The sequence below is a fragment of the Erwinia sp. Leaf53 genome (assembly GCF_001422605.1).
Lineage (GTDB): Bacteria > Pseudomonadota > Gammaproteobacteria > Enterobacterales > Enterobacteriaceae > Erwinia.
The window spans coordinates 168,304-225,788 of sequence record NZ_LMLK01000002.1 but is presented as its reverse complement, the minus strand read 5'-3'; the positions used below and the strand labels follow the sequence as shown (position 1 = coordinate 225,788).

The following is a 57,485-nucleotide window of genomic DNA, read 5'->3' as shown; positions in this document are numbered from 1 at the left end:
AGTAGCGCCACCACCAGGAAGGTGACGGTACGCGGCACCAGCTGCCAGAAGTCGGTGCCGACTTCGCTAAACGCCCAGACCAGGCTGACCACTAACAGCAGCCAGGCAACCACCAGCGCCCAGCTGCGCTTTTTCATCAGGCCGAAGCCGGTGGCGGCCATCGCCAGGCCGGCGGGCAGATAGAACCACGCGCCGCCGAGCGCGATCAGATACGCGCCGCCGCCGGCCAGCGCCAGGCCCATCAGCAGCAGAAGCGCGCCGATGAGAGTAACCACAATATTACTGCTGTTTTTCATGATAACTATTTTCCATGCTAAGCGATTTCCCGTGTCGGGAGGTGATTGAAAACGACCATTGCTACGAAAAATGAAATTTATTTATCTTTGTTATGGTTTTGATGCGAAAAATCTTTCGCTTCATGCACACAATCTTTTTTTTAACAATCTGCCTAATCACCTGTTTTCAAATCAAAAAATTCACGCAATAAAAGTATGGCTTTATGCGAATTTAGGGGTTTTAAAACAGTGGGTTGCAGAACAAATGTGAGCGGGATCGAATATTATCTGACTTTGCTACCGTTGGCAAAGGAGTTTGCCAACGGTAGCAAAATAAAACATCGCAGCAACATCATGTTGCGAGATAGTGTGGTGGCACGAGCGAAAAATGGAGGTGCACCACACATTCGCTACGGCAACCTGTTGAGATGCGGTGGGATCCTTTATTCTGAGCACATGACTTCAGCATCCCGGACCCATTGGTAAGCCATGACAAACAACAGCGTAAAAGAGAAGCAGGCGCAAAAATCCACCGCCAGCGATGTGGCCGAACTGGCCGGGGTTTCGAAATGGACGGTGTTACGTGCGTTCAAATCCGGAGCATCCATTTCACCTGAAGCCCGTGAGCTGGTGATGAACGCCGCCAACAAACTGGGCTTCCGCCCTAACCTGCTGGCGCGCGGCTTAAAGCAGCGCAAAACCAACATTATTGGCGTGGTCACCGATGAGTTCAGCAATCCGCATACCCTGAAGATGCTGCAGGAAACCACCCGCCAGCTAAACGAACGCGGCTATATGGCGCTGCTGCTCAACGTCGACTCCGGGGAAAATTATCAGTCGGTGATGCAGATGGCCGGGCAGATGCAGGTAGACGGGCTGCTGTTCCTCGCCACTATTTTCAGCGATGAGCTGATTACCACGGCGGAGACGCTGCACCATATTCCGTCGATCCACGTCTGCCGCAGTACCAATAATGCCGATGTGGAAGCGATCAGCGTCGATGGTTTTGCGGCAGGAACGGAGATCGCCAGGCTGCTGCTTGGTCAGGGCTATCAGCGTTTTGGCTACCTGAAGGGGCTGAACAATGCGACCACCGAGCTGATGCGTCTGGAGGGGTACGTGGCCTGTCTGGAAGAGGCGGGGCAGTCGCTGCATAAGGTGCTGGAAGCCGGCCATTACGATCGCGATCTGGCTTATAAGGTCACGCTTGAGTACCTGAAGAAAACCCGCGGCGCGGATCGCATCGACGCGCTGTTCTGTGAGAACGACGTGCTGGCCTTTGGAGCCATGCAGGCGATCCGCGACTTTGGCCAGGGAACGCATATCGGCGTGGTCGGTTTTGATGACGTGGCCGAAGCGCACTTCCCGGCGTGGCACCTGACCACCTGGGCGCAGCGCAGCGATCTGCAGATTGCCGAAGCGCTGAACCGCCTGCTGGAAAACCGTGCCGACGACAGCGGCGCGTGGCGGCGCGGGGAGCTGAAGTTGCGCCACTCACATCTGGGTAAAGGCGTGCTGCCGGACATCGCCCAGTGTGGTTGTGCCAGCCGACACTAAGAACAACCTGCCCCTGGCTGACCACGCCGCCTGGGGCAGATCATCTGTCTCCGCCCCTGCCATCGTCACAGCGACGGTCATCGCCCACAATATTATCATCACCAGAGACACCGCTACCCTGGCAGTGACTGCCCTCGCCACCCGCCCCTGGCAGGGAGGATGACCTCTTCCTGATGACCGTGTCGCGTCGCGGGCTGAGTTTGCCAAAGGGGTACCCGTGAGTAGCAGGTCATATTACCTTCCCGCCATATTAATGCTATCTTCTGCTGCACTAAGGCCGAACGGACAGATTCCGTGCCTGGTAAAAACGCTGTGATGTTATTACAATACGCCCCCTGATTTTTCAGTTTTATAGTGGCGGGGGCTGTTTATCATCTGTCATTGTAACAGCGCGACCGGTCTGCAAAGACACAGCATATAATTCCAATTACATAAAGGGACAATGCGTCCAGATGACAACGTTATCGTATAAGGAAATTAAAAAAACTGACCGCTATGAAATTCTGGCGCTGTTGCGTGAAGCCATGAAAAAAAGCGGCAGCGTTGAATTCCTCGTTCAGGGTCGCACCCTGAGCTGCCAGTTCCTGCACATTGATACCCAGGTTTTTAGTATCAGCCGGATGGAGGAGTTGCAGTCGGTGACTATGCCGGTTGAGGTGGTAATTAAAGGCAGCAGTGAGAAAATCGCTTTTACTACCTTCCAGATCGTGGAGAAAGAAGCGCCGGACTCTCTGACGTTTAATTTCCCGGCGGAAATTATTGTGACCCAGCGCCGCAGTGATATCCGCATAACAATACCGGAACGTTATAATTTCATCTGCGAGGGGCGTTTCCGCGACGGTTTCAGTCACCGACTGCGGGTGAAAGATCTGTCACGCAATGGCATCGGTTTACAGTATGAAGAAGCGTTACCTGAGCTGACGCGGGCGGGCATGCTGCTGAAAAATATGCTGGTCGATTTTGGCAACCTTGGCCAGTTCACCATGGATCTCACCGTATTGAGCATTAAAGAGATTACCGAACTTAGCCCCGAAAATCGCGAACACAGCTATCACATTTTCTCCTGCGCGTTCCACAAGCCCGCCAGCGGCTTCCTGCGTAAAATGGAAGAAACGGTGATGGGCATCATGCTGGAAGAGAAGCGGATGCGCCGTCTGCGCTAATCCGTAGTGCAGTGAACTTCAGACTTTCCCTCAACATCCTGCAGCGTTGTTTACTCTTTAACCGCCCGTTTATGCCGCCAGGCGTAAATGGGTGGGCCTGTTCTGCATCATTTTAAAAAAAATAAACTCAAATATTTACTTTTTCTGCACTTTCCTGACAAAGCGCGTTGTTAATAATCAATGACTTACGTTGTTTGATAGATTTTGCCTGTTAATCTTTATGGTTAATGAATTTTAACCAATATATAAGTCAAATCCGACAGGATATATTCCGCTTCGAAATCAGAGTATTCCTACTCTCCCATCTGCAGCCTCTGGTAAACAACAGAATGAACGCGTGGTGGAAAAAAATGGAATTCTCAAAATAAATCAATCATCTAAGCGTTGTTTTTCTGGAGATAAAAATGAAAAAAATCCTGTTATCTGTGGCTGCAGCAGCCATCGCTCTGACCGCAGTAAACGCACAGGCTGCTAACGGCACCGTTGCTTTCACCGGCCAGATTGTTAAAGCGACCTGTACAGTTGATAACGACAGCAAAAACCAGAGCGTGTTCATCGGTAAATACCCGACTACCGCGTTCAGCGCCGCCGGTGACGTGACCGCCTCTAAAGCGTTCAACATCAAGCTGGTTAACTGTGACACCGGTTCTTACAGCCTGCGTTTTGACGGCCCGACTCTGGCTGGCTACCCGAACCTGCTGGCCGTAAGCGCAGCGACCGGCGTGGGTATCGAGATTCTGTCTAACGACGAGAAAATCATCCCAATCAACCAGACTGCATCCACCACTGCACTGGCTGCTATCACCAACACCGCAGCGTCAGGTTCTACTGCTAACGGCACCGCGACTTTCAACCTGAAAGCGCGTTACAAGTCGACTACCGCTAACGTGACTGAAGGCGCGGCAAACGCCAGCTCTACCTTCACCATCGAATACAACTAATTAGTTAAACTGTGCTGCCAGGGATGGCGCACATTAAGAAGAGTTGAACGCATGAAAAAATTACTGGCCGCCGCCCTGTGCTGTGTTTCTCTGAGTGCCGCTGCAGGTATTCAGGTTGATGCAACCCGCGTGATTTACAACGGCGATACCAAGTCGGCTTCACTGGATATCCATAACGACCAGAACGACACCTATATGGTGCAGACCTGGCTGGATCACGGTGACGCGACCAAAATGCCGAAAGATATCCCGATTCAGGTGGTACCACCGGTGTTAAAACTGGCCGGTAAAAAAGAAGCCGTACTGCGCTTTATTTATTCAGGTAACGGGCTGCCGCAGGATCGCGAGTCGGTATTCTGGGTTAACGTGCAGGAAATTCCGCCGGCACCAAAAGAAGAAAACGTACTGCAAATTGCCGTGCGCACGCGAATTAAGTTGTTCTACCGCCCGGCCGGCCTGAATACCACCCTGCAGCAGCAGGCTGAGGCGCTGAAATGGCACCGTCAGGGTAGCCAGCTGGTGGTGGATAATCCGGGGCCGCTTAATGTCACCCTGGGAACCATTACGATTAAAAACAGTGCGGGCAAAGAAGAGAAGGTTAACGCAGAAATGGTTAAAGCATTCAGTAATGCGACGATCAAACTGCCGGCCGGCACTGAAAACAGTAAGCAGTTTACTTTCACCTTTATCAATGATTTTGGTGGCAACACCCAGGTGAAAGATATCCGTCTGTAATTGATGGAGCCATGATTTGCATTTATCGCATCGGATGAGAAGATTATGTTTTATTCAGCGGGCAGGGAAAAAGCAGGTCGCCAGGGAACGCGCAAGTTTCCCCTGAAGCGCGCGCTGGTGTCCACGCTGCTGCTGCTGAAATTCTCTCCGACGCTGGCAGAAGAACAGTTCAATACCTCATTCATTCACGGCGATGCCTCCAGCGTTGCCGCGCTGTCCGCCAGTGATGATATTCTGCCTGGCAGCTATCCGTTTGATATTTATGTCAACGCAGAGCGAGTCGATCATAAAGACGTCGAGTTTCGTAAAACCGATCCGGCTAAACCGATTCAGGTGTGCATCCCGGTAAAAGATTACCTGGCCTACGGCATTGAGCTGCAAAAGCTGAGTGGCGATCCGGCGGACTGTTTTGACCTGCCGGCCCATCTGCAGGGTGCCAGCGTGACCTATGACGCGGCCATCCAGAAAGTGGATATCTCGGTTCCGCAGATTTTCATGATCCCGACGCCAAAAGGGGCGATCTCATCGCGCCTGTATGACGACGGTATCAACGCCGCCTTTATCAATTACAACTTCAGCGGTTCTAAAAATCGCACGAAAAACAGCGGCGACAGCGATTATCTCTACACCTCGACCCAGAATGGCCTGAACCTTGGCCGCTGGCGGCTGCGCAATAATTCAAACTGGCAGAAACAGAGCGAAGGCCCCGGTAAGCTGACCTCGGTCGCCACCTGGGCGGAAACCGATATCGTACCCTGGCGCTCCAGGGTGCAGCTCGGGCAGCGCAGCACCAGCAACGCGGTGTTTGACAGCTTCCAGTTCCGTGGCGTGCAGCTGTTCAGCGTGCCGGAAATTCTGCCGGACAGCCTGCGTGGCTATGCACCGGTGGTTCGCGGCGTGGCTCGCACCAATGCACGGGTGGAGATCCGCCAGAACGGCTATACCGTTTACAGCACTAACGTCGCCCCCGGCCCGTTTGAGCTGAGCGATATCTACCCCAGTACCCTGAGCGGTAACCTGGCGGTGACGGTGTTTGAGGCGGACGGTTCAAAACAGAACTTTATCGTGCCGTTCTCGTCGATCAGCAACATGCTGCGCGCCGGCATCTGGGAATACGCGCTGACCGCCGGTAAATATCAGGACGGCAGCGGAAACAGCTACCAGCCGCGCTTTATTCAGGGCACGGTTTCCCGTGGTATGGGCGGTGACTACACGCCGTACGGCGGGCTGCTGGTGGCGGATCACTACCGTTCGGCGGTACTCGGCGTGGGTAAAAGCCTCGGCATGTTCGGTGCGGCATCGTTCGATACCGCCTGGTCTGATACCGAACTGGCCAGCGGCGACCGCAAGCAGGGGGCCAGCTTCCGCTTCCTTTACTCCAAGTCGCTGAACGCCATGGGTACCGAGCTGCAGATCGCCGGTTACCGCTACTCTACGTCCGGCTACTATGACTTCAGCGATGCGGTCACCGAGCGTGCCAGCTATGAGAACGGCCAGTACCGCAATGAGTATGATGACACCACGGCGAGCAGCGACGGCACGCCATCCTGGGCAAATACCACTAAAAATTATTATTATTCCGATCGTTACAACAACAAGCGTCAGCGCGTTGAGCTGACGGTCAGCCAGCATCTTGGCCCGGTTTCGCTCTATTCAACGCTGACCAACCAGACTTACTGGGGCAGCGGCAATCGCGACCGTACCCTGCAGGTCGGGCTGAACAGCATGTACAAAGACGTCAGCTATGGCCTGTTTGTCCAGGACAGCCGCAGTAACTATGGCCAGAAAGATCGCACCATGAACCTCACGCTGTCGGTGCCGTTTACCGTCTTTGGCCAGAAGCCGGTGACTGCCAGCCTCAACATGGCGCACAGCAAGCAGAGCGGCGACAGCTACAGCACCGGCATGGGCGGTTCGCTGCTGGATGACAACCGCCTGAACTACTACCTGCAGACCGGCCATGCGGAGAACGGCGGGCAGACCACCATGGCCGACGTGGGCTATATGGGCAGCATGGGTAACGCGCAGGTGGGGTACAGCTGGAATGAGAACTACAGCCAGAGCTCGCTGAACCTGAGCGGCGGCGTGCTGGCGCACCGCGGCGGCGTAACTCTGTCGCAGCCGATGCAGAACACCATTGTGCTGGTGGAAGCCAGAGATGCCAAAGGCGTGCGGCTGGAAAACCAGCCTGGCGTCGCCGTTGACCGCTTTGGTTACGCGGTGATGACCTCGGCCACCGCTTACCGTCACAACCGCGTGGCGCTCAACACCGAAGATATCGGTGCCGGGCTGGATATTCCGCTGGCAGCAAGAGACGTGGTGCCGACTTACGGTGCCATCAGCCGGGTGACCTTTGAAACCCGCACCGGGCAGAGCTTGTTGCTGCACCTGAAAATCGCCGAAGGTAACTATCCGGCAATCGGGGCTACGGTGTTTAACGATGCGGGTGCCAATATCGGTACCGTGGGAACCACCGGTACGGCATATGTCTCCGGCGTCAGTGAACATCAGCATCTGCAGGTAAAATGGGGCGAGGGTGCCGGCTCTGCCTGTGAAGTGGTCCTGCCTGGCTTTAAGGATCTGAACGCGGCGGGTTATCAGGAACTCAGTCTGGCTTGTACGCCAAAATAATAAGGATACGCTTGATGTTTTTGCACGCTTTTCGCGGCGTAAAGGTGGCCGGTTACACGCTGCTGGTGCTGGTACTGAGCCTGTTTTCACTCAACAGTTACGCTTTGTCCTGCAAAGATGCCTCTACCGGTTCGATCTCTGAGGTCATTACCCTCAACCAGGCGATTGAGGTTTCCACCGCTAACCTGACGGCGGGCACCGTGCTGTGGCGATCGCCGGTCTATAACTCCACCTTTAAGTGCGAGGATACCAACGGCTATCCGAGTGGTGAGAACGCCTATCTCTACTGGGATCCGTTGACGCAGATGCAGAGCATCGACCCCTCTATTGAGGTGGGTGTCACCTACAACAGTATTGATATTAAACCGACGGCGGGAACCAAAACCGACGTGGGCAGAGGGACTGTATGTAACTATGGCTGGTATAGAAATAATTATGGTTACTGGGTGCAGGGCTGCATGTCACCTGCCACGCCTCAGACAGTTAAGGTCAGTTACTCGATTTATATCAAAGCCACCGGCAAATCCGCACCGTCCAGCGGTAAGATTACCAATACCGGACAGTACCCGGTCTTCCAGGTGGATGGCGTTCTGGGGCTGAACAGCACACCAAACAGTAACTTCCGCGCCTACATCGCCGGGCTGGGCAATATCCGCTTTATCTCCTGCTCGCCGCAGATCAGCGTCTCGGGCAACAGCGGTTCGACGGTGAACTTTGGCACCATCGCCTCCGGCAGAGCCCAGGCGGGCGTCACCGAGAAGCAGGTGCCGTTCTCGGTGGTGGCTAACCTGACCGGTGCCGGCCAGGATTGCCAGGGTAAAACGCTGGTGGCCAGCTTCAGTACCACCTATCCGACCAGCGGTACTGATATGATCATGCCTGCCAGCGACAGCGGATTTGGTATTTCGATCTCCACCGCCGATGCGCCAGCCAGTTTTATTCCGCTGAATACCAGTACTTCACTGGGTTATGTGAACGGGAGTGTGGTACAAAATAACTTTGTGGCCAGCCTGCGTTGGCTCAACAATTCGCCAAAAATAGGGACCTTCAATGCGTCGGCAAATGTGGACGTTACCTTTAAGTAGTGGCGCTAATGGTTCTGGCACAGGTGCGGCCTGCAGATGTGCCCGACCATGACATTTTCGGGCGAAATGCTGGAACCTGTGCCCCAGCCGGCGATTAAATACGTATTTCATCCGATGTTCAGCGCGCACGGTAAGCTGCTGGCCTTTGAGTGTTTGTCGCGCTTCAGCGCCGCACCGGTCAATGACAGTAACTTCGTCGAGCGCTATTTTTTGCATGCCAGCGCGGAAGAGCGCAACGCGATTCTGCTGGCGCAGATTGAACTGATCGAGGCGCACCAGCAGTGGTTTAACGATCGCGGCATTATCGTCACCCTTAACGTCGATGACCATACGCTCAGCCTGCTGGAGCAGAGCGAGGTGATGGACCGCATCAAGCAGATCGGCTGCATCCACTTTGAAGTCCACGAACTCTCTTCGCGCCTGTTCCGCCACCACAAGCTGCACAGCCTGCTCTCCAGCCACTACTCCCTGTGGCTGGATGACTTCGGTAACGGCATTGCCGAGATGAATATGCTGTCGGCCTACGCCTTCCGCTTTATCAAAATCGATAAGCACGTCTTCTGGAAATACTGGCAGGATGAACAGGGGCAGGCACAGCTGGCCTCACTGCTTGATGAGCTGCAGCAGAATCAGTTTAAGGTAGTGATTGAAGGGATTGAAACCATCGCCCAGCGCCAGTGGCTGGAAGATATGCCTTACTATGCGCTGCAGGGGCGGCTGTGGTGTGAAATGAGCATGGAAGAGCTGAAAGAACTGCCCGCCGTTAATGATGCCTGACCCGCCGTTATTTTAATCCTGCACACCTCCCTGTCTGTCCGGCGCGAGTCTCTCCCGCCGGATTTTTTATTTCTGCTCTGCTGAAATATCCACCGTTTGACACGTCGTGACGGCGAGACGCCACCGTATCCGCTGTTCCCCTGCTCGCCACCCTGCCGCGAAAACGCAGACGGAATGGTTACCCTATGCCAGATAAATTCATTTTTATCCTGTAAATGCCACTTCAGCGATCGATATTGTGTAATTGATAGATTTAAACATCAGACTTTTTGCTCTTAGTGTGTTTCGGAGTGTTCTTATTTCTGTGTATGCTGATGTCAACAAGAGGTGATGTGGCAACAGGAGCGTCAGGGGGGCCAAAGTAAACCCGCTGACCCGCGATAAAAAAGCGGTCTGACTACACACCCAATCAGTTACCGGTTTAACGGAATAAGCCCCTGATTTTTAAGTTTTTCTAAAGTCAGGATCGGTAGCAACGTCGCAAAGCGGATGTCGGGAGAGAAACTTATGACTGGTAAAAAAATGATGGTTTGCGGTAAATCTGTTCTGCTGGCAATGCTGCTGGCGGCAGGCGTGCAGGGCAGTGCATCAGCCAGCGAAAGTTTCGGCATCGGCGGCGGCCAGGTTAATTTTAGCGGCCAGATTTATCAGCCGGCCTGCCGGATCCAGGTCAGCCAGGCCAACGTGACCAGCGAATGTGCGGAGCAGGGTAAGTTCCGTCAGCGGGCGCTTAACGTCTCCACTACCAGGGCGCTGGCCTTTAACGATAACCGCACCGAAGCGCAGCTGGCCTGGCTGAGCACTGAAAAACGCGAAGGCATTCTGACCGTCAGCTACCGGTAAAAAGGCAAAAAAAAAACCCTGAAGCGACGATCGCTGCAGGGTTTTGTTATTCAGGATGGACGCTTAGCGCATGGTAACAAACTCTTCCGCACCGGTCGGGTGGATCGCCACGGTGTTGTCGAAGTCTTTCTTGGTAGCACCCATCTTCAGCGCCACCGCAAAGCCCTGCAGCATCTCATCCATGCCGTAACCGATGCCGTGGATGCCAACAATCTTCTCATCCGCACCGACGCACACCAGCTTCATGCGGCACGGCTGGCGGTGCTGGGTCACGGCGGTGTACATGGCGGTGAACGCGGATTTGTACACTTTCACCTGGTCGTCACCAAACTTCTCGCGGGCTTCCGGCTCGGTCAGGCCAACGGTGCCGATCGGCGGGTGGCTGAACACCACGGTCGGTACGTTGCTGTAGTCGAGATGTTCGTCCGGCTTGTTGTTAAACAGGCGCTCGGAGAGGCGACGGCCTGCTGCCACCGCCACCGGCGTCAGCTCCACCGCACCGGTGTTGTCGCCGACGGCGTAAACGCCCTCAACGCTGGTGTTCTGGTATTTATCGACGCTGATATAGCCTTTTTCGTTCAGCTTCACGCCAGCGGCTTCGATGTTCAGGTTATCGGTCATCGGCTCGCGGCCAATCGCCCAGATCAGGCTGTCGACGGTCTGTTCGCGGCCATCTTCCAGCTGCAGGGTCAGGCTGCCGTCGGCGTTTTTCACCACCGCTTTTGGAACGGCTTCGGTGTGCAGCGTCGGGCCTTCGGTATTGATCACCTCCAGCAGCGTGTCGACGATCAGCGGATCGAAGCTGCGCAGCGGCGCGTGCTTGCGCACGAACAGATGTGTCTCAGAACCCAGCGCGTTCAGTACTCCGGCGATCTCAATGGCAATATAGCCCGCGCCGACCACCGCGGTGCGTTCAGGCATCGCCTTAAGATCGAAGAAGCCGTCGGAATCGATACCGTATTCGGCACCCGGGATGTCTGGGTGGCTCGGACGGCCGCCGGTGGCGATCAGGATATGGTCAGCGGTAATTTTCTCGCCGTTCACTTCCACTGTGTGGGCGTCAACAAAGCGCGCGTAGCCTTTGATCACGTCCACTTTATTTTTACCCAGCACGTTGTCGTAAGAGGTGTGGATGCGGTCGATATAGGCGCTGCGGTTCTTCAGCAGCGTGTCCCAGTTGAACTGGTTAACGGTGGTGTCGAAGCCGTAGTCGGGGCCGTAGTGGTTGATCGCTTCGGCGATCTGCGCCGCATGCCACATCACTTTCTTCGGCACGCAGCCGACGTTGACGCAGGTGCCGCCCAGATCTTTTGCTTCAATCAGCGCACACTTTTGTCCATACATCGCCGCACGGTTAATCGAGGCGATACCGCCGCTGCCGCCACCAATGGCGAGGTAGTCATAATGTCGGGTCATGGTCAGGCTTCCGTTAAATGAGTGAAATCAGCTGGCAGAGAGTGTAACGCCTCCCGACCCATTGCCGCAAAGTTTGCACCTATGATTGTGATAGGGCGGGTGGGGGGATTAAGGAGAGTCGCCATGCTGCCGACTGCTGCCCGGCAGGAATGGCAGCGGAAAATGCGTCAGCGGGAGTGGCCCCGGCAGCGTAAATAGCTGGCGCGCGTCGGGTTGAGCGGGAAAATGCTATCATCAGGCCATTATGCCTGTTAACGGCATCGCTAATCAGGAGAGTGAAGGGGATGGAACTGCAATTTTTAGGCACCGGCGCGGGCACCCCGGGCCGTGAACGCAACGTCACCAGCATCGCACTGAATGTACAGGGAGCCCGTAGCGCCACCTGGCTGTTCGACTGCGGTGAGGCGACCCAGCACCAGATCCTGCGCACGGCGATCAGCCCGGCGAAGATTGAGAAGATCTTTATCACCCACCTGCACGGCGATCATGTTTTTGGCCTGCCGGGGCTGCTGACCAGCCGTTCGATGACGGGTAACACCGGACCGCTGACGCTGTATGGCCCGCAGGGGATTAAAACCTTTGTCGAAACCAGCCTGAGCCTGAGCGGATCGTGGCTGACCTTCCCGCTTTCGATCGTCGAAATCACCGCCGGAGAGGTGTGCAACGACGAACATTTCCGCGTCACCGCCTACCCAATGACCCATCCTGTAGAGTGCTATGGCTACCGCATTGACGAGCACGATAAGCCCGGCGCACTGGACGCGGAACGCCTGAAGGCGGACGGCGTGCCCGCCGGCCCGTGGTACTACGATCTGAAGCAGGGGCGCACGGTGATCCTCGACGACGGGCGGGCAATTAACGGCTGGGACTACGTGGGGCAGGCGACCAGAGGCCGCAGCCTGGCGATCTTTGGTGACACCGCACCGACGCCAGCGGCGGCGGAACTGGCCGCCGGGGTGGATGTGATGGTGCACGAAGCCACGCTGGAGCTGGCGATGCAGGAGAAAGCTAACGGGCGCGGGCACTCGTCAACGGTGCAGGCGGCTGAGGTGGCGCGCGCGAGCGGCGCTAAACGGCTGATCGTTACCCACCTCAGCTCGCGCTATCTGCGCCACGACTGTGAGCGGCTGCTCGACGAGTGCCGGGCGGTGTTTCCGGCCACCGAGATGGCGCATGACTTTGCCGTGTTTACCGTGTAACCATCACGGCATCAGCGGCATCAGCGGCATCAGCGGCATCAGCGGCATCACGGCATAAGCAGCATACGGGCATCAGTAGTATCCGGGCATCACCGGCGATAACCGCTACGTGGTCCTTTGCCGCAGGCAGCGCAGGCAGCGCCGCAAGCGCACAGGTCGGCCAGCATCTGCCCGCCAGACGGTTTACTCCGGCACGATCCAGCTGACCTTGCCAAACCCGGTGCCGCCCGGCACCAGGGTTTTCACCAGCCACGGCAGCACGTTGTTCATCTGCTGTTCCAGCTTCCACGGCGGGTTGATGACCACCATGCCGGAGGCGGTCATGCCGCGACGGTCGCTGTCCGGCAGCACGCCCAGTTCAATCTGCAGGATGCGGCGAATGCCGGTAGCTTCCAGGTCTTTAAACATGCGCTTGATCTGCTGGCGCATCACCACCGGATACCACAGCGCAAATACGCCGGTACCAAAACGCTTGTAGCCTTCATGAATGCCCTGCACCACCGCCTGGTAATCGCTCTTCATTTCGTACGGCGGGTCGATCAGGATCAGGCCACGGCGTGACGGTGGCGGCAGCTTGGATTTCAGCTGCTGGTAGCCGTCGGCGCGGTCGGTGCGGGCGCGATCGTCCTTCTGAAACTCGTTACGCAGCAGCGGGAAGTCGCTCGGGTGCAGCTCGGTCAGCTGCAGTTTGTCATCTTCGCGCAGCAGGTGACGGGCGATCAGCGGCGAGCCCGGGTAGTAGCGCAGCTTGCCGCCCGGGTTATAGTTCTTCACCGCGCTGATGTACGGTTTCATCTCTTCCGGCAGGTCGTCCTGCTGCCAGATGCGCGCGATCCCTTCCAGGTACTCGCCGGTGCGTTCCGCATGCTCACCGCTGAGCAGATAGCGCCCGGCACCGGCGTGGGTGTCGAGATAGAGATAGGGCTTATCCTTCTCATTCAGCGCGCTGATAATCAGGCTCTGTACGGTGTGTTTAAGAACGTCGGCATGGTTGCCGGCATGGAAACTGTGGCGATAACTGAGCATGTGCTGGGAAGTCCTGCGGGGTAAACGAGCGTGCCGCCAGCGTGGCGGCACAGGTTGCGCGTAGTATAACCAAAAAAACGCAGAAAAGCGCGTCAGCCCGCCCGTTGCCAGACCGGGTAAGTGAAGAACAGCAGGTGCAGCAGATTAAAGGCAAAGTGCACCAGCGTGCTGACCCACAGCCGCCCGCTCCACAGCCACGCCAGGCCATAGATAATGCCGGTAAGGAAGGCAAAGAACACCAGCAGCAGCCCGCCTGCAAAGTGCGCAAGGCCAAACAGGGCGGCGGCAATCAGCAGCGCCTGTTTATTCCCCAGCAGCTGGCTGAGCCGCTGCTGGATATAGCCGCGAAACAGCGCCTCTTCGGCCAGCGAGACGAAGAACAGATTAGCCAGCATAAAGGCACCCAGCCACTCAGGCCAGTGGGGTTCGACCCGCAGCCCGCCTGCCAGGGTGGCGGCCAGCAGCAGCAGCGGCATCGCTAACAGCAGCACCAGCCACCACAGCGCATTCGCGGGAGGGCACGACGGCCGCTTCAGCAGGGTGGGCAGGCACGCCAGCAGCAGAAACGGGATCAGGGCTTTGTCGAGATTATAGTAAAACGAGAAGGGCGCACTCTGCGGCCCGGCCTGTACCCCGGAGACCACCAGAGCGTTATTAAAGCCGGGGATCATATGCAGCATCAGCGCCACGCTGCCCACCACCAGCAGGATCTCACCGGGCAGCGCAAACTGGGTTCGCTGGCGGTGACAGCCACACCACAGCGCCACGCCGCCCAGTACCAGCAGCGCCACTATCGCCGGGGGGAGCAGCACGTGGCTGAAAACAGCGACCACCAGTGCCACCGCCAGCAGCACCAGCGCGCTGCTGAGGTGGAACGGCAGAAAGAATAAAGAGAGAGCCAGCACATACCACATTACACGTTTCCCTGTTGGTTTTATGGCGTTACAAAACGCAGCAGTATGCAATTTGTACTCTGAACAGGCAAAGCCGAAAGTGCGCACTTTAAGGTCATTAAGTCGTCGGGCTGTCGTTGAATCACCGCGCCACGCGCCACCGGCATTGATTTTCCTCAGCGATGGCCCCATGTTAAAAGGATTGTGCGCGCTAACGCACCCCATACACCGATTAAAGGACTGCGCTATGACCAATCCGTTACTCTCCGCCTTTACGCTGCCGCCTTTCTCCGCCATCCAACCCGAACACGTGGTTCCTGCCGTCAGCCAGGCGCTGGACGAGTGCCGCGCGGCGGTGGAAAAAGTCGTGGCGCAGGGCGCGCCCTACAGCTGGGATAACCTGGTGCAGCCGCTGGCAGAAGTAGACGATCGTTTAAGCCGTCTTTTCTCACCGGTCAGCCATCTGAACTCGGTTAAAAACAGTCCGGAGCTGCGTCAGGCCTATGAGCAGACGCTGCCGCTGTTGTCTGAATACAGCACCTGGGTCGGCCAGCATGAGGGGCTCTACCAGGCGTACCGTTCGCTGAAAGAGGGGGCCGCTTATGCCGGGCTGGACCTCGCACAGCAGAAAGCGGTGGATAACGCCCTGCGTGATTTCGAGTTGTCCGGTATCGGCCTGTCGAAAGAGAAGCAGCAGCGCTACGGCGAAATCGCCGCACGCCTGTCTGAGCTGGGGTCGACCTACAGCAACAACGTGCTGGATGCGACCATGGGCTGGAGCAAGCTGATAACCGACGAGAGCGAGCTGGCCGGCCTGCCGGAAAGCGCGCTGGCTGCGGCCAGAGCCCAGGCGGAAGCCAAAGAGCAGGACGGCTGGCTGTTAACGCTGGATATCCCAAGCTATCTGCCGGTAATGACCTATGCCGACAACGCCGCGCTGCGCGAAGAACTGTACCGTGCTTACTCTACCCGCGCTTCAGACCAGGGCCCGAACGCCGGTAAGTGGGACAACAGCGAAGTGATGGCGGAAGAGCTGGCGCTGCGCCATGAGCTGGCCCAGCTGCTGGGCTTTAAGTCGTTCGCCGATAAATCGCTGGCCACCAAAATGGCTGAAAACCCGGAGCAGGTGATCGACTTCCTTACCGGTCTGGCGACCCGTGCCCGCCCGCAGGGCGAGCAGGAGCTGGCGCAGCTGCGCGCCTTCGCGAAACAACAGCACGGCGTTGACGATCTGAATCCGTGGGATCTGACCTACTACGGTGAAAAACAGAAGCAGCACCTGTACACCATCAGCGACGAACAGCTGCGCCCTTACTTCCCGGAAGCGCGCGCGCTGAGCGGCCTGTTTGAAGTGGTGAAACGCATCTACGGCATCACCGCCAGCGAGCGTAAAGACGTTGATGTGTATCACCCGGACGTGCGCTTCTTCGACCTGTTTGACGAGAGCGGCGAGCTGCGCGGCAGCTTCTACCTCGACCTCTACGCCCGCGAGCACAAACGCGGCGGCGCGTGGATGGACGACTGCGTCAGCCAGATGCGCAAAGCCGACGGCAGCCTGCAGAAGCCGGTCGCCTACCTGACATGTAACTTTAACCGCCCGCTGAACGGTAAGCCGGCGCTGTTCACCCATAACGAAGTCACCACCCTGTTCCACGAGTTCGGCCACGGCCTGCACCATATGCTGACCCGCATTGAAACCCCGGGCGTTTCCGGCATCAGCGGCGTGCCGTGGGATGCGGTCGAACTGCCGAGCCAGTTTATGGAAAACTGGTGCTGGGAGCCGGAAGCGCTGGCGTTTATCTCCGGCCACTATGAGACCGGCGAGCCGTTGCCGCAGGAGCTGCTGGATAAGATGCTGGCGGCGAAGAACTACCAGGCGGCGCTGTTTATCCTGCGTCAGCTGGAGTTCGGCCTGTTTGACTTCCGCATCCACACCGAGTTTGACCCGGCGAAAGGAGCACGCATCCTGGAAACGCTGCGCGAAGTGAAAAAGCAGGTGGCGGTGGTACCGGGGCCGGAGTGGGGCCGTTTCCCGCACGCCTTCAGCCACGTGTTTGCCGGCGGCTATGCGGCGGGTTACTACAGCTACCTGTGGGCGGACGTGCTGGCGGCCGACGCTTACTCACGTTTCGAGGAGGAGGGCATCTTCAACCGCGAAACCGGCCAGTCGTTCCTCGACAACATCCTGACCCGCGGTGGTTCAGAAGAGCCGATGGAGCTGTTCAAACGCTTCCGTGGCCGCGAGCCGCAGCTGGACGCGATGCTGGAACATTACGGCATCAAGGGCTAGTTGAGTGAACATCTATTTATCAGATGAAACGGGCGCCGGAGACGGCGCCTTATCTGTTCTGGCGGAACGCTGGCAGCTGGTGCATGACGACAACAGCCTGATGGCGCTGGTGCTGACCGCGGATCGTCTTGAGCTGCGCAAGCGCGATGAGCCAAAGCTGGGCGGCATCTTCGTCGATTTCGTGGACGGCGCGATGGCGCACCGGCGCAGGTTTGGCGGCGGGCGCGGCGAGGCGGTGGCAAAAGCCGTCGGCATCAAAAGCGGTTATCTGCCGGACGTGGTGGATGCGACCGCCGGGCTGGGGCGCGACGCCTTCGTGCTGGCGGCGATCGGCTGCCGGGTACGCATGCTGGAGCGTAATCCGGTGGTCGCCGCGCTGCTCGACGACGGTTTACGCCGCGGCTACGCCGATCCGGAGATCGGCCCGTGGCTGCGCGAACGGCTGACGCTGCTGCACGCCTCCAGCCTGCAGGCGCTGACCGATATCACGCCGCCGCCGGACGCGGTGTATCTCGATCCGATGTATCCGCATAAGCAGAAAAGCGCGCTGGTTAAGAAGGAGATGCGGGTGTTTCAGTCGCTGGTCGGGCCGGATGAGGATGCCGACGGGCTGCTGGAGCCGGCGCGTCGGCTGGCGAAAAAGCGGGTGGTGGTGAAGCGGCCGGACTACGCGCCGCCGCTGGCCGGGGTGGCAACGCCAAACGCGGTGACCACCAAGAGCCACCGTTTTGATATCTATGCGCCGCTCGGCGGCGATTAATCTTCTTCTTCGTCGCGCAGCGGCACGATCAGCATATCGATGTGCACGGTGTTGATCAGCTGGCGCGCCGACGACATCAGCTTGCTCCAGAAATCCTGATGGTGCCCGCAGACCACCAGATCGACATCATACTTTTTAATCGCATCGACCAGCACCTGGCCAAGATCGCCGCTGCCGCTGAGGGTTTCACTCACCGGGTAGCCGGCGCTGGTGGAGAGCTCGGTCAGCGCGGTGTGGGTTTCCTGCGAAATACGCTTCTGCATATCGCCGAGGTTAACGTCAATCAGGCCGGTATAGAGGTCGGAATAGTTGACGTCGACGTGGATCAGCGAGACTTTTGCGTTATAAGGGCGCGCCATGGAGACTGCTTTATCAACCAGCAGTTTGCTTTCCGGCGACAGATCGACCGCGATCAGAATGTGTTTATATGACATATGAAGACTCCTTTTCACTGAAATTATGCCTTGAGTATAGCTAACTTCCCCGGCGCGGGGTGAGGTCTGGTGCACCCTTTTCGCAGGCCGCCATCATGAATTTTCCTCCCGTTACCGGCGGATGTGATAAACAGCAGTGGAAATAAATTAGCCCAATCTTCTACACTGATTACATGCCCCCGCTCACCGGGCGTCGTGGCGTCAGGGTTATTAATCTTACCTGAATCAATTACAGGGTTGGCGAACCCGCGCGGTATGAAGCGGCTTGCCCGTGTTCAGTGGCCGCGACAGGGCCGGGAGGGGATGATGATCAGCACCGTTGCGTTATTCTGGGCTCTTTGCATTATCTGCGTGGTGAACATGGCTCGTTACTACTCGTCGCTGCGGGCGCTGCTGGTGGTACTGCGCGGCTGCGATCCGTTGCTCTATCAGTACGTTGACGGCGGCGGCTTCTTTACCGCCCACGGGCAACCCAGCAAGCAGGTGCGGCTGGTGCGCTATATCTGGGCGCAGCGCTACCTTGACCATCACGACGACGAGTTTATCCGCCGCTGCCAGCGGGTGCGCGGCCAGTTCGTGCTGACCAGTTCGCTGTGCGCCATCGTGGCGATCAGCCTGGTCGGGCTGGCCATCTGGCATTAGCCCGGCGGGTGACCGACGAAAAAAAAGCAGACCGAAGTCTGCTTTTATCTGTAAGTCTGGCGGCGGTAGCACGGCGCTCGCTGCGTCGTGCTACCGCGTTTAACGCGATCAAATCAGCTTCAGCGCCACCCAGTAGAGTGAACCCGAAAGCAGAATCGAGATCGGCAGGGTAAACACCCACGCCAGCAGGATGCTGCGGATGGTTTTGCCCTGCACGCCGCCGCCGTCAACCACCATGGTGCCCGCCACGGAGGAGGAGAGCACGTGGGTGGTGGAGACCGGCATACCGGTATAACTGGCAACGCCAATCGATACCGCTGCGGTCATCTGCGCCGACATGCCCTGCGCATAGGTCATGCCGTTTTTACCGATCTTCTCACCGATGGTGGTGGCAACACGACGCCAGCCAACCATGGTGCCCAGCGACAGCGCCAGCGCCACGGCGAGAATAATCCACACCGGGGCATACTCAACGGTATTCAGCAGGTCGCCCTTCAGCTTGTTGAGGAAGCGTTTCTCATCAGCCGGGGTTTCCGGCAGCTTAGCGGCTTTCTCAGCGGTATCAGAGATGCACATCAGCAGGCGACGCAGCTGGCTGCGCTGGTCGACGTTAAGCGCATCATAGCTGGACAGATTATTCAGCAGCCCCTGCGCGCGCTGGATGGCCGGCAGTGCCCGCGCCGCATCACAGTGGAAATCATGCGGCCCTGAGCGTACCTCTTCCGGCGTCGGCAGCGCCGGTGGTGCCATCTGAATGATATGGGTCAGCGAGGCGGCGTTCTGCTGGTAATACTGCTCCAGATGGTTGACCGCATCCCGGGTACGGGTGATGTCATAACCGGTGGAGTTCATATTCACCACGAAGCCCGCCGGAGCCACGCCGATCAGCACCAGCATAATCAGACCAATGCCTTTCTGACCGTCGTTAGCGCCGTGCGAATAGCTGACGCCAATCGCCGACACGATCAGCGCGATACGCGTCCAGAACGGCGGCTTTTTCTTGCCGTCGATCTTTTCCCGCTCGGCCGGGGTCATATGAATACGCTGACGCTTGATGCTGCCGCTCCAGAAACGACGCAGCAGATACACCAGGCCGCCGGCGACCACCAAGCCAACGATCGGCGAGATAATCAGCGACATAAAGATGCCGATCATTTTCGGTACGTTCAGCGCATCCACCACCGAGGTGCCGGTCAGCAGCGCGTTGGTCAGGCCGATACCGATAATGGCACCAATCAGGGTATGGGAGCTGGAGGCCGGTAACCCAAAATACCAGGTGCCGAGATTCCAGATAATAGCAGCCAGCAGCATGGAAAAGACCATCGCCAGCCCGTGGGCCGATCCAACGTTAAGCAGCAGATCGGTGGGCAGCAGATGGACGATCGCGTAAGCCACGCTTAAGCCGCCCAACAGTACCCCGAAGAAGTTAAATACCCCGGCCATCACCACCGCTAACTGCGATCGCATTGCTCGGGTATAGATAACGGTTGCCACCGCGTTGGCCGTGTCGTGGAAGCCGTTAATCGCTTCGTAGACCAGCACAAACAGCAGAGCAAGAACCAGTAACAGGCCGGTATGGAAATCAAGACCAGCAAACAGATGTAGCATAAGCGTTACGCCATTTTGGAGGACATGAACGCGGCGCATTATCTGCGACAACCCGTGCCGGGGGAAAGGGAAATATAGACTTTTTTTGACATTACTCTGTCAGTTGTGTGACAGCTTGCGATGAAATCGCTGTCAAATCACTAAGTTACAAATTGTTACCGCCGCCTTTTTACCCGGAAGCTGGTATCGCCGCCGTCAACTCACTACAATCAGCGTTTTTAGCGGTTTTGGCCGGGGTGAGCAGTGGAAAAGTTTGACGTGATCGTGATTGGTGCCGGTGCGGCCGGGATGTTCTGCGCCGCACAGGCGGGTCAGAAAGGGCGTCGCGTACTGCTGCTGGATAACGGTAAAAAGGCCGGACGCAAAATCCTGATGTCCGGCGGCGGCCGCTGTAACTTTACCAATCTCTACACCGAACCGGCGGCCTATCTCTCTGCTAACCCGCATTTCTGCAAGTCGGCGCTGGCGCGTTACACCCAGTGGAACTTTATCGATCTGATCAACCGCCACGGCATCGCCTGGCACGAAAAGACCCTCGGCCAGCTGTTCTGCGATGACTCGGCGCAGCAGGTGGTCGATCTGCTGCTGAAGGAGTGCGAGGCGGGCAACGTCAGCGTGCGCCTGCGCAGCGAAGTGCTGGCGGTGACCCGTGATGACGCCGGTTACACCCTGCAGCTGAACGGCGCGGAGGTGTGGGCTGAGAAGCTGGTGATCGCCAGCGGCGGCCTGTCGATGCCGGGGCTGGGCGCATCACCGTTTGGCTATAAGATTGCCGAACAGTTTGGCCTGAAGGTACTGCCCACCCGCGCAGGCCTGGTGCCGTTTACCCTGCACAAGCCGCTGCTGGAACAGCTGCAAATTCTCTCCGGCGTGTCGGTGCCGTCGGTGATGACCGCCGAAGACGGCACAGTATTTAAAGAGGCGCTGCTGTTCACCCACCGCGGCCTCTCCGGGCCGGCGGTGCTGCAGCTCTCCAGCTACTGGCTGCCCGGCGAATTTGTCACCATCGACCTGTCGCCGCAGCAGAGCCTCGACGCCTTTATCAATGAAGAGCGCAGCCAGCATCCGAATCTTAGCCTGAAAAACAGCCTGGCGAAAATTCTGCCCAAACGGCTGGTCGAGTGCCTGCAGCAGCTCGGCACGCTGCCGGAGTGTACCCTGAAACAGCTGAACAGCCGGCAGCAGGCGGAGCTGGTTGCCACCCTGCACCAGTGGCGGGTGCAGCCGAACGGCACCGAGGGCTACCGCACCGCCGAAGTGACGCTGGGCGGCGTTGATACCAGCCAGCTCTCCTCCAAAACCATGGAGGCGCGCGACGTGCCGGGGCTGTACTTTATCGGCGAAGTGGTGGACGTCACCGGCTGGCTGGGCGGCTATAACTTCCAGTGGGCGTGGAGCTCGGCCTGGGCGTGTGCGCAGGCGCTGTAACGACCAGAAAATCATCTGCTGTAGCGTTCTGACGCTCACTAACAGCCTGCCCAGGCCACGCCTGTAGCAGACTGATTGTGCCAGCACCGTCACGCCATCACCGGAGATCGTCACCATGAAGAAGCGGGATTTTATTACCCAGGATCTGCTGAGTAAGATCTATCAGGCGGCTCCTGGCCCGCTGCATAAGCTCCCCGGCGAGCGGGAGCTGGCGGAAGAGTATGGCGTCTCGCGCCATACGGTGCGCGCCGCGCTGAAGAAGCTGGTCAGCATCGGCATTATCCGGGTGGTACAGGGCTCGGGTATTTTTGTCAGCGAAAACGCCCGCAGCAATCCGCTGGTCTATAACTCAATTACGGAAAAGCGCTTCGATCAGATGCGCTACCGCCTGCTCAGCCTGCACAAGCGCCTGCCGGATAAAGATCAGCAGCAGGTGTTTGGCATCGGTGAAAATGAGTGGCTGTGGTACTTCTGCCGCCTGCGCTACGTGGACGAGCGCTGCACGCAAATTGAGACTTCAAGCCTGCCGCTTTCCCGTTTCCCGGACCTGACCCAGCAGGTGACTGAAAGCTCACTACAGCAGTATGTGACCGCCAGAGGCGACACCCTGTCGCACTTCCTCACCCATTATCAGGCGGTGGCGGTGGATAAAGCGCAGGCCGCGCTGCTGGGCTGCAGGCGCGGTGCACCGGCGATGAAGATCACCAACCGGGGGATACTGGCCGGAGGCGATGTGTGGATCCTGAGCGAGGTTATCGATATCCACTATGAATGTACCTGGGTTGCCCCGTTCAATGCCGATAACCTGCGTTTTCGCCGCGGCGATTAAGGCGTGTGCATCGCCCCGCCGGGCAGTCGGCTTTGCGTCCACTCGTGTGCACGATAGCAGCCGGGGAAGCGCGCCAGCGCGGCTTCATCGACGCGGATGCCGATGCCGGGACGATCGATGGGGTAGAGATAGCCACCTGCGGCCTGAGGCGTGTCCGGGAACACCGCAAGGGTACTGGCCTGCGCCGGAATAAACTCCTGAATTGCGGCGTTGTGCAGGTGGATATTAAGGTGGGTATTCACCGCCACGGCCACCGGCGTCATATCCGGCGGGCCGTGCCAGGCAAGGCGCACGCCGAACGCCTGGCAGAGCACCGCCAGCTTCAGCGCCGGGGTGATGCCGCCAATCTGCGACACGTGGCAGCGGATAAAATCAATCTGGCGGTTGACGATCAGATCGTGCCACTCGGCGGGATTGTTAAACAGCTCACCCAGCGCCAGCGGCACGCTGCTGTGCGCGCGGATCTGCGATAGCCAGCCGCTCTGCTGCGGCGAAACGATATCCTCCAGGAACCAGGGCTGATAAGGCTCCAGCGCTTTAGCCAGCTGAATCGCCTGCTGCGGGAACAGCCGCTCATGCACGTCGTGCAGGATGTGGAAGCGCTGGCCGTATTTCTCCCGTAGCGCTTTGAACATGGCGACGGTGTTGGCCATATACTCGTCCTGATCGTAGTAAGCCCCCGGGGTGGGTTCGCGGGTCTGATGTAAATTCTGCGGCGTACCACCGTAGAAACCGAGCTGGCAGCGGATGTAGCGATGGCCCTGCTCCAGCAGCGCGTCGATCTGCGGGTAGAGCGCATCGAGGCTTTCACCGGCGGCGTGGCTGTAGACGGCTATCGCATCCCGCGCTTTACCGCCAAACAACTGATAGAGCGGCATCTGCGCCAGCTGGCCTTTGATGTCCCACAGCGCCATATCCACCCCGGCGATGGCGTTATTCATCACCGGTCCATTTCGCCAGTAGGCGTTGACCTGCATCATCTGCCACAGGTCTTCGATGGCATTCGCGTCGCGGCCGATCAGCAACGGCTTCAGGTATTCATCCACCATGGTTTTCACCGCCAGCGGCCGTTGCTGGAACGTGGCGCAGCCGTAACCGACGACATTCTTGTCGGTGGTGACTTTTACCAGCACCAGGTTATGGCGGTCCGGTCGGGTGATAAAACATTCAACATCGTTGATGCGTGTCGGGGTCATGGTTGCTCCTGGCGGCTGACGAAACGCGAATTACTGCGGCTATTATTCCCGCGCTTCTTAACCCATTTCCAGCAATTTATTTTGGTCCGAACGCGCAAGCGAAAAGGTAAAAAAAACGGACCAATTTACTGCCTTAAGGGTTTTTTGAGCTTGTACTAAGTGGTTTTGTGAATGCCATCACCTTTTATTGGTTTGTTTATACGAAGCGCCATCCCGTACACTTTTTCACACATCCACGGCCCTCATCAGGGCAGATAAGGAGCGGGAAATGAGTCATTCAGCCATCATTGGTGACCTTATCCAGGGGGTAGGGGGAAGGGAAAATATTCATAAAGTCTGGCACTGTATGACCCGGTTGCGCTTCGATCTGGTTGATGAAGATAAAATCAATCGTCAGGCCATTCTTCAGCTGCCGGGAGTGCTGGGCGTTCAGTTACAGAGCGAACAGTTTCAGGTGATTATTGGCCCGGAGGTTGAGCGCTGGTATCAGCTGATTAACGGCGAGGCGGCACCTGCCACCGACGGACCGGCTACAGAGAAAAAGAAAAAAGGCTGGGTATCGCTGTTTATGGATACCGTCTCGGGCGTGTTCGGGCCGATTGTACCGGCGATCGCCGGGGCGGGGATGATCAAAGGCCTGCTGGCGGGCTTGATTGCTATGGGCCTGCTGTCGACCAGCAGTGATACCGTCAGGATCATCGATCTGATTGCCAGCGGGGTCTTCTGGTTCTTACCCTTCTTCCTCGCCGTTTCCGCCGCAAAGATGTTTAAAACCAATGAGTATCTGGCGATAGCGGTGGTGGCCTGCCTGATGTATCCCTCATTAATTGATGCGGCGAAACTGCTGGCCGGCGGCGCGCCGGGCGCGGTGCAGACCTGGTGGTTCGCCGGCCTGCTGCCCATTTCGGTGTTTAACTATGCGTCCAGCGTCATACCGGTGATCTTCTCGGTGCTGGCGCTGAGCTATATCCATCGCGCGGTGGACCGCATCATGCCGCAGGTGCTGAAAACCGTCTTTACGCCAACGCTGACGCTGTTTATTACCGCACTGGTGGCGCTGGTCGCCATTGGTCCCGCAGGCATCTGGCTGGGTAAAGGGCTGGCCTGGTGCATTCAGGGGCTGTTTGATACCTCGTCCGTGCTGGCGGGGCTGATCGTTGGGGCAATTCGCCCGGTGGCGATCCTTACCGGCATGCACCACGCGATGACCCCGATCGCGCTGCAGAACTTTGCCACCCAGGGGTACGACATGCTGATGCCGATGATGTGCATGGCCAATATGGCGATTGCCGGTGCCACCTTTGCCATCTGGTTTCGCAACCGGCATCGTGCCGATCGCACGGTCACCCTGTCGGCGGCGGTGTCGGCGCTGCTGGGAATCACTGAACCTGCGCTGTTTGGCGTGCTGACGCGGGAGAAGCGGGCTTTCGTCGCCGCGATTATTGCCAGCAGCATTGCTTCTGCCTTTGTCGCCTTCTTCGGCGTACGGCTGTTCGGCTATATCCTGTCCAGTATTTTCAGCCTGCCCGCCTACATCGGTCCCTGGTTCCCGTATGCCATTAGCGGGGTACTGATTGCGCTGGTGCTGTCGTTCAGCCTGACGCTGCTGCTGGTCGGCAGGGGCGCTGAACGGTCAGCCGCTGATGGCGGGGGAGGCTGAATCAGTAAAGCGTGACGAACCCGATCACCCCCACCATTCTGGTGACAATGGTCGGGTTGTCAGTAAAACTGACCCGCTTGCTGTCGGCGCGGCATTATAAGGTGCAGAGCGGAGGCGGGCTGCTGGCCGGGGCAGACACCACCACCGCCGGCACCTGACGCGCCAGCAGATCCACCGGCAACGGCGTGCTCAGCGGAACGGGCTATCGCTGCGCGTTGGCCAGCGGTGCCTCGGCCAGAAACGCGGCCAGCGGTGCCTCGGCCAGAAACGCGGCCAGCGCACGCCGGGCCTGATTCAGTGCTTCATCTGCCACCGGCTGGCCCGGCAGATAAACGAACTGCACGCGGTGGATGCCGACGGTAGCAAGCGTGTGCCGCAGGTAAGGCGTCAGGAAATCCGGCTGCCTTGCCGCATCCCCTGTACAGATACCGCCCGACCTGACCAGCACCAGCGTCGGCCTGTCGCGCAGCAGCCCCACTTTCCCCTCCGGCGTATTAGTAAAGCTGCGCTCAATACGCAGCACATAGTCAATCCACAGCTTCAGCGCGGCCGGCACGGTAAAGTTGTGCATCGGCGTGGCGATCAGCAGCCTGTCGCAGGCTTCCAGCTCGCTAATCAGACGCTCTGAAACTGCCAGCGCCGGATCGCTGTCCGGCGCGGCTGAGGTGAGAGCCTGCGCGTACCCTGCGGACAGCGGGGCAAGCGGCTCAGCCGCCAGGCTGCGGGTGATAAGAGGGAGGTCATCACCCGTTAAACCCCTTTCGCGTAGCGCAGCCTGCACTAACCGTGTACCCGATGAAGTGTTGCCAAACGGGCTGCACTCGAGGAAAAGCGTCTTTTTCATGCTTTATGGCACCTGTAACGCCTGGCTGAAGTGCAGCCCTTTTGAGAGCAGTCCCTGATGAAAATAGAACCGCTGTGCCAGGGCATTGCCTAAGGCGGTATCCAGCACCAGATGCGCACAGTTTTGCTGCTTTGCCTCCTCGCGCAGCGCGTCGATCAGCCTGCCGCCAACGCCCTGGCTGCGTGCCTCAGCGGCGACAACAAGGTCATCAACGTAGAGGAACCGGCCGTATAACAGATTTTCCTGCAGGCGATAGCCCGCCAGCCCCATCAGCTGTTCGCTCTGCCATGCGCCAAGCAGGCGATAGCCTTGCCCGGCCTGACGAACGATCTGCGCCGCAAAAGTATCTGCATCGGCGAGATGCGGCCGTAGCTCGCGCATCAGCGTGAAGCTGGCCTGCCGATCCCGTTCCGGGTCAATCAGGCTGAAGTGATAAGTACCCATAGTTAACCCCTGATGATTAAACAGTAACCTGTGTACTTTAGGCAGGCGGTCTGGCCGGTTAAAGAGACAAGAACTGACTAAAATGCTGGTTCATCGCGCGGGGAGGGACGGCGGCGATAATGATCCCCCTGGCACGGGGCCCTGCGGGTGAGCCAATCCGCAATTTTTACTTCTGGCCTACCAGAATTTGATAGGTGTTTTTGTATATACTAATAATGCCTTTATTATTAAGTATGAATTTAATATCTGATTTTATTGTGTTTTTAAAAAATTGATTGGTCGATATTTTGTATATACTATTCTTAACAGGTTGTGGGCCACTAAGGATGGATATGCACCATGGATTTGATCATGCCTTCTTCAGTCACAGCAAAAATTTTGCAAAAACACGGTGTGTTACCGAAAGAGGTTCATGAGTGTTTTTATAACCGAATCGGAAACTATCTGATTGATACCAGAGAAAAAAATAAGACCCGACCACCGACGTTGTGGTTTGTTGCCGAAACAGACCGGGGAAGGCGGTTAAAAATATGTTTCGTACCCGCCGGGGTGGGTAATGCATTTGGTTTACCGGTACTGAAGACGGCTTATCCACCGGATGCCACCGAAGAAGCACTCTGGCGCAAACATGGGCTGTAAGGGTTTAACTGATTCAGCAAGGACGCTAAATGCGGGCTCAAAAGGTTCGAAGAGGAATACGCGATGAGTAAAAAGACCCCTGAACTGTTAGATGATGTGGATGAATGGGAAAAACGCGCGCTGGGTGCCTCTGAGGAGCATGTTGCCGTGGCCCCCCGGCAATATGCTGACGAAACAGACGAACAGCTCGGGCTGCAGGCGATCTCAATCCGGCTGCCGAAGTCACTGATTCGGGACCTCAAAGAGATTGCTGCCCGATATGATCTTGGCTATCAGCCGATGGTCAGAGACCTGTTAAACCGTTTTGCCGTCGCTGAGCAAAAAAAATATTTCACCGAACAGCTGGGTAAATACACGGTCGCAGAAGAGCGCTCACAGGAAGATACCGCGCCTGTTTCTGAATTTATCGCCGGTTTGAAGAGGCAGGCGTGAAGTGGATGAGTCGCTAAGAGCATGGGCATTGCAACAACGGTTTATTGCCAGGGCGATGGCATCCCGTCTCAGAGCGAAAGAAACAGCAGATTATCGGCCTGCCTCTGAGGTTTTAAACCGGCTGGTCTTGAAGCTGCACGCTGCGCAGTTTAAGTACCCGCGAAAATAAGGGTCTGACTAACAGTTTTCTTGCACCCTAACGCTCATTTTGACGGTATCTGCAATCATATTGAGCGGATCGGATAAGGTAGCGCTGCGGCAGATGCAGTAAGCTGGTGTTCTGACGGCCAGCGGCCTTTACTTCCCCTTTTTCAGGAACAGACAGCCATGAAACTCTACAGTGACAGCTTTAACGACGGTGCGGCGATCCCGGGCGAATTCGCCTTTGCGGTAGCGGGAAGCGACGAGCCGATTGCGCTCTCCAGCAACCGCAACCCGCACCTGCGCTGGGAAGATGTGCCGGCAGGGACGCAGTCGCTGCTGCTGATCTGCCACGATCCGGACGTGCCTTCCCGCGCGGACGACGTTAACCAGGCGGGCCGCACCGTCTCACGCGATCTGCCGCGTATCGACTTCGCCCACTGGATCCTGCACGGCATTGCACCCGACGTGCGTGAGATTGCCGCAGGCAGCCACTCGTCGGCGATTACCGCCGGCGGTAAACCGGCCACCAGCCTGCCGACTGAATTTGAGCACGGCATCAACGACTATACGCTGTGGTTCAGCGGCGATGCGCAGATGGCCGGCAGCTACTTTGGCTATGACGGCCCGTGCCCGCCGTGGAACGACGAGCTGATGCACCGCTATATCTTCACCCTCTACGCGCTGGACGTGCCATCGCTGACCATCGAAGGTGAGCCGGTGCTGGCTAACGTCAGGACCGCGCTGGGCAAGGTCGGCGTGCTGGCCGAAGCCAGCCTGACCGGGCTGTATACGCTGAATCCTGACGTCTGAGCCGCCGGGCAGCCGCAGAGCAGGTGGTAAATCCCGCCGAGCCTCGCTGTACTTTTTGTCGCCCTGCCGTAAGATGAAAGCCCGCTTTCATATGAAAGCGGCAGACGACAACGTGAGGTCACAGTGCAACGGCGGCATCAGCAGATTCTGGAACGGTTAGAGAGCAAGGGCAAGGTCAGCGTGGCGGAGCTGGCGCAGTGGCTGGGCGTCTCCGGCGTGACCATCCGCAAGGATCTGGTGGCGCTGGAGCAGCTGAACCGGCTGCGGCGCGCCCACGGCTTTGCCCTCGCCTTAAACGATCTGAATCAGCGCATCGGCAACAACGTCAGCGTAAAAGAGGCGATGGCCAGAAGCGCGCTGTCGCTGCTGACCGCCGGTGACACGCTGTTTATCGAGGCCGGCAGCAGCAACGCACACCTGGCGCGGGAAATTGGCCGCTCCGGCCTCGACGTCACGGTGGTAACGCCCTGCCTGTACGTGGCCAGCGAGCTGAAAAACGGCCCGCAGGAGGTGGTGGTGCTGGGCGGTGTGCTGCAGAAGCGCAGCGAGTGCCTGGTCGGCCCGCTGACCCGGCTGGGCATCAGCAGCATCAACGTCAACAAGGTATTTATCGGCATCGACGGCTACACGCCGCAGCAGGGCTTTACCGGCCGCGACGTGATGCGTGCGGAGAATATCCGGCTGGCGCTCGAGAAACGCGTGGAAAACGTTGTGATTGCCGAATCGGATAAATTCGGCAGGCTGTTTCCGTTTAACGTTGCGCAGCATGCGGATATCGGCACGGTAATCACCGACCGGCTGCTGGCGGAGGAGTATCTCGCGGTACTGCGCCAGCATGATATCAGGGTGCTGATGGCCTGAAGGCGGCCACGTCGATGCCGTGACGGCGGATCTTGTTATACAGCGCGCCGCGCGACAGGTTCAGCGTCAGCGCCACCTGGCGCAGATTGCCCTGCAGCTCGCGCAGGCAGGCTTCGATCTGCGCTTTTTCAACCGCTTTCAGGCTGCCGCTGGCGCTGCTCGTCGCGCTGCCGCGCAGCGGTCCGGCGCTCAGCCGCAGCTCGTCCGGCAGGTTGTCCGCCGCGATCGTCGCCCCTTCGCAAATATTCAGCGTACGTTCGACGACGTTCTCCAGCTCACGCACGTTACCCGGCCAGGCATAGCCGCTCAGCACGCGCAGCGCCTCATCGCTGAAGGCCGGCAGCGGCCGCTGCAGCGCCCGGCTGACTTTATCGCAGAACAGGGCGGTCAGGTCGGCAATATCCTCACGGCGCTCGCGCAGCGGCGGCACCGCCAGGCCAATCACGTTAAGGCGGAACCACAGGTCGCGGCGGAACGAACCGTTCTCCACCGCTTTCAGCAGGTCGCGGTGGGTGGCGGCGATAATCCGCACGTCCACCGCCAGCGGCCGCTTGCCGCCGATACGCGTGACTTCCCCCTCCTGCAGTACGCGCAGCAGGCTGGTCTGCGCCTCCAGCGGCATATCGCCGATCTCGTCGAGGAACAGCGTACCGCCGTCGGCCAGCTCAAATTTCCCCGCCGCGCCGCCCTTACGTGAGCCGGTAAAGGCCCCGTCTTCATAGCCAAACAGCTCGCTCTGCACCAGATCGCGCGGCAGCGCGCCGCAGTTCAGCGCCAGGAACGGCCCGCTCTGGCGCGCGCTGGCGTTGTGGATCGACTGGGCAAACAGCTCCTTGCCGGTGCCGCTTTCGCCGCTCAGCAGCACGGTACTGTCGCTGCGTGCCGCCGCACGCGCCATATTCAGCACGCTGCGCAGCGCCGCCGACTGGCCGCAAATCATCTCAAAGCTGTAGCTGGCGCTGCTGCCGAGCACCCGGCGGGTGATTTCACGGATGCGGCGGTGCTCGCGCAGCGAGATCACCCGGCCGCCTTCCGGGGTGATCACCACTGAAATCAGGCAGGAGACGCGGGTGCGGCCGTCCGGGCAGACGGTCAGGTTGCGGTCGCGGCAGGCGGGCAGGGCCTTGAGGCTGACGCCCTCCGGCTTCAGCACCGCATCAATATCCTGATATCGCACCTCATCGCTCAGCGCCAGCACCTGGCGGGCATACGGGTTAAGCAGGCGGATCGTGCCCTGCGGGCCGGTAACGATCACCCCTTCATGCAGCGACTCGACGATTGAGGCCTGCTCGTTGAGCAGCTGTCGCAGCTTAAGCTGCTGCGAAATCGCTTCCGCCGCGGCCTGCACGGTGCCGAGCGTGTGGTAGTGAAAGGCGTGCTGGCTGGCGGTCAGCGTCAGCACGCCGAGCAGGTTGCCCAGCTCGTCGCGCACCGGTGCGGCCGCGCAGTGTTTACCGCGCTCGCGCAGCGCGCGCATATAGTTCTCTTCGCTAAGCAGCCACACCAGCCGGTTTTCGCTCAGGCAGCGCCCGGAGCAGTTAGTGCCCTGCACCGACTCCAGCAGAATACTGCCGATCGGCGTTAAATCCTGGCCGCAGAAGGCAATGGTCACGCCATGCGCATCGGTCAGGTTGATATGGCCGTCCGGGTTATAGGCCAGCAGGTTACGCATCACCTCCTGCGCGATGGTAATCAGCCCGGCGTTGCTCTCCAGCACCGCGCGCAGCTGCTCGGGCGCAATAAAGGTGTAGCGGAACGCTTCGGGGTTAATGCCCAGCCGGCGGCTGCGCTGCCACGAAGCCAGCACCGTGCCGCGTAAACCGGGTGGCGTCTGACCGGCGGCGAACGCATCCCACGCCCGGTTCAGCTCCCCCGGCTGTGCCGACAGCGGCGCCTCCGACATGCGGGCAATCAGCCCCCACTCCTCTTCCCCGAACTGCCCCTGCTCGCTCATGCTGCCACTCCTGCCGAATTGAGGTGTTCATAATACAGACATGTTCACAAATCATGTTCTGTTTATAAACATGCTGTGATCGCCATCATTTTTTAACTGACTGAAATTTCAGGATATCGGAGTTGGCACAGCCCTTGCTAACTGACATGTATCTGGCCTGCGGTGTCTTACCCGATCCCCGGTTGCGTCATTAAAACAACAACTCCACACCCTACACATAAAGGAAATTAGCATGTCTGAGACTCAAAAAGTGATTCGCGTTGGCCTGATCGGCGCCGGTCGTATGGGCTCTTTCCACGGCCAGACGCTGGCGCAGCGGATCCCGGGCGCAACGCTGGCAGCGGTGGCCGATCCGGTGCCGGGGGCGGCAGAACGTCTGGCCGCGAAACTGGGTGCGGCAAAGTTCTTTACCGATCCGCAGGCGCTGCTGAACGATCCTGAAATCGATGCCGTGGCGATCGTCTCCCCGGCGCGTACCCACGCTGAACTGGTGGTGGCGGCGGCGAAAGCCGGTAAAGGCGTCTTCTGCGAGAAACCGATGGCGGTCACGCTGGAAGAGGCGGACCAGGCGATTGCCGCCGCGAAAGAGGCGGGCGTAGTGCTGCAGGTCGGCTTTAACCGTCGTTACGTCAGCGGTTTCAGCGCGGCGTACCAGGAGATCAAAGCGGGAAAAATCGGTACGCCACAGCTGCTGCGATCCACCACCCGTGACCCGGTGCTGAACGATCCGTCGCGCATCCCGCACTGGACCATCTTCCTGGAAACGCTGATCCACGACTTCGATATCCTGCTGCACCTTAACCCGGGCGCGAAGCCGGTTTCAGTCTATGCGGTGGCCGATGCGCTGGTGCGCCCGGACTTTAAAGAACAGGGCCTGCTGGATACGGCGGTGGTCAATATCCGCTTTGATAACGGCGCGATCGCCACCGCAGAAGCCAACTTCCAGGCGGTGTACGGCTACGACGTGCGTGCCGAAGTGTTCGGCAGCCAGGGGATGCTGCAGGCGGGCAGTATCAATATCAACAACTGCGTGCGTTATACCGCAGCGGGGATCTCCATCGATACTTCACGTCAGGATACCGACCTGCTGCATGATGCGTATGTCGCAGAACTGACTGATTTTGTTGATTGTGTGCGCAACAAGCGTCAGGCTGAAGCCAGTGGCGAAGCCGCCCGTAACGCGCTGGCCGTGGCGCTGGCCTGCATCGAATCCGTGCAGACTAACCAGCCTGTGCAACCGTAAGGAGCCTGAATATGTCGCACTACTCGCTTTCCGTTTGTGCTGAAATGGTGTTTACCGATCTGCCGTTTATCGAGCGCGTCGAACGACTGCACGCGCTGGGCTTTGGCGTGGAGATCTGGGACTGGACGAAAAAGGATATCGACGCGCTGGTCAGCACCGGCGCGCGCTTTACCTCAATGACCGGCTATATCTCCGGCAACCTGACTGATGATGAGGAGATCGCGCAGCTGCTCTCCAGCGCCGCCGAGTCGCTGCGGGTGGCCGAACGCCTGAACTGTCCGTCGCTGAACCTGCACGGCACCGGGCTGAACAACGTCGGCCTGCCGGTGAAGCCGGTAGAGGTGGTGACCGGCGCGATGTGGCTGAAGGCGAAAGAGACGCTGTCGGCGCTGGCCGCCTTAGGCGAACAGGCCGGGCGCGTCTTTACCCTTGAAAACCTGAATACCGCCGTCGATCATCCGGGCACACCGTTCGCCAGGGCAGAAGAGACGCTGGCGCTGGTCAGCGCGGTGAACAGCCCGTGGCTGAAGATGAACCTGGATATCTACCATGCGCAGATCGGTGAAGGCAATCTGGTGGAGCTGATCCGCCGCAGCGATAAGCATATCGGTGAGATCCAGGTGGCGGACGTGCCGGGCCGCCAGGAGCCGGGCACCGGCGAAATCAACTACCCGGCGATCGCCCGCGCGCTGGCGGGTATCGGCTACGGCGGCGTGGTGGCGCTGGAGGGCTGGGCGTCCGGGGATTCGGTGCAGGCGGTGGAGGCGTTCCGTAAGGCGTTTACGCTGTAATGCGGCGGGCACTCATCTGATGGTCGGCGGTGGAATTGCACCGCGACTACAACACCATCAGCATGGGCGTGCTGCATGACTTCTTCGGCTGCCTGGCGCTGGAAACCGCGACAAAATCCTCGCCCGCAACCAGAAATTGCTGCGCGAAAACCTGCAGACGCTGGACGCGTGGGTGCAGGGCGAGCCGTTAATCAGCTATGTCAAACCGCAGGCGGGCACCACCGCGCTGCTGAAGTATGACCTGCCAATAGGCTCCCGTGATTTCTGTATTCGCCTGCTGCAGCGCTATGGCGTCATGTTCACCCCCGGCGAGGCGCTGGATGTGGAAGGCTATCTGCGGATTGGTTTTGCCAATAATCCTGAGGTGCTGAAAAGCGGGCTGCCACGGGTCAGTCAGTTCCTGCGCGAGCTGGCGGCGGAGCTTAAATAACCGGCGGCAGGCTCAGGCCAGTCGGTTACTCCGCGTAGCAGTGCTCTGGTACAGGAATGTGCCCTGTTAAACGGTGGTGGAGAACCGGCCGCTGCCGCTGTGAGCGGGGGAGGTGATGTACTCGCCGGGTGGTGATACCCGGCGATTTAATGGTCAGGCAAGCGGCTGTGGATGGCGTGGAGATCGTAGCCGTTAGGTCACTCTGTCGCGATCGCCGCGCGCTGCCTGCGCGACAGACCATACCCGGCTAAGGCGCAGATCGCGATAAACCACGGAATAATCTGTACCCAGTTCGAGTCGCTGCCGCTCAGCAGCTGTAAATTGTTGATCACCAGAATCAGGGTGGCGGCCATCGCAATCAGCGCCAGCAGCGGGGCCCAGAACACCTGCCAGCCGCTGTGCGTATGGCGCGTCTGGCGGAAAAAGGCGATCACGGCGGCCGAGACGCCCACCTGCAGCAGCAGTATTGACAGGGTGGCGATGGCCGAACCGAAGGCGAAGATCTGTCCGACCGGGTCGACCCCCATACTGCCCAGCGCGGCCAGCAGCAGCAGAAAAATGACGCTGTGCAGGTGGCTGGCATTATGCGGCGTGCCGTTTGTCGGGTGGGTGCGGCACAGCTCTTTCCAGATCAGCCCGTCGCGGCTGATGCTGAACAGATAACGGGAAATGTTGTTATGAAAGGCCATGGCGGCGGCGAACAGGCTGGTGATCAGCAGGACGGACATGGTCTCCACCGCCCACTGGCCGACCACACTGCGGGTGATGGCAAAGAACAGGCTGCCGGGATCCTGACGCGCCAGCGTCACCAGCTGGCCGAAGTCGTAAGCCTGCAGCAGTGCGAAGCTGGTAAAGCAGAAAAAGGCGCTGATGATCAGCAGTGCACAGAGCGTGGCGCGCGGCACGGTTTTCTGCGGATCGCGGCACTCTTCGGCATAAATCGCCGTGGATTCAAAACCAATAAAGGAGGCGATGGAAAACATAAAGGCGATACCAAAGCTGCCCTGGGTCAGCACCGCAGGGTTCAGGCTGCTGAAGTCCAGCGCACCCGGTTTTTTCAGCAGCAGCATCACGTCGGTCAGCAGCACGATGGCCACTTCGCCGAGCATCAGCACGCCCAGTATCTTCCCGCCCACCTCCACCCGCCGGATGCCGAGGATCCACGCCAGTACGATAAACAGCATGCTTAATGCCCACCAGGGGACGGTCAGTGCAAAATGGCTGCTTAAAAACTGCTGGCTGAAGAAGCCGAGCATGGCGACCACCGCCAGCTGCACCGAGCAGTAGGCCACCAGCGCAGTCACCGAGGCGGAAGCCCCCCAGTTTTTCCCCAGCCCTCTGGCGATATAGGTATAGAAAGCCCCGGCATCCTGCACGTAGCGGCTCATGGTCAGATAGCCAACCGAGAACAGCATCAGCATCAGGCAGGCAAGAATGTAGATCAGGGGAATACCGGGGTTCTGGCCGGTGAAAATGGCCACCGGCAGCCCGCCCGCCACGCCGGTCAGCGGCGAGGCGGCGGCCACCACAAAGAACACCAGTGAAGCCAGCCCAAGGGTATTTTTTCGTAATCCGGTTGTGTTATGCATTGCTGCACCTCTGCGGCCAGGGAGTGAACCCCGCCATAACAGCCGGCGGCGGGGAGGGGTCAGTGGGCGCATCATTTCGCAGCGCTGACGGCAGGGATAGAACAAATCAGACAGGGCAGCGGGCTGCCGATGCACAACGCTGGTGCGTGCGCGGTCATCAGCACCCGCGGCGGCGCAGCCTCAGTGCATGCTCAGCCGCGTTGCCCAGTCCGCATCCGTGGCCCGGCGGCAGAACTCCAGCGGCGTCATGCTGACCAGGGTTTTAAACTCGCGCAGAAAGTGCGACTGGTCGCTGAAACCCAGCTCCAGCGCCAGGTCGGTGAACGAGCAGCGCACGGGCGCGTGCAGGCGGTTCAGCGCCGCCTGGCAGCGGATAATGCGGCCAAACGCCTTCGGCGTCAGGCCGGTGTCGTGACGAAACAGCCGCTGCAGCGTGCGGCAGGTATAGCCGGTCAGCGCCTCCAGCTGGTCGACGCGCAGGTTGCCCTGCTGCTGCAGCAGGGCGCGCACCGCCGCCGCCGTGGCCGGGGACATTCTGCGCATCAGCCGGGTGGAGAAGTGCTGGTTAAACAGCGCCACCTGCTGGCAGAACTGAGGAGTGCGCAGGATCTGCTCGCAGGCGGCGCGGGCATCCGGCATCACCTCAAACACGTTAAAGGCGTGGTCCGTCAACTCCTCGGCCATCACATCGAGAAAATCTGGCATCACCCCCGGCGCAAAACGCACGCCGAAATAGCGGTGGCCCGCCAGCAGCGCGGCGTTGCGCACGCTCAGCGTAGAGCCGCAGGCGCGCGCCAGCGGCTTGGCGCTGTCGCAGTCGAAGACGATATCCACGCAGCCGTCGGGGATCGCCAGCGTCAGCGCCGCTTCCGGGGCCACTTCAAAGTTGTAGAAGTGTGAAATGGCCGGGTGCCGTGAGGCAATGAGCGCGTAATGCCGGGCCGCATTAAGTACGAACCACGGCTGTTCGGGACAGATCGCGTCAGCATGACGGGTCAGTACGGCGGTCGACATAGGTGCCTCCAGAATTCTGAGAAGAACAGCTGTAATGCAAAGCGGATGCCATCTCACGTAAGGGGCATTCGCTGCCTGATGTCGCAAATATTCAATACAGCGTCACGCTGGCCGGGCTATTGATTAACGCATCAACAGCCAGCAATGAGGTGATAACCATGTCTGCCAGCACCAGAATTGACTTTCTCTATCTCTCCGAGCCGGACATGATCCGCGCCGGTGTCACCGATATGCCCGCCTGCGTCGATACCATGGAAGAGATGTTTGGCCTGCTGTGGCGCGGTGACTATCGCATGGCCGGTGCCAATAACGATTCCCACGGCGCGATGATTATGTTCCCGGAAAACTCGCCGTTCCCCACCATGCCAAAACCGACCCCGGATCGCCGGCTGATGGCGATGCCGGCCTATCTCGGCGGCCGCTTCTGTACCGCTGGCGTGAAGTGGTACGGCTCGAATATCGCCAACCGCGAGAAAGGGCTGCCGCGCTCGATCCTGATGTTCACGCTCAGCGATGCGGATACCGGCGCACCGCTGGCACATATGTCCGCCAACCTGCTCTCTGCCTACCGTACCGGCGCAATACCTGGCGTCGGTGCCCGCCATCTGGCGCGCAAAGACGCCAGGGTGATTGGCCTCTCCGGGCCGGGGGTGATGGGCCGAACCACGGTCTCTGCGTTCCTCGCCGTCTGCCCGCATATCGACACCCTTAAGCTGAAAGGGCGCGGCCAGCAGAACATCGACAACTTTATCTCCTGGCTGGCGGTGACCTGGCCGCAGGTGAAGAACGTGCAGGTGGTCGACAGCTATGAACAGGTGGTACGCGGGTCAGATATCGTCACCTACTGTTGTTCGAATCCTGTGGGTGCCCCCTCGACCTATCCACCGGTGAAACGCGAATGGGTTAAACCCGGCGCGTTTCTGGCGATGCCGTCAGCTTGCACCATTGACGCGGGTATGGAGCAGCCGGACGTGCGCAAGGTACTGGATAATACCGGCCTGTATGAGGCGTGGTTCGATGAGTCCCCGAAACCGGCTCATGTCACCATCCCGATTATCGGCGTGCACTTTATGGATATGGTGGCGGAAGGGCGGCTGCCCGCCGGTCAGCTGGAAGATATCGGCCAGATTGTGCTGGGCGAGGCCCCCGGCCGCCGTAATGACGACGAGATTATCCTGATGTCGGTTGGCGGTATGCCGGTGGAGGATGTTGCCTGGGGCACGGTGCTGTATCGCCGGGCGCTGGAGATGGGTATCGGCGTCAAACTCAACCTGTGGGACACCCCGGCGCTGCGCTGAGGCCATAACCGCTGTGGCGATGGCCTGCGGCACGTTTAATGAATAAGGAATTACGCATGACTCAGATTCTGAAAGTGAAGTCCGGCTCGCCGTTTGAAGAGAAGGCCAGCTATTCACGGCTGGTGGCGGTGGATAACTGGATTTATGTCTCGAATACCGCCGGGCGCAACCCGCAAAGCAGGCTGATCCCGGAGGATATCCGCGAGCAGACGCTGCAGGTGTTTGCCAATATCGAACGGGCGCTGGCCGCCGCCGATGCCAGCCTGGCCGACGTGGTGATGTCGCGGGTGTTTATCCAGAACCCGGAAGATTCGGCGGTGGTGCTGGCGGTGCTGGGTGAGAAATATCGCGGTATTAACCCGGCGACCACCATCACCAGCCCGCCGCTGGGCGCGGCCGAATACAAGGTAGAGATTGAAGTGACCGCTTACCGCGGTGCGGGCAGTGCGGCAGTACAGGAAAAGGTTGTGGGGTAGCGGCTTCATTTCTCACCGATCAATAAGGTCATACTATGGCTCCAGTTATTACGCCGGTGAAGACATCGGCCGGTTTTCCTTCTGCCACCACGGTGGTGATTATCGGCGGTGGCATCGTCGGCCTGACCGCAGCGCTGACGCTGGCCGAACGCAATATTCCGGTGGTGGTGCTGGAAAAAGGCCACCTTGCCGGGGAGCAGTCTTCGCGCAATCTCGGCTGGGTGCGCAAAACCAGCCGGCTGGCGGAGGATATTCCGCTGGCGCTGGCCGCCGATCGCCTGTGGGCGGAGATGAATGAACGTACCGGTAGCGATGTGGGTTATCGTCAGGCGGGGATCATGTTTACCTCACGCAGCGAGGCGCAGCTGGCGGTACATGAGCGCTGGCTGCAGTCGGTGGCGCATCTCGGGCTGGATTCACGTCTGCTCAGCCGTCAGCAGATTAACGGCCTGGTACCCGAGGGGCAGGAGCCGTGGGCCGGCGGGATTTATACGCCGTCCGACGGCCGTGCCGAACCCACGCGTGCCGCCAGCGCCATCGCCAGCGCGGCGATCGCCCGGGGAGCGGTGGTGGTGGAACACTGTGCGGTGCGTGCGCTGGCGCTGTCGGCCGGACGGGTGTCGGGGGTGGTGACCGAGCAGGGTGAAATTCGCTGCGAGCGGGTGCTGCTGGCGGGCGGTGTCTGGTCCCGACGTTTTCTGGGCAACCACGGCGTGTCGCTGGCGACGCTGCCGCTGATCTGCACGGTGATGCGCACCCGGCCGCTGGCCGGGCCGACGGAGATCGCCGTGGGCGCACCTGACTTCTCCTTCCGTAAGCATATCGACGGCGGCTTTATCGTCACCCAGCGCGGTGCGCTGGACGCCGCGCTGACGCTGGATCACCTGCTGCTGGGCAGCCGTTATCTGCCGCAGCTGCGTGCCCAGCGCAGCGCACTGCGTATTTCGCTGGGCAGGCCGTTTATTCGCGATCTGGCGCTGGCCCGCCGCTGGCGGGCCGACCGCCTTTCACCTTTTGAACGGGTGCGTACGCTTGACCCGGCGGCCAATGCCGCACTGAATCAGGAAGCCATAACGAACCTGTGCGCTGCCTGGCCAGTGTTTAAGCAGGCGCAGCTGGCAGAGGCCTGGGCCGGGGTGATTGATGTGACGCCGGATTCAAATCCGTATATCGGCGCGGTGGCAGCGCTGCCGGGGCTGACCGTGGCGACCGGTTTTTCTGGCCACGGCTTCGGCACCTCACCGGCGGCCGGGCAGCTGGCGGCGGATCTGGTGACGGACAGCACCCCGCTGATCGACCCGGCCCCGTACCGCGTCGATCGCTGAAGGAAAACGGGTGAACAAACGCTGGCCTGTGCTGCGCTGCGGCTGACAGCCTGCCTGCACAGGCACAGGCACAGGCACAGGCACAGGCACAGGCACAGGCACAGGCACATGCGCAGGCATAAAGGTTTCAGGGCGGGATATTACTCCGGTCGCCAGATATGAATGGCGTTACGGCCGCTGCGTTTTACGTGGTAAAGCGCGCGGTCGGCGTGGCTCAGCCAGTGTTGCAGCGTTTCGGCTTCGCTGGCGGCGGCGATGCCGATGCTGATCGAACAGTGCAGTTCGGATGCGCCGGGCAGCCGCAGACAACTGATTTGTTCCTGCAGGGTGGTGGCGAGGATCAGCACGCTGGTTTCATCGGCATCACGCACGATCACTCCCAGTTCATCCCCGCCGAAGCGGGCCGGAATATCTGTCGGCCCCACCGAATTACGCAGCAGCGCGGAGATCTCGGCCAGCAGGAAATCCCCGGCGGCGTGCCCCCAGGTGTCGTTCACCTGCTTGAAGTTATCCACGTCCAGCAGCAGCAGCCAGGCGCGGCTCTCTTTACGGCGGCTGCGTAAAAACTCGCTCTGCAGACGGCGGTCAAACAGCCGGCGGTTGGGGATCTCCAGGCTGGGATCCATCAGCGAGATACGTTCCAGTTCGCGGTTTTTACGCCGCAGGCTCAGCGTCAGCTGGTAAGAGACGGCGCTCAGCACCAGTATATAGCCAGCGGCCAGCGGTAGCGTCAGCCAGACGGTGCGGGTGCTGAAGCTACCCTGCCAGTGCATACCGCTGCCGAGCCATGCAAACAGGAACACCAGCAGGAAAGCCTGCACTGCCGGTTTCAGCTGCGGCCAGCCCCCTGCGGCATAGCGATCGGAGGCCAGCACCGCCATCACAATCAGTGACGGCATCGGGCTGAGCGACATCATGCCGACCCACAGCCCGCCAAAAGCGGCATCAAGGGTCAGATTGCGTTTTTCGCTGCCGGTCGGATCCGGCGAGGAGAGCGCCTGACGGTAAGCCAGCCACGGCCAGACAAAGGCGTTGATCGCCAGCAGCAGGTAAAAGGGCGACCCGCGCTGCAGTTCGGTCAGCACCGAGAGAATGGGCATAAAGCACAGAAATGTGCCGAGCTGACGCATGGCAAACATGCGGCGCACGAAACGTGTCGATCGCAGGGCAAGCTGGTTATGGTCAGGTGAATAGTAGTGCATGGTGTCACAACGGATGAGCTGTCGATAGCGCAGTGTATCGGGAAATGTGCCCGCTGCGGATGAATATTTATCACAAACTGGAACAATGATCGGCCCGCTGGTGGGCCGATCGTGATGTTAAGCGTTTAACGCATCAGAAGTTATAGTTTGCGGAGACCGAAACGCTGCGCGGTGCGCCGTAAAGGCCGTAATCGCCGAGATAGGCGTAATACTCTTTGTCGAACAGGTTATTGACGTTGGCCTGTACGGAGAGCTGTTTAGTGACCTGATAGCGGCTGAACAGGTTAACCAGCGCATAGCTGCCCTGCACCAGGTGTTCGCTCCCCGTAGGGCCGGTGACGTCCTGCCAGCTCTGGTTCTGCCAGTTGACGCCGCCGCCGACGGTCAGATCCTGTAGCATCGGTAGACGATAACTGGTGAACAGTTTCGCCGTCGTGCGTGGCAGCTGCGGAGAAACGGCAGCGCCGTTACGTTCTTCGGCGATGTAACGCGATGCGCCGAAGGTCATCTGCCAGTTATCGGTCAGCGCACCGTTGACTTCGAACTCCACGCCGCGGGTAACGGAATCAACGGACTTCCATGCGTATTCGGTCGTACCAGGAACGTAGGCGTAGGTATTCACGCCCAGGTTGTTCTGCTCGGTGCGGAACAGCGACAGGTTGGCCGTCAGGCGGCTGTTGTTCCAGTCGCCTTTGATACCGGTCTCGTAGCTTTTACCCTTCGTCGGTTCCAGATACTTCGCCTCAATGCTGCGGACATTGTTCGGCTGGAAGATGCTGGTATAGCTGGCATAAACCGAGTACGTATCGTTAAGGTCGTAAGTCAGGCCGGCGTAAGGCGCGATCTTGTCGTTCTCTTTGTTGCCGGTGGTGCCGTGTGCCGCCCACTGGGTATAGCGTGCGCCCACCAGCAGCGACAGCGGATCGGCCAGCGAGAAGCGGGCGGCGCTGTACAGTGACTTCTGGCGGATAGTGTCGTCGCTTTCCACCTTCCAGTCAGCGTAGGTGCCTTGCGGAATGCTGCCGTTCCAGTTATTGAAGTCACCAATCAGCACGCCGTCCGATGAGGTGTTAAAGAAGTAGTTGTCCTGTTTGCTGTAGCTGCCGCCGAGCATCAGCTCATGGTTACGTCCGAATAGCTCAAACGGGCCATTAGCGTAAAGATCTACGGAGTCTGTTTTACGCGTACCCTTGTTCCAGCCGTTCAGCGCATAGACACCGGCACCGGTAGATTTATCCGGGAAGCCCCACGGATACATCTGCAGGGTATCAAAGGTGGTTTTACCGTGAGAGCCGTTAACCTGTGCCTGCCAGCCATTATCAAATTTCTGCACCAGGCTGGCGTAGACCTTGTTGGACTCTTTATCACTGTACGCCCAGTCTGAAGCGGTGTTAAAGCTCCGGTCGAAGTGGGTACGGCTACCGTCGCTGTAAAACACCGGCAGTCCGCCCCAGGTCGGGTCGCGGGTTTCGGTTGACTGATAGTCCCAGCCCAGCGTCAGCGTCGTCGAATCGGTGATATCGGCATCCAGTAGCGTGGTCAGGAAACGTTTACGCTTGTGGTAGCGGTCCAGCCAGCTGTCACCTTCTTCATAGCCGCCGATGGCGCGGGCACGTACGCTGCCGGTCTCATTTAACGGTACGCTTACGTCACCGACATAGCGCTGCTTGTCCCAGCTGCCGGTTTCCGCGCTCAGGCTGCCGGTGATGACCTTGCTGTCAGCGTGCTTACGCACCATATTGACCGCGGCCGATGGGTAGCCGGAACCGGTGCTCAGGGCATTAGCACCACGAATCACTTCGACACGGTCGAAGATCGCCGTATCGCCCGCGGTTTCACCAAAATCCCAGATGCTGTCAACGATGGTCGGCACGCCGTCAAACAGGTAGTTATTAATCAGATTGCCGCGCGACCAGAACGAGACGCGCTCGGAGTCGATGCTGTAAGCCGAGACGCCGGTGGTGTTGTTCAGCACGTCGCCGATGGTGGTCAGGTTCTGATCCTGAATGCGCTGTTTGCTGATGATCGAGACCGACTGCGGGATATCGCGCAGCGCCAGCGGCATTTTGGTGCCGATATTGCTGGAGGTCACCGGCACGCTGTAATCGCTGCTCGCCTGGTCGGCCTGGGCCGTGGCTGAGGCTTCAACCGTCAGCGTTTTTTCCTGTTCATTGCTCACGGTAGCGGCAACGGCAGGCTGCAGGGCTGAGAGCACCAGCAGGGCGGCGAAAGAGGGGGTGAACCGGTGTAAACCAGCAGAGGTACGGGATGAAGACACGGTGAAGCCTCGTATTTTATTGGATTTTTTTTACGACACCCTGCACCGCGCGCGCGAAACGCGTTGCCAGATTCACGGGACCTGGCCGTCTGATTATTCCCTCAATAAACCGGTGAGGCGCTCTGGCGGCGCGTTCTGCACCGCAATCACTAACCTGGAATAACAACAAGAATGAGAATTATATGCATTCCGGCAGTGACTATAAACGATTTTTGGAGGATAGCGACAGTAATGATGTCAAAAAGTTCCGGATTTACGGGTGTTATAAAGGTTACCAGGGTGTGACTGCACGTTCTGCCTGAAGGGGAGTTCTGTCGTGGATGCTGAGCAACCATCACGGAGGTAGGGGCTGACGTGAGCCGGATCGCGCAATGTCCCGATGTACAGGGAACCCGACCGGTCTGGCAACGACACCGGCCAGGGAAAACGTGCGCTTTACGCCTGCTAACCTGACCGGTGTCGTCTCAGAACGGGTTAACGCTGCAGGGCCAGCCGGGCGTCATAACCGGCTGACCGAACCGTCAGAAATCCGCTTTCAGCACCACGCGGAAGTTGGCCTTACCGGCGCGTACGTGATCCAGCGCCTCGTTGATTTTTGACATCGGGAAGAACTCCACCTGCGGCGCGATATCGCGGCGTGCCGCCAGCTTCAGCAGCGAGCGCAGCTGCCCCGGCGAGCCGGTAGAGGAACCGGTGATCGCTTTGTCGCCCATAATCAGGTCGAAAGCGCTGACCTGGAACGGCTTCATCACCGCACCGACGGTGTGGAACTTGCCCTTCGGTGCCAGCGCATCGAAGTAGGGTTTCCAGTCGAGATCGACGGCCACGGTGCTCAGCACCAGGTCGAAACGGCCGGCCAGCGCCTTCAGCGCTTCCGGATCGCGGCTGTTGACCACTTCGTCCGCGCCCATATCCAGGATCGACTGCTTTTTGGATGGCGTGGAGCTGAACGCCACCACTTCAGCGCCCAGCGCGTGCAGCAGTTTGATGGCGATATGGCCAAGGCCGCCGATGCCGATCACCGCCACGCGGCTGGTGGCGGTGATGTTGCTCATCAGCAGCGGTTTGAAGACGGTAATGCCGCCGCACAGCAGCGGGCCGGCGCTGGCCGCATCCAGATTCTCCGGCAGCGGGATCACCCACTGCCAGTCGGCGCGCAGCTTCTCGGCGAAGCCACCGTGGTTAAGGATGGTTGGCGTGCTGCCGTTCTCGCAGTTAACCTGCTCACCGTTAATACAGGAGTCGCAGTGCTGGCAGCTTTTCGCCGTCCAGCCGATGCCGACGCGCTGGCCCACTTTCAGCCCCTTGTTCTGCGCCGCGTCGCCCAGCGCGCTGACCCGGCCAATCACCTCGTGTCCGGCGATGGTCGGATACTGCGAAATGCCCCATTCATTGTCGATCATCGACAGATCAGAGTGACAGACGCCGCAGTACTCCACCTCAACTTCAACCTCTTCTGCTGCCAGGGCGCCCGGATCGTACTCCCAGGGTTGCAGTGCCTGACCGGCTTCCAGTGCTGCGTAGCTTTTGATTTTCACTCGTGATACCTCAGATAAACGGTTATTAAGGCGTAAGTTTAGCCGCTTTTAAGCTGATTTCCGGAATTTCACCGCACGTGCTGTTCATCTGGGGGGCTGACCGGGGAAATTTCAGGCAAAAAAAAGAGCCTGACTCAAAGTCAGACCCTTTTTTCTGTTCCTGCGCCGGTTGGTGGCCGGGGGAGGAAATTGCGGCCAGTCCTGTTTGACTATCAACGTGATAATAAACCGGAAATTGCGACCGCAGCTGCTTGCGTCACCTACGGATTAGAAAATAAGCGATTTTATCTCTTTGGTCAAGTTTGTTGGTTGTAAAACAGACAATCCTCTGATGTAATCAAGGCGGTAGGCAATGCGTTGCAGTAGTGACTTAACAGGGGTTAGCGCTTGATTGCTCTAAGATTTCTCCCAGCCAGATACCGGGTGGTGCCGCGTCTGGTATGTCTCCACCTGTTGAGTGCTGCTTGCGTCACCTACAAGACGCAGATTGCGAGGGAAGCCCAAAGATATCAGCGATCTGTAGCGCTCTCCTTAGTAAAAGGAGTGCGCTCAGTGATAACTCTGACAGGCATTTTACTGGTCATGCAGATCCTGCTGGCCGGCGTGCAGATTATCGTTGCCTTCAGGCAGCTGACCGGACGCGTGTAGCAGACGGAACTGGAATCAAGACGGGGCGTCACCACCCCGTCTTTTTTCGTTTACTCGTTAATGCGCGGATGCTGGTCGATCAGGCGCGAACGTTTGGTTTCCAGTTCGGCGATCTGCTCGTTGATATCCTCAATTTTCTGCTCGATGTTGTCGTAGTGCTCGTGCAGGATCTCCTTCGCTTCGGCCATATCCGAGGCGGCAGGGGTGGCACCGCGCAGCGGTTTGTTTGCCGTTTCCTTCATCATCACGCCGGTCACCAGGCCAATCACCGCCACCACCATCAGGTAGTAAGCCGGCATATAGAGGTTGCTGGTGGCTTCCACCAGCCAGGCCGCCAGGGTTGGCGTCAGGCCGGCGATCAGCACTGAGATATTAAAGGCACTGGCCAGCGCGCTGTAGCGGATATGGGTCGGGAACATTGCCGGCAGCGTCGAGGCCATTACCCCGGTGAAGCTGTTGAGGATCACCGCCAGAATCAGCAGGCCGGCGAAAATCAGCCCCATCACGCCGCTGTTAATCAGCATAAAGCAGGGTACTGCCATGACCAGCAGCGCGATACTGCCGATAATCACAAACGGACGACGGCCAAATTTGTCACTCATCAGGCCCATTACCGGCTGCACAAACAGCATGCCCAGCATGATGGCGATGATGATCATCACGCCGTGATCTTCCGAGTAGTGCAGGTTATGCGACAGGTAGCTCGGCATGTAGGTCAGCAGCATGTAGTAGGTGACGTTGGTGGCAATTACCAGCCCCACGCAGGCCAGCAGGCTGCGCCAGTGTTTGGTGGCGATCTCTTTAAACGACACTTTCGGGCCGTCGGCAAGACCTTCGCGGTCACCCTGCTCAAGCTTGTCCACGTGCTGCTGGAAGGCCGGGGTCTCTTCCAGCGCGTGGCGCAGGTAGAGGCCGATAATGCCCAGCGGCAGCGCGACGAAGAACGGAATACGCCAGCCCCAGTCGAGGAACTTCGCTTCCCCGACCACGGTGGAGATCAGCACCACCAGCCCGGCGCCGAGCACGAAGCCGGCAATCGAGCCGAAGTCCAGCCAGCTGCCCATAAAGCCGCGTTTACGGTCCGGGGAGTATTCCGCCACGAAGATTGAGGCACCGGTATATTCGCCGCCCACCGAGAAACCCTGTGCCATTTTACACAGCAGCAGCAGGATCGGTGCCCAGATACCAATCGAGGCGTGGGACGGGATCAGGCCGATACAGAAGGTACTGACCGACATAATGATGATGGTAATCGAGAGGATCTTCTGGCGGCCGTATTTATCACCCAGCGCACCAAAGAACAGACCGCCCAGCGGGCGAATTAAGAATGGCACCGAGAAGGTGGCCAGCGCGGCAATCATCTGCACGCCGGGATCGGCACCGGGGAAAAACACCTGGCCCAGCGCATAGGCAACAAAGCCGTAAACACCAAAGTCGAACCACTCCATGGCATTACCTAACGAGGCGGCGGTAATCGCCTTACGCAGCCTGGCGTCATCAATGATGGTGACGTCTTTTAACCCGATTGGTTTGACACGCTTCCTACGTAATTTCATATAAAGCACCCTGTAATTATCTGTTATTCAAACATAAATTGTCTGTTGTGGTTGGCCTGTTCGGTCTGCCTGTCCACCGGCGAAAACGCCTTTCCACCCAGGTTCCGCAATCAGCTTCGCGGGCATAATGTCCTGCGTGGCAAACTTCGCCATCTTTTAGTATATCGTGGCTTTTGCGGTTCGCCTTATTAGATTCGGAATATTCCTAGCCATGACAGTGAATTACGCTGTTTTTTGGCCAGCTGACCCTCAGCATATCTGACGATAGTGGGGTATTTTTTAGGATTTACTCAGTGAATTGATAAGTCCTGCTTACCTATTGTTAATTGCAGATATAACAGAGGGTTATTTAATCAGACGGCTTGATCCCTTGAAAACGATCGGTAATACTCTTGCCGCGCTTTTGGGGGAGAGTGAATGGATAATAAAAAACAGATAGCTTTCCAGAATCACTGGCTGAATATGCAGCACAGTATTGAAGAAAATTTAACGTATTCACACCGGCAGCCAGAAAACGCGCCGATGCGGGTCGGCAAAGCGGTGCCAGCGCCGCAGGAGGGTTATGTGCTGCCCAGCGACGAACTGATGCCGACGCTGGCGCGCATTAACCAGCGTATGGCGGCGCGACAGCGGGCTGGCGGCGCGGAGTCGCCACCGGCGGCACTGGTGGCCGAGGACGCGGTGGATGTTGCCCTGCGCGCGGTCGACAAACGCCGCCGTTAACGCGGCTTTAACAGCTCGCCGGGCTGCTGTAGCCACTGCATCAGCGCCTCGCTGTTCATCGGGCGGGCGTAATAGTAGCCCTGAATAAAGGCCACGCCGTGCTGCTGCAGATAGCGCAGCTGGGTTTCATCCTCCACTCCTTCGGCCACCACCTGCAGCTGCAGGCCGTGCGCCATCCGGATGATGGCGTCAAGGATTGGCGTGTTGGCATCGGCAGCATCAATCGCGCTGACAAAGCCGCGGTCAATCTTCAGGTAGTCGAGCGGGAAGGTGTGCAGGTAGGCCATTGAGCTGTGGCCGGTACCAAAGTCATCAATCGCGATACGAATACCCTCACTGCGCAGCTGCGCCAGCTTTAGCGCCACGGCTGTGCCATCCTCAATCAGGCTGCGCTCGGTCAGTTCAAGGGTAATCGAGGGCTGCATTCGGGCAACGCCGGCGGCAAAGCGCCGGATATCCGCGATAAACTCCGGGTGCTGCAGATGTTCCGCCGCCACGTTGACCCCAAGATGAAAACCGGGTGCCACCCGCCAGTGGGCACTCTCTGCCACAATACTGTCCAGCAGGTAGCGGGTTAACGGGATAATCAGGCCTTCGGCTTCCGCCGCCGCGATAAAGATATCCGGCCGCACCCAACTGCCGTCTTTACGCTGCCAGCGCATCAGCGCTTCGACCCCGCCCGGCTCGCCGCTGTTAAGGTTGCCCACCGGCTGATAGACCACGCTGAATTCGCGGCGTTTAAGCCCCTGGTAGATCTCATCACCAAATGAATGTCTGCGCTGCAGCCAGCTGCGGGTCAGGGTGACGGCCAGCAGCGAGAAGATCACCGCCATCGGCAGGAAGGTGAGCAGCGCCTGATACCAGTTCTTCAGCAGTTGCTCGGGTGGGGCGCTCAGGCTGATGCCGATCGGATAGCGTTGCGAGCTGGCATTCAGCGTGTGGACGGCCCAGCCCTGCGGCCTGTCCCGGCGATCGTCGCTGACGATGCGATACCCGTCACCAAACTGCAGGGCGATGCGGTAGTTACGGCTGTCCCCCGCCGCGCGCATAACGTCGATCAGATACTGGCCGTCAACCAGCGCATAGGTGCCAAAGGCATCCGGGGTTTCACGCATAAACAGCACCGCCGGCCGGTCGAGCACCCCGGCGGTTCCCGCCAGCGACAGGGTCCACCACGCCTTATGCAGGGCGGGAAGCGGGCGGCGGATCATCCGTTCCAGCGTACTGGGCAGCTCGCCGTAGGCTGATGAACAGTAGATCTCGTCATTCTGGGTCAGGCCGATCGAGCGGAAATAGGGGTAGAGGGTACCGAACTGCTGCAACGTGGATTTAACCTCCGGGCAGTCGCGGGTGCTGAACTGGCGCAGCCGGTCATTCATCGTCCAGGCCTGGTCGCTGATGTGATCGGCCTGGGTCAGCAACATGGTGGCGGTGATCTCCAGCTGGCGCTTAACGATCTGCCTGGCCTCGATAAAGGTAAAAACCAGGCACAGCAGCAGCGGCAACTGCCCGGCGAACAACAGGCAGAGTATGCTCTTACTGGATTTGATTGATCGGTGCAAGCGGTTCCCCTGTGAGCGCCGAGGGCGCAGTCTGTCATGACCGGTGGCAATACCTGCGGCTATGGTAGCAGGGAAACTTTATGCTGTGGCTGCGGCGGCAGAAAAAACGCCGCCGCCGGTGCTCAGGACGGCCGACCGTTGCCCAGCAGGATCGCCAGCTTGCCGCCGCCCGGGGTGGTCTCCATCAGAATTTTACAGACGCTGGTCAGCGGTACCGACAGCAGCATGCCCACCGGCCCCAGCAGCCAGCCCCAGAAAATCAGCGACAGAAACACCACCAGGCTCGACAGCCCCAGCCCGCGGCCCATCACCCGCGGTTCCAGGAAATTACCCAGTACCAGGTGGATCAGAATAAACAGCGTGGCCACCAGCCCGGCCTCCAGCGGCGTATTCAGCAGCAGCGCCTGCAGTACCGGAGGAATGCCGGCGATCACCGGGCCGATATTCGGAATGTAGTTAAGCAGAAAGGCGATTGCCCCCCACAGCAGCGCGAACTTCACGTCGAGAGCCAGCAGCGTCAGCCAGACGGCCACCCCGGTCAGCAGGCCGATCAGGGTCTTCAGCGCCAGGTAGTGGGTAACGCCCTTCAGCGCCCGGTGCAGCCCGGCGATGCGGATCTGGGGATTAACCAGCGCATTGCGCAGTTTGTAAGGCAGGTGATGCACTTCAAACAGCATAAACACCACCGTCATCATCACCAGCACGATGCGGGTCATTGCACCGGAAATCTGGCTGAACAGGGTGGTGGCAAAGGCCATCAGCGCGTTAGGATCCAGCCGCCGCGCCAGATATTCGCTGGAGATATTGATATGGAAGCGCGCGGCAAAGTGCTGCACCACCGCCAGCTTCTGCTCCGCCTGCGCCTGCAGCAGCGGGTAGACCTCGCTGAACTCATCGGCAGAGCTGGCGATCATGCCGCCGAGCAGCAGCAGCACGCACATCATCACCAGCATCACCAGCCCGATCGCCATGCCGCGCCGAACGCCGCGGCGCATCAGCGTGGTGACCAACGGGTTGAGGACGATGGCTAAGAACAGCGCCAGCAGAAAGGGGACGACCACCTCAGACGCCAGCCGGACGCCGGCCAGGATCACCACCAGCGTGGCCAGCTTCAGCAGTATGTTCTGGCCGATCTTCTCCTGCGGATTTGCACTCATTATCGTTCCCTGTCGCTGTCGGTGCTCGGTAAGAGCCTGTCCCATCGGGCTGAATGTCTTCGACAATGGCGCCCGACGGGAGAAACTCTAATTGTAGCGACTGCACCGGGAACCGGACGCTTTTCAGAACCTTCGCGATTCTGCCGCCGCCCGCCGCTGCATTAACGCCAGCGCGCTCAGCATCAGTCCCAGCCCGCTGACGATGGCAACTGTTGCCATCGCCATTCCCTGGCCCACCGATCCCTGCTCGAACTGCCGCCAGATAAACACCGAGACGGTCTGGGTGCCGGCCGGGGCCAGCAGCAGCGAGGTCACCAGCTCGCGCGAGGCGATGGCAAACACCATCAGCATCGACGCCAGCAGGCTGGGAAACACCAGCGGCAGTACCACGTGGCGCAGCGCCAGCCAGACGCTGGCGCCGTGTACCCTCGCCGCCGGCTCCAGGTTGCCGCCGAGCTGGCGCAGCGCGCTGCCGACGTAGCGTACCGGCCACGGCAGCAGCAGGCAGCAGTAGGAGAGCAGCAGGATCCCCCAGCTGTTATAGGGGGTTACCGGCCAGAACGGCTGGTTCCACAGCAGGATCAGCCCGACGCCGACCACGATGCCCGGCAGCGAGGCGGGCAGCAGCGACAGCCCGTCAATCCACACCGCGCCGCGAATGCGCTGCATCACCACCAGCCAGGCCGCGAGGAAGCCGAGCAGCCCGGCGATCAGCGATGAGGCCAGCGCCAGCCCGAGGCTGGTGGAGAGCGCGCCGAGCGCATCGCCATGCAGGGCGAACAGCGCGGCGAAGTGGCGCAGCGTCAGATTGCTCCATTGCAGGCCGCCGGAGAGGGTGGAGAGCAGCGCGCTGAGCAGCATGCTGCCGGCCGGCAGCGCCACGACCAGCAGCGCCACCAGCGTAAACAGTACCAGCGCCGGGCCGCGCCACACGCCCAGCCCGCTGCTGCTGACGTCGGCCGGTTTACCGGTAATGCTGGTGACTTCTTTATTACCGACCAGCTTACGTTGCAGGGCAAAGGCGGCCAGCGCCACCGCCACCAGCAGTACGGAGAGCAGCGAAGAGCCGGGCAGGTCGATCGGCCAGTCGGCCAGCCGCTGTTCGATGCCGGTGGTCAGCATCACCACTCCGGCGCGGGAACCGAGCGCGGCGGGCACGCCGTACTCTTCAATCGCCAGGGTAAAGGCCAGCAGCACTCCGGCGGCCAGCGCCGGCAGCAGCATCGGCAGCGTCACGTGGCGGAAGGCGCGTAGCGGCGTGGCGCCGTGCACCCGGGCGACGGTGGCCAGCCGTTGCCCGCTGGCCAGCAGGCTGCGCGAGACGGCAAAGTAGACCACCGGGAAGATATTCAGCGTCATCACCAGCGCAATGCCGGTGCGGCTGAACAGCAGATCGTTGAGGTCCGGGCCGCCCAGCTGCATCAGGTAGCCGTTATGCTGCAGCGCCAGCGTCCAGCTCAGCGCGGCGATGTAGGGTGGGGTGAAGAACGGCACCAGCATCAGCAGATCCCAGGTACGCGCCAGCGGCAGCGTAAACAGGCCGCGCAGGATGCCGAGCGGCACGCCGAGCAGCGCGCTGAACAGCGCCACGCTCAGGCCAACGCTGAGCGTACCGCCGAGCAGCGCCGGCAGTTCGGGATCGCTAAGCAGCGCCGGAAGGGCGCTGAAGGCGCCGTCCAGCGAGCCTGCGGAGAGATGCGGGAAGATGGCCTGCAGCAGAATAAACAGCAGCGGCAGGGCGACCAGCAGCACCAGCAGCGCCACGGTCAGTAGCGGAAGTAAACGAGGTTTCACCGGTAAGCGTCCTGAAAGGCGGGGTGGCGCGGCTGCGCCACCCGGGAGGGTTAAGACTTGCTGAACAGCGCGGCGAAACGTTGCAGTACCGAGCCGCGGTCAGCGCTGCCGCCGGCCTGCGCCGGCAGAATGTTCAGGTCGCTAATCAGCGGACGCTGCGCACCGACGTCGGTGCGTGCCGGCATCAGCCAGGCATCAGCCACGGCTTTTTGCCCCTCTTCAGAGAGCACATAGTCGATAAAGGCCTGCGCATCGGCGGCGTGCTGGCTGCTTTTCAGGATCATCATCGGGCGCGGCGCGACCACGGTGCCGCTGGCCGGGAAGATCACCTTCACCGCTTCACCCTGCTGAATGCTGGCGTAGGTAACGTAATCCACCGCGCCAAACACCGCGGCTTTGGCCCCCTGCAGCACCGGGGTCAGCGCCTGGGCGTTTGGCCCGGCGATCGCCATGCCGTTATCCTTCAGTTTGCCGAACAGCTGCCAGGCGCGATCGCCCATGCTGTTCTGCAGGCCGATCAGCAGGTCAAGCGAGGCCCCGGACAACGACGGATCGGGCGTGGTGACGCGATCTTTAAAGGCGTCGGTGGTCAGATCGGCCCACTCTTTCGGCTCCGGGGTGCCGCTTTTAGTGTTCCAGACGATGCCCAGCGCGGAGATCCCTTGGGCAACGTAGTGGTCGGTTTTGAATTCCGCCGGCACCTTCGCCGCGTTGTTACTCTGGTACGGCAGCAGCCAGCCGCGCTGCTGCAGCTCTTCTGCCGTATCCCATGAGGCGGAGATCAGCACGTCGGCCTGCGGATTGGCCTGCTCGGCCTCCAGCCGCGCCATCACCTTGCCGGTGGTGGCCTGGAAGATATTGACCTTAACGCCGGTCTGTTTTTCATAGCCTGTGGCCAGGCTTTTGGCCAGCGAGCCCGGGCCGGCGGTATAGACGGTCAGGGCACTGGCATCGGTGATCATCATGCCGGAAGTGAACAGCATCGCGAATACGGCTCCTGTCTTAATCGGATTAAACAATTTCATACGGGTTCCCCGGAGAGTGGTGTAACGGTTTGAATGGCAGAAACGGTACCGACGGAGAGCCAGACGATGCGGTCCGCCAGGATTTCGGCCTCATGGCGATCGTGAGTGACATACACGGCAGTGGTGCCGAGCTGACGCAGCAGGTTGGCCATCTCCACGCACAGCGACTCGCGCAGGTCGCGGTCGAGGTTGGAAAGCGGTTCATCAAACAGCAGGATTTTCGGCTCGGCGATAATCGCCCGCGCCAGCGCCACGCGCTGCTGCTGGCCGCCGGAGAGATCGGACGGCCGGCGGCCAGCGAAGTCAGCGAGGCCAACGCGGTCCAGCGCGGTGATGACACGCTGCTGGCGTTCCTGCGTCGGCACGCGGCGCATCAGCAGCGGAAAGGCCACGTTCTGCGCCACGCTCATATGCGGCCACAGCGCGTAGTCCTGGAACACCATGCCGAGGTCACGCTGTTCTGGCGGGGTGCTGAACTGGTCGCTGGCAATCAGCCGATCGCCGAAGTGCAGCGTGCCCTGCTGCGGCTGCAGCAGGCCGGCCAGCAGCTTCAGCAGCGTGCTTTTGCCGCAGCCGGAGGGGCCGAGCAGCGCGACGATGCTGCCGGGTTCAACCCTGAGATCGATGTGATTCAGTACCTGATGGCTGCCAAAGGCATAGCTGATGCCGTTGAAAACCACGGAGACAGGGGAGCGCGTCACAGGATCACCTCGCGAACGTGCGGGTGTAGCCGTGCTGCCGACGGCAGCGGCCGTCGGTTCGCGCTCAGCTGAAGGAAATTCAGTGAGCCAGACATATTGTTTATCCTCTTTGGGACTTGAGCGGCCGAGTATAGGGGGGCTTTATGGCGACTTTATGACGGTTGTGTGGCGCTATGCGGCTGAAACGAAACGTTGCGATTAAAAGACGGGCAGCACGAAATGCCTGCGGTATATTGGTAATTCGTCCATTTTTTGCCTTGCGAGCCGTAATTTTCATGTCTGACCAGCCCGCCGCCGATGCGGCACTCAGTGGCCTGCGCCTGAACCTGCGTATTCTCTCCGTCGTGATGTTTAACTTCGCCAGCTATCTGACCATTGGCCTGCCGCTGGCGGTGCTGCCCGGCTACGTGCATGACGTAATGGGCTACAGCGCCTTCTGGGCCGGGCTGGTGATCAGCCTGCAGTACTTTTCCACCCTGCTCAGCCGTCCGCACGCCGGGCGCTATGCCGATCTGTGGGGGCCGAAAAAGGTGGTGGTGGCCGGGCTGGCCGGTACGCTGATCTGCGGCCTGTGCTATGCGCTGGCCGCGTTCAGCAGCGCGGTGCCGCTGCTCAGCCTGCTGCTGCTGTGCCTCGGGCGGCTGGTGCTGGGCGTCGGGCAGAGTTTTGCCGGCACCGGTGCCAGCCTGTGGGGCGTGGGGGTGGTCGGCTCCGCGCATATTGGCCGGGTGATTTCATGGAACGGCATCTGCACCTACGGGGCGATGGCGATCGGCGCACCGCTCGGCGTGGTGATTTACCAGCGGGGCGGGCTGCTGTTGCTGGCGGCGGCGATCTGCCTGATTTCCCTGACGGCAATGCTGCTGGCGCTGCCGAGGCCGCAGGTGAAGAGCAGTAAGGGCAAGCCGCTGCCGTTCCGTGCGGTCTTAGGCAGGGTGTGGGGCTACGGCGTGCTGCTGGCGATGGGGTCGGTAGGCTTTGGGGTGATTGCCACCTTTATCACCCTGTTTTACCAGGCGCGGGGCTGGGACGGGGCGGCTTTTGCGCTGACGCTGTTCAGCGTAGCCTTTGTCGGCACCCGTCTGCTGTTTCCGAATGCGATTACGCGGTTTGGCGGGCTGAAGGTGGCGCTGGTCTGTTTTGCGGTGGAGGCGGCGGGGCTGTTTCTGGTGTGGGGGGCAGAGGCAGCGTGGCTGGTGCGCGTCGGTGCGTTGCTGACCGGGGCCGGGTTCTCGCTGGTGTTTCCGGCAATTGGCGTGGTGGCGGTGAGCCGGGTGCCGCCACAGAATCAGGGCAGTGCGCTGGCGACCTATACCACTTTTATGGATCTGGCATTGGGGCTGACCGGGCCGCTGGCGGGGCTGATTATTGCGCATTATGGCGTGCCGGTGATCTATTTGCTGAGCGGGATGCTGGTGTGTGTGGCGATGGTGGGGGCGCTGTGGCTGGGGCGTCGGGCGGTGGGGGAAAAATAGCGGCTCCCGGTGAGGGGAGCCGTTGTCAAATGACACAGATAAGTCGGTGATCACATCAGATTTGCTGCGCGTCGGCACTGCTGCGTTGGCTACGGTGCTTTTAAACACATCGTCTGGCCGATCGAGACTGACGGGCCTGTCAGCGGGCGACCCTGCGCGGGTTACCCCGCTCCGGGCTCATCCCACTGCCCTCCCTGATAACAGGCTGTTGTTTAGCCTGTTGATGGTTGGGCTGCGGTGTCCTTCTACTCGTCGTCTGGCCGATCGAGACTGACGGGCCTTTTTACATGTAAATCTGATGCTTAAATTTTTATGCCTGCAGCAGTTCGATGCTGCGGCGGATTTCGCGTTCGATGTCGGCGGCGGTCCAGCTGTCCATTTCTGAAGCGAATGGCTCGAAGGCGTAGACGCCTTTGTAGCCAAGTTTTTCCAGGCGCTGAACCTGCCAGACGCTTTTCAGCAGTTCGCCTTCGCTGAGCATCAGGCGCTCTTCGTCGGTGAGGTCGCTGGTCGGGCGGCTGTCGGTCACGCCGGAGAGGTGCACCAGGCCAATCTGGTTGACGTCCACGCCGTCGGTGAAGTCCTGCTCTGCGCCTTCGTACAGGTGGTGGTGGAAGGTATCCAGTACGATCTTGAATGGCGCGCCAGCATTGTTAATCAGCTGCTGAGCCAGGCGTGCGGAGCGCAGCGAGCTGACCGGGAAGCCTAACGGCTCGACCAGGCCTTCGATGCCGTATTTAGCGAACAGCGGGGCCAGCTGGGCGATAGCGGCCTGGGTGGTTTCCGCCGGGATCGGGGTGCCGTCGTTCAGCGGGCAGAGCACCAGCGCTTTGGCACCGATGCCGTGCGCGTCTTTCAGCAGGCCTTCGGCGCGTGCCAGCAGGTCGTCGCTTACCTGGTTAAACGGGTAGACGGCGTTAATGGTCACGATCTCCAGGCCGTACTGTTCGGCCAGGGCGCGCACCTGCTGATGGCTCAGATCGTCGGTGACGCTGCCGCCCTTCATGTCATTGCGCAGTTCCACTTTATGCAGGCCGAGTCTGTTCACCAGCCGGAAGAATTCTTCAATGCTGAGGGCCGGGGCGATCTTACGGTTAACGCAGAAACGGGTTGGATCGATAGCCATGTTCTGGCTCCTGTTCAGTAGGGGATAAAAAAATGAAATGGTCGCATCGCCTGCTCTGTTGTGCTGCCGTAAGCCGGTCGATGGTGAAACTGAGTGATAAGAAAACATTTATTTCATGTTTAGTGAATAATGAAATTTAAATTTTTAGATCCGTCTCGCAAAATTTCATTGGTGACACGATTAACCTGCCTGCTGTGGATGAAAAGGTGTGCGGATTAACGGGGTAAATCGGCCCGGTTAGCGGTGGCCTTTGTAAACCACGGCTCCGCTGACCGTCTGCGCTGGCGGCGTTTTGAGTGGCGCGTGGCAGCGTGAAGCAGAACGGCGCGGTGCGAGAGGAAAAAATGCGATCTGTGCCGCTAAAAACGAATTTTCTAAAGTGATTTATTTGAAAAATTTATTCCAATATTATACTGTCTCAGCACGCACCATTAAGCATTGCCCGGCCAGGTAGCGTTGCGAACCACACTGCCTGACCGGGACATATCACACCAAAGAGGCCAGAACATGACTATCGTAGGAAACTTTATTGGCGGCAAAACCACCCTGAGCGCCAGCAATGAAACCATTCCGGTTTACGATCCGGCAACCGGCAAGGTGGTCCGCGAACTGACGCAGAGCACCAGTGATGAAGTGGCTAACGCCATTGCCGTCGCGCATAACGCCTTCGATAGCTGGTCCCGCACCTCGCCACTGCGCCGCGCCCGTATTCTGTTCAACTTCAAAGCCCTGATGGAAGAGCACCGCGACGAGCTGGCCGCGCTGATCGTCAGCGAGCACGGTAAAGTGTGGTCAGATGCGCTGGGTGAACTGACCCGTGGTCTGGAAGTGGTGGAGTTTGCCTGTGGTATCCCGCACCTGATCAAAGGTGAGAACTCTGCCGACGTCGGCACCGGCGTGGACAGCTACTCGCTGATGCAGCCGCTGGGCGTGGTGGCCGGTATTACCCCGTTCAACTTCCCGGCGATGGTCCCGCTGTGGATGTTCCCGATTGCGCTGGCCTGCGGTAACACCTTCG

General features: G+C 59.4%; 51 protein-coding genes (2 of these 51 only partly in view). 29 read left to right on the top strand and 22 right to left on the bottom strand.

Going from position 1 to position 57,485, the window contains the following annotated elements:
• Positions 1 to 296, bottom strand: partial view of a membrane-bound PQQ-dependent dehydrogenase, glucose/quinate/shikimate family gene (locus ASF13_RS03840; RefSeq protein WP_056232784.1) — the start only. Its footprint begins 2,077 nt before the window's first position; the window shows 296 of its 2,373 coding nt (coding positions 1-296); its start codon is at positions 294 to 296; its stop codon lies off the left edge, out of view.
• Between the two features lie 468 nt (positions 297 to 764).
• Between ASF13_RS03840 and ASF13_RS03835 the strand changes: the two genes are divergently transcribed.
• The 8 genes from ASF13_RS03835 (at position 765) to ASF13_RS03800 (ending at position 10,007) form a co-directional block, all read left to right on the top strand.
• A complete protein-coding gene (locus ASF13_RS03835; RefSeq protein WP_056232782.1) occupies positions 765 to 1,832 on the top strand; it encodes a LacI family DNA-binding transcriptional regulator in 1,068 nt (355 codons plus the stop codon).
• A gap of 452 nt (positions 1,833 to 2,284) precedes the next feature.
• Positions 2,285 to 2,995, top strand: a complete 711-nt coding sequence (locus ASF13_RS03830; protein WP_056232780.1) for a hypothetical protein — start codon at positions 2,285 to 2,287, stop codon at positions 2,993 to 2,995.
• A gap of 404 nt (positions 2,996 to 3,399) precedes the next feature.
• On the top strand, positions 3,400 to 3,936 hold the full coding sequence (locus ASF13_RS03825) for a fimbrial protein (RefSeq protein ID WP_056232779.1): 537 nt from the start codon (positions 3,400 to 3,402) through the stop codon (positions 3,934 to 3,936).
• 51 nt (positions 3,937 to 3,987) lie between these two features.
• Positions 3,988 to 4,671: a molecular chaperone gene (locus ASF13_RS03820; protein ID WP_056232776.1), complete on the top strand. Its 684-nt coding sequence runs from the start codon at positions 3,988 to 3,990 to the stop codon at positions 4,669 to 4,671.
• Positions 4,672 to 4,716: 45 nt separating this feature from the next.
• Positions 4,717 to 7,302 (top strand): fimbria/pilus outer membrane usher protein, encoded by a 2,586-nt coding sequence (locus tag ASF13_RS03815; protein ID WP_082502273.1) that lies wholly within the window; start codon positions 4,717 to 4,719, stop codon positions 7,300 to 7,302.
• Positions 7,303 to 7,316: 14 nt separating this feature from the next.
• Positions 7,317 to 8,387: a fimbrial protein gene (locus tag ASF13_RS03810; protein ID WP_056232774.1), complete on the top strand. Its 1,071-nt coding sequence runs from the start codon at positions 7,317 to 7,319 to the stop codon at positions 8,385 to 8,387.
• A gap of 48 nt (positions 8,388 to 8,435) precedes the next feature.
• The gene (locus ASF13_RS03805) at positions 8,436 to 9,164 is read left to right on the top strand and encodes an EAL domain-containing protein (RefSeq protein WP_158239899.1); all 729 of its coding nucleotides are present in this window, start codon (positions 8,436 to 8,438) and stop codon (positions 9,162 to 9,164) included.
• Positions 9,165 to 9,671: 507 nt separating this feature from the next.
• Positions 9,672 to 10,007: a hypothetical protein gene (locus ASF13_RS03800; protein ID WP_056232770.1), complete on the top strand. Its 336-nt coding sequence runs from the start codon at positions 9,672 to 9,674 to the stop codon at positions 10,005 to 10,007.
• A gap of 63 nt (positions 10,008 to 10,070) precedes the next feature.
• Here ASF13_RS03800 and gorA read toward each other — a convergent pair whose 3' ends face one another.
• Positions 10,071 to 11,423, bottom strand: coding sequence for a glutathione-disulfide reductase (gorA, locus tag ASF13_RS03795; RefSeq protein ID WP_056232768.1), 1,353 nt, complete (start codon positions 11,421 to 11,423; stop codon positions 10,071 to 10,073).
• Between the two features lie 284 nt (positions 11,424 to 11,707).
• Here gorA and rnz point away from each other — a divergent pair, with 284 nt between their 5' ends.
• A complete protein-coding gene (gene rnz / locus ASF13_RS03790; RefSeq protein ID WP_056232766.1) occupies positions 11,708 to 12,622 on the top strand; it encodes a ribonuclease Z in 915 nt (304 codons plus the stop codon).
• Between the two features lie 183 nt (positions 12,623 to 12,805).
• Here rnz and ASF13_RS03785 read toward each other — a convergent pair whose 3' ends face one another.
• Together ASF13_RS03785 and ASF13_RS03780 are read right to left on the bottom strand one after the other, a co-directional pair.
• Positions 12,806 to 13,648 (bottom strand): 23S rRNA (adenine(2030)-N(6))-methyltransferase RlmJ, encoded by an 843-nt coding sequence (locus ASF13_RS03785; protein ID WP_056232764.1) that lies wholly within the window; start codon positions 13,646 to 13,648, stop codon positions 12,806 to 12,808.
• Positions 13,649 to 13,740: 92 nt separating this feature from the next.
• Positions 13,741 to 14,562: a CPBP family intramembrane glutamic endopeptidase gene (locus ASF13_RS03780; protein ID WP_056232762.1), complete on the bottom strand. Its 822-nt coding sequence runs from the start codon at positions 14,560 to 14,562 to the stop codon at positions 13,741 to 13,743.
• Between the two features lie 226 nt (positions 14,563 to 14,788).
• Here ASF13_RS03780 and prlC point away from each other — a divergent pair, with 226 nt between their 5' ends.
• On the top strand, positions 14,789 to 16,831 hold the full coding sequence (prlC, locus tag ASF13_RS03775; RefSeq protein ID WP_056232760.1) for an oligopeptidase A: 2,043 nt from the start codon (positions 14,789 to 14,791) through the stop codon (positions 16,829 to 16,831).
• 4 nt (positions 16,832 to 16,835) lie between these two features.
• A complete protein-coding gene (gene rsmJ / locus ASF13_RS03770; protein ID WP_056232758.1) occupies positions 16,836 to 17,591 on the top strand; it encodes a 16S rRNA (guanine(1516)-N(2))-methyltransferase RsmJ in 756 nt (251 codons plus the stop codon).
• Here rsmJ and uspA read toward each other — a convergent pair.
• Entirely contained in the window at positions 17,588 to 18,025 is a 438-nt protein-coding gene (uspA, locus tag ASF13_RS03765) for a universal stress protein UspA (RefSeq protein ID WP_056232756.1), read from the bottom strand. The two genes, rsmJ and uspA, sit on opposite strands and share 4 nt — an antisense overlap.
• 306 nt (positions 18,026 to 18,331) lie before the next feature.
• Here uspA and uspB point away from each other — a divergent pair, with 306 nt between their 5' ends.
• A complete protein-coding gene (gene uspB, locus ASF13_RS03760; protein ID WP_056232801.1) occupies positions 18,332 to 18,667 on the top strand; it encodes a universal stress protein UspB in 336 nt (111 codons plus the stop codon).
• A gap of 108 nt (positions 18,668 to 18,775) precedes the next feature.
• On the opposite strand, the gene pitA is transcribed toward uspB, so the two are convergent.
• On the bottom strand, positions 18,776 to 20,275 hold the full coding sequence (pitA, locus tag ASF13_RS03755) for an inorganic phosphate transporter PitA (protein ID WP_146005502.1): 1,500 nt from the start codon (positions 20,273 to 20,275) through the stop codon (positions 18,776 to 18,778).
• A gap of 243 nt (positions 20,276 to 20,518) precedes the next feature.
• On the opposite strand from pitA, the gene ASF13_RS03750 reads away from it, so the two are divergent.
• Both ASF13_RS03750 and ASF13_RS03745 read left to right on the top strand, forming a co-directional pair.
• Positions 20,519 to 21,703, top strand: a complete 1,185-nt coding sequence (locus ASF13_RS03750) for an NAD(P)/FAD-dependent oxidoreductase (protein WP_056232753.1) — start codon at positions 20,519 to 20,521, stop codon at positions 21,701 to 21,703.
• Between the two features lie 115 nt (positions 21,704 to 21,818).
• On the top strand, positions 21,819 to 22,532 hold the full coding sequence (locus ASF13_RS03745) for a GntR family transcriptional regulator (RefSeq protein WP_056232751.1): 714 nt from the start codon (positions 21,819 to 21,821) through the stop codon (positions 22,530 to 22,532).
• Here ASF13_RS03745 and ASF13_RS03740 read toward each other — a convergent pair.
• Positions 22,529 to 23,728: an enolase C-terminal domain-like protein gene (locus tag ASF13_RS03740; RefSeq protein ID WP_056232750.1), complete on the bottom strand. Its 1,200-nt coding sequence runs from the start codon at positions 23,726 to 23,728 to the stop codon at positions 22,529 to 22,531. The genes ASF13_RS03745 and ASF13_RS03740 overlap by 4 nt on opposite strands.
• A gap of 268 nt (positions 23,729 to 23,996) precedes the next feature.
• Here ASF13_RS03740 and ASF13_RS03735 point away from each other — a divergent pair, with 268 nt between their 5' ends.
• Both ASF13_RS03735 and ASF13_RS24170 read left to right on the top strand, forming a co-directional pair.
• A complete protein-coding gene (locus ASF13_RS03735) occupies positions 23,997 to 25,388 on the top strand; it encodes a PTS transporter subunit EIIC (RefSeq protein ID WP_056232747.1) in 1,392 nt (463 codons plus the stop codon).
• A gap of 11 nt (positions 25,389 to 25,399) precedes the next feature.
• Positions 25,400 to 25,546, top strand: coding sequence for a hypothetical protein (locus tag ASF13_RS24170; RefSeq protein ID WP_156365546.1), 147 nt, complete (start codon positions 25,400 to 25,402; stop codon positions 25,544 to 25,546).
• A gap of 44 nt (positions 25,547 to 25,590) precedes the next feature.
• On the opposite strand, the gene ASF13_RS03730 is transcribed toward ASF13_RS24170, so the two are convergent.
• Positions 25,591 to 26,232, bottom strand: a complete 642-nt coding sequence (locus ASF13_RS03730) for an FMN-dependent NADH-azoreductase (RefSeq protein WP_056232745.1) — start codon at positions 26,230 to 26,232, stop codon at positions 25,591 to 25,593.
• A gap of 3 nt (positions 26,233 to 26,235) precedes the next feature.
• The gene (locus tag ASF13_RS03725; RefSeq protein WP_056232743.1) at positions 26,236 to 26,676 is read right to left on the bottom strand and encodes a GNAT family N-acetyltransferase; all 441 of its coding nucleotides are present in this window, start codon (positions 26,674 to 26,676) and stop codon (positions 26,236 to 26,238) included.
• A gap of 339 nt (positions 26,677 to 27,015) precedes the next feature.
• Between ASF13_RS03725 and ASF13_RS23195 the strand changes: the two genes are divergently transcribed.
• The 4 genes from ASF13_RS23195 (at position 27,016) to ASF13_RS03710 (ending at position 29,562) form a co-directional block, all read left to right on the top strand.
• Positions 27,016 to 27,315: a hypothetical protein gene (locus ASF13_RS23195; RefSeq protein ID WP_072166272.1), complete on the top strand. Its 300-nt coding sequence runs from the start codon at positions 27,016 to 27,018 to the stop codon at positions 27,313 to 27,315.
• Between the two features lie 63 nt (positions 27,316 to 27,378).
• Entirely contained in the window at positions 27,379 to 27,747 is a 369-nt protein-coding gene (locus tag ASF13_RS03720; protein ID WP_056232741.1) for a hypothetical protein, read from the top strand.
• 327 nt (positions 27,748 to 28,074) lie between these two features.
• Entirely contained in the window at positions 28,075 to 28,701 is a 627-nt protein-coding gene (locus ASF13_RS03715) for a YbhB/YbcL family Raf kinase inhibitor-like protein (RefSeq protein ID WP_056232740.1), read from the top strand.
• A gap of 123 nt (positions 28,702 to 28,824) precedes the next feature.
• Positions 28,825 to 29,562, top strand: a complete 738-nt coding sequence (locus tag ASF13_RS03710) for a DeoR/GlpR family DNA-binding transcription regulator (protein ID WP_056232739.1) — start codon at positions 28,825 to 28,827, stop codon at positions 29,560 to 29,562.
• On the opposite strand, the gene ASF13_RS03705 is transcribed toward ASF13_RS03710, so the two are convergent.
• The gene (locus ASF13_RS03705) at positions 29,543 to 31,516 is read right to left on the bottom strand and encodes a sigma 54-interacting transcriptional regulator (RefSeq protein WP_056232738.1); all 1,974 of its coding nucleotides are present in this window, start codon (positions 31,514 to 31,516) and stop codon (positions 29,543 to 29,545) included. The genes ASF13_RS03710 and ASF13_RS03705 overlap by 20 nt on opposite strands.
• A 232-nt stretch (positions 31,517 to 31,748) precedes the next feature.
• Between ASF13_RS03705 and ASF13_RS03700 the strand changes: the two genes are divergently transcribed.
• From ASF13_RS03700 to ASF13_RS03690, 3 genes are all read left to right on the top strand, one after another.
• On the top strand, positions 31,749 to 32,759 hold the full coding sequence (locus ASF13_RS03700) for a Gfo/Idh/MocA family oxidoreductase (protein WP_056232736.1): 1,011 nt from the start codon (positions 31,749 to 31,751) through the stop codon (positions 32,757 to 32,759).
• Between the two features lie 11 nt (positions 32,760 to 32,770).
• On the top strand, positions 32,771 to 33,550 hold the full coding sequence (locus ASF13_RS03695) for a TIM barrel protein (protein ID WP_056232735.1): 780 nt from the start codon (positions 32,771 to 32,773) through the stop codon (positions 33,548 to 33,550).
• Between the two features lie 136 nt (positions 33,551 to 33,686).
• Positions 33,687 to 33,980 (top strand): hypothetical protein, encoded by a 294-nt coding sequence (locus ASF13_RS03690; RefSeq protein ID WP_056232732.1) that lies wholly within the window; start codon positions 33,687 to 33,689, stop codon positions 33,978 to 33,980.
• A gap of 197 nt (positions 33,981 to 34,177) precedes the next feature.
• Here the strand turns inward: ASF13_RS03690 and ASF13_RS03685 are convergent, their stop codons facing one another.
• Both ASF13_RS03685 and ASF13_RS03680 read right to left on the bottom strand, forming a co-directional pair.
• Positions 34,178 to 35,569, bottom strand: a complete 1,392-nt coding sequence (locus ASF13_RS03685; RefSeq protein ID WP_056232730.1) for an APC family permease — start codon at positions 35,567 to 35,569, stop codon at positions 34,178 to 34,180.
• A gap of 180 nt (positions 35,570 to 35,749) precedes the next feature.
• On the bottom strand, positions 35,750 to 36,583 hold the full coding sequence (locus ASF13_RS03680) for an AraC family transcriptional regulator (protein ID WP_056232728.1): 834 nt from the start codon (positions 36,581 to 36,583) through the stop codon (positions 35,750 to 35,752).
• Between the two features lie 158 nt (positions 36,584 to 36,741).
• Here ASF13_RS03680 and ASF13_RS03675 point away from each other — a divergent pair, with 158 nt between their 5' ends.
• The 3 genes from ASF13_RS03675 to ASF13_RS03665 are packed head-to-tail and all read left to right on the top strand — an operon-like array spanning position 36,742 to position 39,682.
• The gene (locus ASF13_RS03675) at positions 36,742 to 37,881 is read left to right on the top strand and encodes a tyramine oxidase subunit B (RefSeq protein ID WP_056232726.1); all 1,140 of its coding nucleotides are present in this window, start codon (positions 36,742 to 36,744) and stop codon (positions 37,879 to 37,881) included.
• Positions 37,882 to 37,937: 56 nt separating this feature from the next.
• A complete protein-coding gene (locus tag ASF13_RS03670; protein ID WP_056232724.1) occupies positions 37,938 to 38,357 on the top strand; it encodes a Rid family hydrolase in 420 nt (139 codons plus the stop codon).
• Positions 38,358 to 38,392: 35 nt separating this feature from the next.
• A complete protein-coding gene (locus tag ASF13_RS03665) occupies positions 38,393 to 39,682 on the top strand; it encodes an FAD-binding oxidoreductase (protein WP_056232722.1) in 1,290 nt (429 codons plus the stop codon).
• 140 nt (positions 39,683 to 39,822) lie between these two features.
• Here the strand turns inward: ASF13_RS03665 and ASF13_RS03660 are convergent, their stop codons facing one another.
• The 4 genes from ASF13_RS03660 to proP form a co-directional block, all read right to left on the bottom strand.
• On the bottom strand, positions 39,823 to 40,884 hold the full coding sequence (locus ASF13_RS03660; RefSeq protein ID WP_056232720.1) for a diguanylate cyclase: 1,062 nt from the start codon (positions 40,882 to 40,884) through the stop codon (positions 39,823 to 39,825).
• Between the two features lie 133 nt (positions 40,885 to 41,017).
• On the bottom strand, positions 41,018 to 43,162 hold the full coding sequence (fhuE, locus tag ASF13_RS03655) for a ferric-rhodotorulic acid/ferric-coprogen receptor FhuE (protein ID WP_056232718.1): 2,145 nt from the start codon (positions 43,160 to 43,162) through the stop codon (positions 41,018 to 41,020).
• 521 nt (positions 43,163 to 43,683) lie between these two features.
• Positions 43,684 to 44,700 (bottom strand): NAD(P)-dependent alcohol dehydrogenase, encoded by a 1,017-nt coding sequence (locus ASF13_RS03650; protein ID WP_056232716.1) that lies wholly within the window; start codon positions 44,698 to 44,700, stop codon positions 43,684 to 43,686.
• A 698-nt stretch (positions 44,701 to 45,398) separates the two neighbouring features.
• Positions 45,399 to 46,904, bottom strand: coding sequence for a glycine betaine/L-proline transporter ProP (gene proP, locus ASF13_RS03645; protein ID WP_056232714.1), 1,506 nt, complete (start codon positions 46,902 to 46,904; stop codon positions 45,399 to 45,401).
• A gap of 417 nt (positions 46,905 to 47,321) precedes the next feature.
• Here proP and ASF13_RS03640 point away from each other — a divergent pair, with 417 nt between their 5' ends.
• The gene (locus ASF13_RS03640) at positions 47,322 to 47,627 is read left to right on the top strand and encodes a hypothetical protein (RefSeq protein ID WP_056232712.1); all 306 of its coding nucleotides are present in this window, start codon (positions 47,322 to 47,324) and stop codon (positions 47,625 to 47,627) included.
• Here ASF13_RS03640 and ASF13_RS03635 read toward each other — a convergent pair.
• The 5 genes from ASF13_RS03635 to ASF13_RS03615 form a co-directional block, all read right to left on the bottom strand.
• On the bottom strand, positions 47,624 to 49,189 hold the full coding sequence (locus ASF13_RS03635; protein WP_056232710.1) for an EAL domain-containing protein: 1,566 nt from the start codon (positions 49,187 to 49,189) through the stop codon (positions 47,624 to 47,626). The genes ASF13_RS03640 and ASF13_RS03635 overlap by 4 nt on opposite strands.
• Positions 49,190 to 49,311: 122 nt before the next feature.
• The gene (locus ASF13_RS03630; protein ID WP_056232708.1) at positions 49,312 to 50,346 is read right to left on the bottom strand and encodes an AI-2E family transporter; all 1,035 of its coding nucleotides are present in this window, start codon (positions 50,344 to 50,346) and stop codon (positions 49,312 to 49,314) included.
• Between the two features lie 123 nt (positions 50,347 to 50,469).
• The gene (locus ASF13_RS03625; RefSeq protein ID WP_056232705.1) at positions 50,470 to 52,140 is read right to left on the bottom strand and encodes an iron ABC transporter permease; all 1,671 of its coding nucleotides are present in this window, start codon (positions 52,138 to 52,140) and stop codon (positions 50,470 to 50,472) included.
• Between the two features lie 50 nt (positions 52,141 to 52,190).
• Positions 52,191 to 53,165: an ABC transporter substrate-binding protein gene (locus tag ASF13_RS03620; protein ID WP_056232704.1), complete on the bottom strand. Its 975-nt coding sequence runs from the start codon at positions 53,163 to 53,165 to the stop codon at positions 52,191 to 52,193.
• Complete coding sequence (locus ASF13_RS03615; RefSeq protein ID WP_056232702.1) at positions 53,162 to 53,866, bottom strand: ABC transporter ATP-binding protein; 705 nt, start codon at positions 53,864 to 53,866, stop codon at positions 53,162 to 53,164. Before ASF13_RS03615 ends, ASF13_RS03620 begins: the two co-directional genes overlap by 4 nt.
• Positions 53,867 to 54,141: 275 nt before the next feature.
• On the opposite strand from ASF13_RS03615, the gene ASF13_RS03610 reads away from it, so the two are divergent.
• Positions 54,142 to 55,341 carry an MFS transporter gene (locus ASF13_RS03610; protein WP_056232700.1) on the top strand — a complete coding sequence of 400 codons (1,200 nt, stop codon included), beginning with the start codon at positions 54,142 to 54,144 and terminating at the stop codon, positions 55,339 to 55,341.
• Positions 55,342 to 55,651: 310 nt separating this feature from the next.
• Here ASF13_RS03610 and ASF13_RS03605 read toward each other — a convergent pair whose 3' ends face one another.
• Positions 55,652 to 56,467 (bottom strand): TIM barrel protein, encoded by an 816-nt coding sequence (locus tag ASF13_RS03605; protein ID WP_056232698.1) that lies wholly within the window; start codon positions 56,465 to 56,467, stop codon positions 55,652 to 55,654.
• Between the two features lie 507 nt (positions 56,468 to 56,974).
• Between ASF13_RS03605 and ASF13_RS03600 the strand changes: the two genes are divergently transcribed.
• Positions 56,975 to 57,485, top strand: partial view of a CoA-acylating methylmalonate-semialdehyde dehydrogenase gene (locus ASF13_RS03600; protein WP_056232696.1) — the 5' end (the start) only. The gene runs 995 nt beyond the window's last position; 511 of the gene's 1,506 nt are visible here — the first part of the coding sequence; its start codon is at positions 56,975 to 56,977; the stop codon falls past the right edge of the window.

Excerpts from the sequence above, each read along its gene's own strand:
- ASF13_RS03835 (WP_056232782.1), top strand. The coding sequence starts at position 765 with ATGACAAACAACAGCGTAAAAGAGAAGCAGGCGCAAAAATCCACCGCC.
- ASF13_RS03830 (WP_056232780.1), top strand. The coding sequence starts at position 2,285 with ATGACAACGTTATCGTATAAGGAAATTAAAAAAACTGACCGCTATGAA.
- ASF13_RS03825 (WP_056232779.1), top strand. The coding sequence starts at position 3,400 with ATGAAAAAAATCCTGTTATCTGTGGCTGCAGCAGCCATCGCTCTGACC.
- ASF13_RS03820 (WP_056232776.1), top strand. The coding sequence starts at position 3,988 with ATGAAAAAATTACTGGCCGCCGCCCTGTGCTGTGTTTCTCTGAGTGCC.
- ASF13_RS03815 (WP_082502273.1), top strand. The coding sequence starts at position 4,717 with ATGTTTTATTCAGCGGGCAGGGAAAAAGCAGGTCGCCAGGGAACGCGC.
- ASF13_RS03810 (WP_056232774.1), top strand. The coding sequence starts at position 7,317 with ATGTTTTTGCACGCTTTTCGCGGCGTAAAGGTGGCCGGTTACACGCTG.
- ASF13_RS03805 (WP_158239899.1), top strand. The coding sequence starts at position 8,436 with ATGACATTTTCGGGCGAAATGCTGGAACCTGTGCCCCAGCCGGCGATT.
- ASF13_RS03800 (WP_056232770.1), top strand. The coding sequence starts at position 9,672 with ATGACTGGTAAAAAAATGATGGTTTGCGGTAAATCTGTTCTGCTGGCA.
- gorA (WP_056232768.1), bottom strand. The coding sequence starts at position 11,423 with ATGACCCGACATTATGACTACCTCGCCATTGGTGGCGGCAGCGGCGGT.
- rnz (WP_056232766.1), top strand. The coding sequence starts at position 11,708 with ATGGAACTGCAATTTTTAGGCACCGGCGCGGGCACCCCGGGCCGTGAA.
- ASF13_RS03785 (WP_056232764.1), bottom strand. The coding sequence starts at position 13,648 with ATGCTCAGTTATCGCCACAGTTTCCATGCCGGCAACCATGCCGACGTT.
- ASF13_RS03780 (WP_056232762.1), bottom strand. The coding sequence starts at position 14,562 with ATGTGGTATGTGCTGGCTCTCTCTTTATTCTTTCTGCCGTTCCACCTC.
- prlC (WP_056232760.1), top strand. The coding sequence starts at position 14,789 with ATGACCAATCCGTTACTCTCCGCCTTTACGCTGCCGCCTTTCTCCGCC.
- uspA (WP_056232756.1), bottom strand. The coding sequence starts at position 18,025 with ATGTCATATAAACACATTCTGATCGCGGTCGATCTGTCGCCGGAAAGC.
- uspB (WP_056232801.1), top strand. The coding sequence starts at position 18,332 with ATGATCAGCACCGTTGCGTTATTCTGGGCTCTTTGCATTATCTGCGTG.
- pitA (WP_146005502.1), bottom strand. The coding sequence starts at position 20,275 with ATGCTACATCTGTTTGCTGGTCTTGATTTCCATACCGGCCTGTTACTG.
- ASF13_RS03745 (WP_056232751.1), top strand. The coding sequence starts at position 21,819 with ATGAAGAAGCGGGATTTTATTACCCAGGATCTGCTGAGTAAGATCTAT.
- ASF13_RS03740 (WP_056232750.1), bottom strand. The coding sequence starts at position 23,728 with ATGACCCCGACACGCATCAACGATGTTGAATGTTTTATCACCCGACCG.
- ASF13_RS03735 (WP_056232747.1), top strand. The coding sequence starts at position 23,997 with ATGAGTCATTCAGCCATCATTGGTGACCTTATCCAGGGGGTAGGGGGA.
- ASF13_RS03730 (WP_056232745.1), bottom strand. The coding sequence starts at position 26,232 with ATGAAAAAGACGCTTTTCCTCGAGTGCAGCCCGTTTGGCAACACTTCA.
- ASF13_RS03725 (WP_056232743.1), bottom strand. The coding sequence starts at position 26,676 with ATGGGTACTTATCACTTCAGCCTGATTGACCCGGAACGGGATCGGCAG.
- ASF13_RS23195 (WP_072166272.1), top strand. The coding sequence starts at position 27,016 with ATGGATTTGATCATGCCTTCTTCAGTCACAGCAAAAATTTTGCAAAAA.
- ASF13_RS03720 (WP_056232741.1), top strand. The coding sequence starts at position 27,379 with ATGAGTAAAAAGACCCCTGAACTGTTAGATGATGTGGATGAATGGGAA.
- ASF13_RS03715 (WP_056232740.1), top strand. The coding sequence starts at position 28,075 with ATGAAACTCTACAGTGACAGCTTTAACGACGGTGCGGCGATCCCGGGC.
- ASF13_RS03705 (WP_056232738.1), bottom strand. The coding sequence starts at position 31,516 with ATGAGCGAGCAGGGGCAGTTCGGGGAAGAGGAGTGGGGGCTGATTGCC.
- ASF13_RS03700 (WP_056232736.1), top strand. The coding sequence starts at position 31,749 with ATGTCTGAGACTCAAAAAGTGATTCGCGTTGGCCTGATCGGCGCCGGT.
- ASF13_RS03695 (WP_056232735.1), top strand. The coding sequence starts at position 32,771 with ATGTCGCACTACTCGCTTTCCGTTTGTGCTGAAATGGTGTTTACCGAT.
- ASF13_RS03685 (WP_056232730.1), bottom strand. The coding sequence starts at position 35,569 with ATGCATAACACAACCGGATTACGAAAAAATACCCTTGGGCTGGCTTCA.
- ASF13_RS03680 (WP_056232728.1), bottom strand. The coding sequence starts at position 36,583 with ATGTCGACCGCCGTACTGACCCGTCATGCTGACGCGATCTGTCCCGAA.
- ASF13_RS03675 (WP_056232726.1), top strand. The coding sequence starts at position 36,742 with ATGTCTGCCAGCACCAGAATTGACTTTCTCTATCTCTCCGAGCCGGAC.
- ASF13_RS03670 (WP_056232724.1), top strand. The coding sequence starts at position 37,938 with ATGACTCAGATTCTGAAAGTGAAGTCCGGCTCGCCGTTTGAAGAGAAG.
- ASF13_RS03665 (WP_056232722.1), top strand. The coding sequence starts at position 38,393 with ATGGCTCCAGTTATTACGCCGGTGAAGACATCGGCCGGTTTTCCTTCT.
- ASF13_RS03660 (WP_056232720.1), bottom strand. The coding sequence starts at position 40,884 with ATGCACTACTATTCACCTGACCATAACCAGCTTGCCCTGCGATCGACA.
- proP (WP_056232714.1), bottom strand. The coding sequence starts at position 46,904 with ATGAAATTACGTAGGAAGCGTGTCAAACCAATCGGGTTAAAAGACGTC.
- ASF13_RS03640 (WP_056232712.1), top strand. The coding sequence starts at position 47,322 with ATGGATAATAAAAAACAGATAGCTTTCCAGAATCACTGGCTGAATATG.
- ASF13_RS03630 (WP_056232708.1), bottom strand. The coding sequence starts at position 50,346 with ATGAGTGCAAATCCGCAGGAGAAGATCGGCCAGAACATACTGCTGAAG.
- ASF13_RS03620 (WP_056232704.1), bottom strand. The coding sequence starts at position 53,165 with ATGAAATTGTTTAATCCGATTAAGACAGGAGCCGTATTCGCGATGCTG.
- ASF13_RS03610 (WP_056232700.1), top strand. The coding sequence starts at position 54,142 with ATGTCTGACCAGCCCGCCGCCGATGCGGCACTCAGTGGCCTGCGCCTG.
- ASF13_RS03605 (WP_056232698.1), bottom strand. The coding sequence starts at position 56,467 with ATGGCTATCGATCCAACCCGTTTCTGCGTTAACCGTAAGATCGCCCCG.